The sequence below is a fragment of the Bacteroidota bacterium genome (assembly GCA_038746285.1).
Taxonomy (GTDB): domain Bacteria; phylum Bacteroidota; class Rhodothermia; order Rhodothermales; family JANQRZ01; genus JANQRZ01.
In genome coordinates this window covers 1-57671 of the sequence record JBCDKT010000018.1, presented here as the reverse complement: position 1 = coordinate 57671, position 57671 = coordinate 1, and the positions used below count along the sequence as shown (strand labels likewise).

Sequence of the window (57671 nt, the reverse complement as noted above, 5' to 3'; positions counted from 1 at the left end):
CGCCCGCGACGTGGACGAGCTCAACGAGGCGTTCTACGAGCGCTTCTTCGAGCTCAGCCACAACGAGACCTCGGGCGGGGTCGAACTCCGTGACGGGACCGTCGTGATCTCCGAGGGCGGCAAGGTCACCAAGAAGTCGTTCGAGACGGTCTCGCCGGCCGAGATGAAGATCCGGCAGGCGTTCACCAAGAACACGAAGAAGGACAAGCAGATCGCCCGCCTGCTCGCCAACTACCAACGCCGCCACGCCGACGTGACCGGCGCGGCCCGCCGCGAGCAGTACCGGATCCAGATGGGCGACGAGCTCCCGCCGGGGATCGTCCAGCTCGCGAAGGTTTACATCGCCAAGAAGCGCAAGCTCCAGGTCGGCGACAAGATGGCCGGGCGCCACGGCAACAAGGGTGTCGTCGCCAAGATCGTCCCGGTCGAGGACATGCCGTTCCTGGAGGACGGAACGCCGGTCGACATCTGCCTCAACCCTCTGGGGGTTCCCTCTCGGATGAACCTCGGGCAGATCTTCGAGACGCTCCTCGGCTGGGCTGGCGACAAGCTCGGCGTGAAGTACGCCACGCCGGCCTTCGACGGGGCGACGATGGAAGACATCGCCGCCGAACTCGAAGCGGCCGGGCTGCCGGCCGACGGGCGCGCCCAGCTCTACGACGGACGCACGGGCGATCCGTTCGACCAGCTCACCACGGTCGGGCAGATCTACATGCTCAAGCTCTCGCACCTCGTCGAGGACAAAATCCACGCCCGGTCGATCGGGCCGTACTCGCTCATCACCCAGCAGCCGCTGGGCGGGAAGGCGCAGTTCGGCGGCCAGCGCTTCGGCGAGATGGAGGTCTGGGCCCTCTACGCCTACGGGGCCTCGGCCGTCCTCCGTGAACTGCTCACCGTCAAGAGCGACGACGTGCAGGGCCGCTCGAAGACCTACGAAGCCATCGTCAAGGGCGACACGCTGCCCGAGCCGGGCATCCCGGAGAGCTTCAACGTCCTCGTCCGCGAGCTTCAGGGCCTCGGCCTAGAGGTGAAGCTGGATTAGTCGTTCATGCCAACCGTAGGGGCGACCGGCCGGTCGCCTCTACACCCGGTATCATCTTTTAGCACGCGATACACATTATGGCATACGGAACCACGCAGGTCCCCACCCGCAAAGGCGTCTCCTCGATCACCGTCAGCCTGTCCTCGCCCGAGTCGATCCTCGAGCGGAGCCACGGCGAGGTGCTCAAGCCGGAGACGATCAACTACCGCTCGTTCAAGCCGGAGAAGGACGGTCTCTTCTGCGAGAAGATCTTCGGCCCGGTCAAGGACTGGGAGTGCCACTGCGGCAAGTACAAGGGCATCCGCTACAAGGGCATCATCTGCGACCGCTGCGGCGTCGAGGTGACCCAGAAGAAGGTCCGCCGCGAGCGGATGGGCCACATCACGCTCTCCGTGCCAGTGGTCCACATCTGGTACTTCAAGAGCGTCCCGAACAAGATCGGGCACCTCCTGGGGATGAAGTCGAAGGACCTCGACAAGGTGGTCTACTACGAGTCCTACGTCGTCATCCAGCCGGGCGGCGGGGCGGCGCTCGGGATCGAAGAGGGGCAGCTTCTCTCCGAGGACGAGTACTACGACGTCCTCTACCAGATCCGCGAGGACAACAACCGCCTCCCGGACGACGACCCCGAGAAGTTCATCGCCATGATCGGCGGCGAGGCCGTCGAGGAGCTCCTCAAGCGGCAGAACCTGCCGCGCCTCTCGCGCGAGCTCCGCTTCCAGGCCAAGACCGAGACGAGCCAGGCCCGCAAGGCCGACGCGCTCAAGCGCCTCGCCGTCGTGGAGAACTTCCGCGAGTCGCACAAGAAGATGGAGAACCGGCCTGAGTGGATGGTGATGAAGGTCGTCCCCGTCATCCCGCCGGAGCTGCGCCCGCTCGTCCCGCTCGAAGGCGGTCGCTTCGCAACGTCCGACCTTAACGACCTCTACCGCCGCGTCATCATCCGCAACAACCGCCTCAAGCGGCTGATGGACATCAAGGCCCCCGAGGTCATCCTCCGCAACGAGAAGCGGATGCTCCAGGAGGCGGTCGACTCGCTCTTCGATAACAGCCGGAAGGCCAACGCCGTCCGCTCGGACTCGAACCGCGCGCTCAAGAGCCTGAGCGACATGCTCAAGGGCAAGCAGGGCCGGTTCCGCCAGAACCTCCTCGGCAAGCGCGTCGACTACTCCGGCCGCTCGGTGATCGTCGTCGGGCCCGAGCTCGCGCTCCACGAGTGCGGCCTCCCGAAGGAGATGGCCGTCGAGCTCTTCAAGCCGTTCATCATCCGCAAGCTGATCGAGCGCGGCATCGTCAAGACGGTCAAGTCGGCCAAGAAGGTCGTCGACCGCCGGACGGCCGACGTGTTCGACATCCTGGAGAAGGTGATCGAGGGGCACCCGGTGATGCTCAACCGCGCGCCGACGCTCCACCGCCTCGGCATCCAGGCCTTCCAGCCGGTGCTGATCGAGGGCAAGGCGATCCGCCTGCACCCGCTCGTCACGACGGCCTTCAACGCCGACTTCGACGGCGACCAGATGGCCGTCCACGTCCCGCTCAGCCAGGACGCGATCCTGGAGGCGCAGCTGCTGATGCTGTCGTCCCACAACATCATGTCCCCGGCGCACGGCGGCCCGGTCGCGGTCCCGAGCCAGGACATGGTGCTCGGGATGTACTACCTCACCAAGAGCCGCCCCGGCCAGCAGGGCGAGGGCATGCGCTTCCTCTCGGTCGACGAGGTCCGCCAGGCCTACGACCAGGGCCAGGTCGCGCTCCACGCCCGCGTCCAGCTCCGCGACCCCGACGGCTCGGGCGAGATGCTCGAGACGACCGTCGGCAAGGCGCTCTTCAACGACATCGTCCCCGAGGGCGTCGGCTACATCAACGAGGTGCTGACCAAGAAGAACCTCCGCGGCATCATCGCCCGCGTCTTCAAGGCCGCCGGCTTCTCCGGGACGGCCCGGTTCCTCGACGAGGTCAAGAACCTCGGCTTCCTGCAGGCCATGCTCGGCGGGCTGAGCTTCTCGCTCTCCGACATCGTCGTGCCCGACGCCAAGCGCGAGCTGATCGACAAGGCCGAGGCCGAGGTCGCCGACGTGCGCGGGCAGTACGAGATGGGCTTCATCACCGACAACGAGCGCTACAACCAGGTGATCGACGTCTGGACGCGGACCAACAACCGCGTCTCGGACGTGCTCTTCAACGCGCTCAAGGAGGACCGCGAGGGCTTCAACGCCATCTACATGATGGCCGACTCCGGCGCGCGCGGCTCGAAGGAGCAGATCCGCCAGCTCGGCGGGATGCGCGGCCTGATGGCGAAGCCGCAGAAGTCGCTCTCCGGCTCGGCCGGCGAGATCATCGAGAACCCGATCCTCTCCAACTTCAAGGAGGGCCTCTCGGTGCTCGAGTACTTCATCTCGACCCACGGCGCGCGCAAGGGCCTCGCCGACACGGCGCTCAAGACGGCCGACGCCGGCTACCTCACGCGCCGCCTCGTCGACGTGAGCCAGGACATGACCGTCACCGAGTACGACTGCGGGACGATCCGCGGCATCAAGATCGCCGCGCTCAAAGACAACGAGGACGTGGTCGAGCCGCTCGCCGACCGCATCCTCGGCCGCGTCGCCATCACCGAGGTGGTCGACCCGCTCTCGGGCGAAGTGATCGTCGAAGCCAACGAGATGATCACCGAGGCCGTCGCCGAGGCGATTGCCCAGACCTCGATCGAGACCGTCGAGATCCGGTCGGTGCTGACGTGTGAGGCGCGGCGCGGCGTGTGCGCGCTCTGCTACGGGCGCAACCTCGCCAACGGCCGCCTCGTCGAGCCGGGCGAAGCCATTGGCGTCATCGCGGCGCAGTCGATTGGCGAGCCGGGGACGCAGCTTACGCTTCGGACCTTCCACATCGGCGGCACGGCCAGCCGCATCTCGGCCGAGAGCACGATCCAGTCCAAGTTCGCGGGCAAGGTCGCCTTCGAGAACCTCCGCACCGTCAACTACGACGACGGCGAGGAGGCCCGGGTGACCGTCCTCTCGCGCCAGGGCGAGATCCGCATCCTCGACGCCGGCGACGACAACCGCCAGCTTATCTCGTACCCGATCCCGTACGGGGCCGAACTGCTCATCAAGGATGGCAAGACGATTGAGAAGGGCGACGTGCTCGCCTCGTGGGACCCGTACAACTCCGTCATCCTCTCCGAGGTCGAGGGCACGGTCGCGTTCCAGGACGTGATCGAAGGCACGACCTACCGCGAGGAGTCGGACGAGCAGACGGGCTACAAGGAGAAGGTCATCACCGAGACGCGCGAGCGCAACCTCACGCCGGCCGTCATCATCAAGCAGAAGAAGGGCAAGAAGGAGTACACGATGCCTGTCCGCGCCCGCCTCCAGATCGACGAGGGCGATGCGGTGCAGGCCGGGCAGGTCGTGGCGAAGATCCCGCGCCAGAGCGCCAAGACGCGCGACATCACGGGCGGTCTCCCGCGCGTGATCGAGCTCTTCGAGGCGCGCCAGCCGACCGACCCGGCCGTCGTCTCCGAGATCGACGGCGTGGTGAGCTTCGGCGGCCGGAAGCGCGGCTCCCAAGAGGTCATCGTGACGAGCCGCGACGGGGCGACCGAGAAGACGTACCTCGTCTCGCTCTCGAAGCACCTGCTCGTCCACGAGAACGACTTCGTCCGCGCGGGCGAGGCGCTCTCCGACGGCCAGATCTCGCCGCAAGACATCCTCGCCATCCAGGGCCCGACGGCGGTGCAGGAGTACCTCACCAACGAGGTCCAGGAGGTCTACCGCCTCCAGGGCGTGACGATCAACGACAAGCACATCGAGGCGATTGTCCGGCAGATGATGCAGAAGGTCCGCATCACCGACCCGGGCGACACGACGTTCCTCGAAGGCGACCTCGTGGACCGCTTCGCCCTCGAGCAGGCCAACGACGAGCTCTACGACCAGTTCGTGGTGACGCTGCCGGGCGATACCGACATGGAGATCGGCTCGGTGATCTCGCGCCGCCAGCTTCGGGAGACCAACTCCGAGATGAAGCGCCAGGACAAGGCCCCGGTCGAGGTCCGCTCGACCGAGCCGGCCGTCGCCGAGAGCGTGCTGCTCGGGATCACCCAGGCTGCGCTTGCGACGGACTCGTTCATCTCCGCCGCCTCGTTCCAGGAGACGACGAAGGTGCTCACCGACGCCGCGATCGGCGCGAAGTCGGACGACCTCTACGGGCTGAAGGAGAACGTGATCGTCGGGCAGCTCGTCCCGGCGGGCACCGGCCTCCGGCGCTACCGCGACCTCGTGGTCGGCTCGAAGCGCGAGCTCGAAGCGCTCCAGGCCGCCGTCAGCGGGGCCGCCGGCCCGATGTCGGGCGACGGCAGCAGCGCCGCCGTCGAGGTCTAGCCTCGCGGCTTGACACAGCAAAGCCCCGACCGTCTGCTTGGCGGTCGGGGCTTTCTTGCTTATCGCTGGCTGAGGTGCCTACGGGAAGAGGAAGCTCCCCGACCACTGGCCCCAGTTGCTGGAGGTGACGCCGTTGCGCTCCGAGCCGGTGTAGGACTCGGCCCCGGGGCGAATCTCGATGACGACGCTGCCTCCGGCCTGCGTGATCTCGCCCGCGTGGACCGCCGCCGTGCAGATCGACGAGTCGTCGGTGTAGAGGTCGGTCCCCCAGACGGTGCGAAGGGTGCCGTTTGCTGGGCAGTCGAAGCGGTAGCGGGCGCCGTTGTTGCCGCGCAGCGAGACGGCGTTCTCGGTCCACGACAGCTCGCCGCCGTCGGTCTCGCCGCCGCTGCTGTCTTCGCCGCCGGCGTCCACGTTGCCCGGGGCGTTGCCGCTGAGCGAGACGGTCGTCGTGATGATGTTGCTGACGAGGCCGTCGCTGTTGTAGACGCAGTAGGCCACGTCGAACGAGCCGTCGCCGAGCGACGCGGGGATCTGGAAGGCGAGGCTCGCGGTGCCGCTCGCGGCGGCGTCGCCGCTGAAGGGCACGTTGAAGTAGTCGTCGGCCCCGACGACGGCGAGGTAGTAGCCTGCGAGCGCGCTGCCGTCGGCGTAGGCGAAGTTCAGCGTGAGCCGGCCGCCGGGCTGGATCGACACGGCGCTGGCCCCGGCGCTCACGTCGGGGGCTTCGTCGGCGCTGGACGGGGCCGGCGGGCTGCCCTCGGCGCGCTCGCCGCCCACGAGGTTGAGGAGGGAACTGACGGCGCTCGCGTTGCCGGGGTCGACGGACTGCGGCCCGTCGTCAGGGTCGCCGGAGTCGCACGCGGCGAGCAGCGGCAGCACCAGGCAGAGGGTCAGGATGCGGAAGGTCGTGGATAGCATATCGGGTTCGGGTTGAGGAGCGCCGCCGGAGGTCGCGTCGGGACCGCTCCAGACGAGGTTTCGTAAGGACGGGCCCAGTATCGCCCGACAAGTAGGCCGCTCACAATCGCCGGGAAAGGGGAAATGCAGGCGTGCAGAGCCGGAGGCCTACCCGGAAACGGGTAGACGCGGGCTGAGGTGAAACGGACAGAGGGGCCAGGACCCATCCTCGTCCTGACCCCTCCGCGGCCCACCTCGGGTCGGGCTAGCGTAGCAGGGTGATGCGCTGCGTGAGCGCCGCCGCGCCGTCGGCGGCGCGGACGACGTAGACGCCCGCCGGGAGCGCTTCGCCCCGGAGGCGGAGCGTGTGCTCCCCGGCGGCGAGCGGCCCGTCGTGAAGCAGTGCCACGCGGCGCCCGAGCGTGTCGAAGACCTCGACCCGGACCTCGCGTGTAGCGGGTACGCCCAGGCCGAGCGAGACCGCGCCACGCGACGGGTTGGGATAGGCCGCGTGGAGGGCGAAGACCTCGGGAAGCGAACCCCCGGCTTCAGCGCTCACCACGTCGGAGGCAGACTCCGCCCGGCGCACGCCTGCCACCGATACGCCCTCGTTCTCGCCGTCTGTCCACGCACCGAAGAGTTGGCCGAGCGAGACCGGCCGCGCCAGGCTGCCGTCGCCCGCCTCTTTCTCGAAAGTGAACGCGTCGGGGAGCGGGCTGGCCTCGGGGCACAGCGCCGTCCCTTCGAGCACGACCTCGTAGGCTCCGGCCGGTGCGAGCCCCGGAACGGTCTCGGTAAACGGGATCGGTCCAATCGTCTGGCCTGCCGGTATGCGGAGCGTGAGCGGGCCCTGGAGCGGCCCGAACGGAGCGCCGCCGGGGAGCAGAGCGACGATCCGCGCCTCGAACGTCTGCGCCTCGGCCGAGGTGTTGGTCAGCATGGCCTCGTAGGCGAGCGGGCCGCCGCCGGACGGGATCACGACCGGAGGGGCCGCCGCCGGTTCGAGGGCCAGTGTCACCGGAAGGCGACCGAGCGGTGGGGCGTCCCACCGCACGTCGGCTCCGCCGGCCTGCGTGTAGTTGGTGCCCTCCGTCGCCGTCGCCGGGTCCGGGGCGACGATGAAGAGGCGGAGGGGAGACAGGTTGCCCGGTGCCGTGTCCTCGGCAGCGAGGTGGAGGTTGCTCGGGGGCGTAGAAAACGTCAGGTTGTTGAACTCGATGTCCCCGCCGGGGTGGCGGACCGTCAGGCGCGGCTCGGTCGCGGAGAACCGGGGGAAGTCCGTGTTGTCGAGCCGGAGGCAGCCGCTGCTCTCGACGATGAGGCGACCGTTGGAGTCGACCACCAGCCCGTCGACGTTGACGCCCGAGACCGTGACTGGGAACTGGATGAGCAGCCCCGCATCGCCGTCGGGCGAGCGCGGCGAGGCGAGGAACGGGGTCCCGAAGAGCTGGAAGGCCGCCAGCCGGCTCGACGCCATCGTGAGCCTGCCGATGACGGCGACGTTGCCGGCCGTGGCGCTGACCGAGCGCATGCTCAGCGTGCCGGTACCCTCGATAAGGAGGTCGCGGAAGTAGTTCTGACCCGGCCCGGTGCCGGCGTTGTCCATGATCGTCTGGAGCGACCTGCCAGCCCCGGTCAGGTAGCGGACGAGCGTACCCGAGGGGCGGAAGATGCCGGCGAAGCGCGAGCCGCTGCCGGAGATCTGCAACTCGCCGCCGATGAAGCGCCCGGTGTGGTCGCCCACCGTCGAGACGGTGTTGACCGCGACGAGGCCAGCCCCGATGCCCAGCCCCGACGACGGGCTTGTGCTTTCGGTCGTGAGCCGGCCTGGCACGGTGAGGGTGCCCCCTCCGACGAGGATCTGGCCGCCGTCGCTGATTTCGAGGTCGCCGCTGGGCAGAGCGTAGCTCTGCCCCGGCCCGAGTACGCGGGTCCCGAGGAAGTAGGTGGCCCCGGTGGTTGAGTACGAACCGGTGAGCGCCGGCAACTGCGTGGTAAAGTAGAGCTGGAAGCCGCTGGCCCCGCCAGCTCCCGAGAGCGAGCCGGTGAACCAGGCGTTGCCCGGCAGCGCGCTGATCGAGCGCATGGTGAGGCTAGCCCCAGCCTCGACGACGACGTTCTCGAAGAAGCTGCGCCCCGGCGTGATGCCCGGATCGTCGACGATGACCTGGGAGGTGCCGACGACGCGGACGAGCGTGCCCGACGGCCGGAAGACGCCCGATACGCGCGACGTGAGCCCGCCGGTCAGCCGGAGTTCACCGCCGACGTAGTTGGCCGAGGCGTCCCCGTTGAGCACAAGCGCCCGGGTCTCGACCTCGCCGCCGGCTATGACCAGGCCCTGGCCCTCGGCATTGGTATAGGTCGTGAGGCTGCCCGGCACGGTGAGTGTGCCGCCGCCGGCGACGCGGATGCGCCCACCGAGGCCATCGCTGGACGACGTGTTGCCGATCTCGAGGTTGCCGCCCGGGAAAGTGTAGCTCTCGCTGGTGCCGATCGTGCGGGTGCCGTAGAAATAGGTCGCTCCGGTGGTGGAATAGCTGCCCGTCAGGGTCGGAAGCTGTGTGGTGAAGTAGAGCTGGAAGCCGCTGGCCCCGCCGGCCCCCGAGAGCGAGCCGGTGAACCAGGCGTTGCCCGGCAGCGCGCTGATCGAGCGCATGGTGAGGCTAGCCCCAGCCTCGACGACGACGTTCTCGAAGAAGCTGCGCCCCGGCGTGATCCCTGGGTCGTCGACGATGACTCGGTGGGCGCTAGTGATGCGGACGAGGGTGCCGGCCGGTCGGAAGACGCCCGAAATGCGCGACCGGAACCCAGATAGCTGAAGCTCGCCCCCGGTGAAGCGCCCGGCGTGATCGCCGCTGAGTGTGAGCGGGGCTGCCGTCACGATGCCGCCTGTCAGCCTGAGGCCGGTGTTGCCGCCGCTGTTCCGCGTCTCGAGAGTCGAGACTACGTCGAGGATACCCCCGCTCACTGTTACACGACCGCCGCTGCTGTTGTCGTTGACGTCGAGGTTGAGGGCGGTGACGGTGCACGGTTCGGTGCCGTCCACGAGGGGGTAGACGACTGCGCCGCCGCGCACGAAGGCGTTGGTCGAGGCTGTCGGGACGCCGGCATCCCAGTTGGCAGCGTCGCACCAAGCGGCGGTGCCGGCGGCACCGGTCCAGGTGGTCTGGGCGTAGGCTACCGAAGTGCCCAGCAGGAAGAACGTGAGTAGGATCGCAGAGAAACGCATAGCGTGAAGGGGTCAGATCGTAGGGATCGGGAAGGACTCCTAAGTACCGCCTGCAACGCGCCCTGCCGCAATCCCCGGTTCAGGGTATTTGCCCGGCTGCCTGCGCCTCCGGCTCGGCTCTGGGCCCCCGTCGCCGCTCGCAGCCTGCGACCATACAGGAGGATGGCAGGAAGATTGAAGGGTGCCGGAGCGCCCGGCGTCGCCGCTCACTCTACCTCTTGCTTTGCTTCCTTTCCGCCTCGGCCAACCGGCTCGCACGGCGCAGTCTGCAACTGCGCTGGGCGTCCTGGTGGTGGTCCTCTCGGCCACAGCACTGGCCGATCCCTCCGGTTCCGGCTCGGTGGCCGAGGCGTGGGCTGGGCCGTGGGAGGTCACTCAGGCAGCGGACGTGCCGGCGGTGCGAGCGGAGAGCGGGTGGGTTCGGGCACTTATCTACACCCTCTACGGCGTCATCTTCCTCATTCTCCTCTACACGCTCCGCCACTACGCCTTCACCTTCAACCGGATGTTCGGGCGGCAGCGTCATCCCTACGCCGCGCTCGACACACTCGCCTGGCCGGCCGTGACGGTGCTCATTCCCGCTCACAACGAGGAGGCCGTGATCGCCGACAGCATCGGCAACCTGCTCAAGGTGGACTACCCCGCCGACCGGATCACAGTCATCCCGGTCAACGACCGCTCGCAGGACCGGACGCGCGCCGTGATCGACGCATGCGTGGCCGAGCACCCGGGGCGGATCAGGCCCTTCCACCGGACCGGTGGGAAACCCGGTAAAGCGGCCGCGCTCAACGATGCCTACGGCCTCGTCGACACCGACATCGTGCTGATCTTCGACGCGGACTACCTCCCCGGCCGCGACCTCATCAAGACGCTCGTCGCACCGTTCTTCGACCCTGAGATCGGGGCGGTGATGGGCCGCGTCGTGCCGGTCAACACCGACGCCAACCTGATGACGCGGCTGCTGGACCTGGAGCGGACCGGCGGCTACCAGGTCGACCAGCAGGCGCGGATGAACCTCGGCCTCGTGCCGCAGTACGGCGGCACCTGCGGCGGCGTCCGCCGCAGCGTGGTCGACGCCGTCGGCGGCTGGCGCGACGACACGCTCACCGAGGACACCGACATCACCTGCAAGGTGCTCGCGGCCGGGTGGAAAGTGGCTTACGTCAACCGCGCCGAGTGCTACGAGGAGTCGCCCGAGACGTGGTCGGTGCGGACGAAGCAGATCCGGCGCTGGGCGCGCGGTCACACCGACGCGGCGATCCGCTACGCCGGGACCGTCCTCGGCAGCGCCCACCTGGGCCTGCGGGGCCGCCTGGATGGGTTGCTCCTGCTGGGCGTCTACGCGATGGGGCCGGTGCTGCTCCTCGGGTGGCTGCTGGCGGTGACGCTGTTCTATCTTGGCCTCCACCCGCTCAACGGTGTCATCGCCTTGCTGGCCGTCGCCTCGTACAACACGCTCGGCAACTTCGCCGCCTTCTTCGAGATTGCCTCCGGGGCGCGGCTCGACGGGGGGCGGCAGCGCATCCGGCTGCTTCCGCTCAACCTCCTCGGCTTCCTCGTCAGCCTCGTCGCCACCTCCCGCGCCGTCATCGAAGAGACCGTTGACCAGATCAGGCCCGGCAAGCGCCGGCTCGTGTGGGACAAGACCAAACGCTTCCGTTCGGACACGCCCGACCTCCCGGGCAGCGGATGACCGATGCTGTGGCTCGTCGTCATCGCGGTGCTGGTCTGGATCGCACTCCCCTTCGTGCCCGCCGTGCTGGAAGTGTACCGCCGCCGAGACGCGGCTCCGCTTGCGCTCTCGAACCGCTACCGGGAAGACCTCCGCTTGCGCGAGGACGTCGCCGAGGACGAAGTGACCGTGCCGGCTGGAGAGGCGGTCACCGGTACGGCGTCGGCGGGACGCGTGCTGCGGATCGGCGTCGGCTGCTCGTTCGAGCGGCTGTGCGCGCCGGCCGTCCGGTTCGGCGAGGCGGTAGCAGGCGGGGAGGCAGTCGCGGCGGCGCGTCTCCCCTTCGAGCCGCCGCCGCACGCGGACGAGGCCGCCGGCCGGTTCCTGGTGCGCGGCGACCTCACGGTGCCGGCGCGCACGCTCGTCGAGGCCGACCTCGTGGTCACGGGCGCGCTGCGGCTGGAAGCCGCCGCCGTGCTGCGAGGCAGCGCCAAGAGCCACGGGCCGATGAACCTCGGGCCCGAGGTAGAGGTGCAGGGCAGCCTGTTCAGCAAGCGCGACCTGTACGTCGGAGCCGGGAGCCGGATCGCGGGCGTGGCGGCGGCCGACGGGGACCTGGTGCTCGCCCAGGGCAGCGTCGTCGGCACGCCGGAGACCGGAACGACAGCGACCGGGCGTCGGGTGTACGCCTCGGCCGGATCGTGCGTCCACGGCACCGTCTGGGCGCTCGAAGCCGGACGTGTGACGGCGGCCCAGAGACGGCACGTTTAGTCGGAGGCCTATGCCCCGCGCGGTGCCCCGCTCGTTCCGTCTGGTAACCTCGCCGGTAGAAAGGTTGTGCCGCAGGGCACGCTAGGATGCAAAGAGGGCCTGGGAGGGCACAGGGTGCGACGCCTACGCCGGAGGCTCTACTTATTCCATCGAGCAGAAATTGTCATTCGTCGAAACAAGATTGCATTTCGTCGAAAAGACTGAATAGGGGTGGTTTATGGAACGTCCCGGCGGGTCGGCGGGGCACGGCGCGTGCACACGGAGCGCGAAACGCGGACCTCTACCAACACTCCCTTCCATGCCTGCCAACACCGTACTGCTCTGCATGGGCACTCGCCCAGAGATCATCAAGATGGCCCCCGTGTACCACGCGCTCAAGGCCAGCTCGCTTCGCCCCGTCGTGCTCCACACCGGTCAGCACAGCGACATGGCCTGGCCGCTCTACGACTTCTTCGAGATGACGCCCGACCTGGCGCTCGACCTGGCGCGGGAGCGCCCGACGCTCGGCCACCTCTCTGCCCGCCTGCTCGACACGCTCGACGAGGTCATGGTCGAGTCTGAGGCCGTTGCCATGCTGGTGCACGGCGACACGTCCTCGACGCTCGCCGCGGCCCTGGCGGCGTTCTACGCGGGCATCCCGGTCGGCCACGTCGAGGCCGGGCTGCGCTCGCACAACGGCCGCGACCCGTTCCCGGAGGAGAAGAACCGCGAGATCGTCGCGCGCCTCGCCCGGTGGCACTTCGCCCCGACCTCCCGCGCCGTCGGGAATCTGATGCGTGAAGGCTGCGTCCCGAAGCACGTCCACCTCGTCGGCAACACGATCGTCGACGCCGCGCAGCGCGGGCTGGAGGCGATCCTCGACGTTCCTGAGCAGCACGAGGACTCCGACGCGCTCTTCGACGACGACATGGCCGAGTGGGCCAGCCGGGGCCGCCTCGTGCTCGTGACGGCGCACCGGCGCGAGAACTGGGGCCGTCCGATCAGCGAGGTCGCCGCGGCCGTCGGCGCGCTCGCGGCGCGGCACCCGGGCATCCGGTTCCTGTGGCCGCTCCACCCGAACCCGGCCGTGCGCTCGGCCGTCGCCTTCGGCCTCCAGATGGGCGGCATGCAGACGGCCGACCGCATCCGGCTCAGCAAGCCGCTGTCGTACCCTCAGATGCTCTGGGCGCTGCGCAAGTCGTGGCTCGTCATGACGGACTCTGGCGGCATCCAGGAGGAGGCTGCCGCGCTCGACCGGCCGGTCCTCGTTCTGCGCAAGACCACCGAGCGGCCCGAACTGATCGAGGCCGGTGGCGGGGCGCTCGTCGGCACGGAGCGCTACGCCCTGGAAGCCTGGGTCAACGAACTCATCACCGACGAGGCGTTCTACGGCCGGATGCAGTGCCTCGAGAACCCGTACGGCGATGGCAAGACGGCACCGCGCATCGCCGCGATTCTGGAGCGCGACCTCGCCCGCCAGCCGATGGCCCCCAGCGGGATGCCCGGCGTCAGCGTCGTCGGCCCCCTGGACCAACGGCCGACCGAAGTCAGCGCGCCGGACGTGCCTTCGCTGCAGCCGATGCACACGGTCCCCACGGCGGCCTAGGCCGCGCGATGCGTGCCCGCTGTCTCATACCGTTTTTTGTTGCCTCCGCAGCGGCAGCGGCGTCTGCCCAGCCGGCGGTGCAGGTGGTCTCTGTGGAGGCGGCAACGGAGTACGAGTCCGTGTCGGGCGGTTTCGCCGACACGCGCGGCGTGAGCAGCCACACTATCCTGAGCGGAGGCGGCGGAACATGGCGGCTTCAGTGGAGCGCTCAGGAGCGTTTCGGGGAGGGGGGCGTGGTTTTTGGAGTGGACCACGCCCGCCTTCTCGGGCGCACATGGGTCGCCAGCGCCTCCGCCGGCTCGAGCACGGCCGGGGCGTACCACGCCCGGCTGCGCGCCAGCGCCGAACTCGGACGCAAGTGGGGCTCCCGCCAGCAGATCGTCACGACCCTCGGGATCGGCTACCACGACGCCCGCGACGTGAACCACGACGTCATCCTCCGCGCCGAGGCGGCCTACTACACCGGGCCGCTCGTGGTGCAGCTCGGCAACCGGTACACCATCAGCTCGCCGGGCGACGCGCGCGGGACCTACGTCCACGCCGCGCTCACCTACAGCCGGCCCGACGCGCGGAGTATCTCGGGCCGGATCGGCCTGGGGCGCGAAGCCTACCTGCGCGTCGAACCGCTCGCCGTCGAGGTGGCCTTTCGAAGTTGGGAGCTGGGCATGACATGGACCGAGCCGGTCCGCGGGCGCTGGCACCTCACTGCGCGCGCCACGCTCTACCACAACCCGTTCTACGACCGCGCCGGGCTCAGCCTCGGTGTGCTCCGGCGGTTCTGAGGATGCCGTTGCCCACTCGACACAGCCAGCGCACGCCGGGAAACCGCCCTGCCTACCGGGGCGGAGCGACGACGTTTCTGCACGAGCACCGCGCCTTCGCCCGCGTGCCCAACCCCGCCCGCCGTTTCGCAGAGGCTGTGCTGCTCACCCTCGTCACGACCGGCGCGTGGGTCGCCGGTCTCCCGTGGCTCGGGCGCGCGTGGGGACACGGGCTGGCAACCATCGGCGGAGGCAACCGTGTCGTGATGACGATCTACGAAGGGTGGGGGGGCTTGGCCGTCGGCGTGCCGCACCTGGTGCTGGAGACCGGGCCTCCCGGCGTGTGGTTGTGGGCGGTGACGGCGCTCGTGACGGCGCTGCTGTTCGCGCTCTCCTTCCTCATCCCGGACCGGATGACGCCGGGCATCTACGCGCTGCGCGCACTTCTGCTGATCCAAACGAGCGCCCTCGTCGCCTTCGCCCTCCGCACCGAACCCTTTCCCTACACCCTGGCCGACTACCTCCAGACGATGACGGCGACAGGCCTCGTGATCGCCACCGTGACGCCGGTCGTGCTCGGCTTCATCTGGCATGTGCAGGACGTGGCCTGGCCGAAAAAGCTCGCCCTCGCAGTGATTATGCAGGCCTACATCGCTGTCCTCATACCGCTTCAGTACGTACTGCACGGCCTCGTCCTTGAACAGGTAACGATGCTGTTCATGCCGCTTCTCTATATCCTCTTCGGCATTCCGGTCCACGTCCTCACCCTCGTCGCGCTCTACGCGTGGGGGATGAGTTGGGACGGAGAACTCGTCGCCCTCGGCGTCCCCGCCGAAGCACCTTCGGCCTCGGCGCTGCCTGCCTGACCTCTCAACCTACTCAGTTGCACTCACCATGACGGCTCTTTACGCACGGCTACGTTTCGCGCACGCAGCGCTTGCGGCGCTCCTCGTCCTCTCGGCGCACCCGCTCGCCGCGCAGACGCCCATCGAGGCCATCACGACGGTCTCCCAGGCGTTCGCGCCAGAGAGCTACACGGTGGGCGGCAAGACCGTCAACCACGGCGCGCCGGTGGCCGAAGACTTCATCCTCGACACGTTCGAGATCGGCGGGACGACCTACGCGTTCGACGCCGAGGCCGACGCCGTCGTCGTGCGCCGGTACGATCCAGCCTCGGGCGGGCCGACTGGGACGCCGTTCGGCGAGAAGCAAACGGTGTGGTACTTCGGGACCTACGACGGCTCGGTGGCGGACGTCGCGGCCAGCCGCGTCTACGATGAGGCGGGCGCGCTCGGGAGCCGTGTCATCAACCGGGGCTCGAACAACACCTTCGACAACGCGCGCGGAGCCTCGATCAGCAGCAACGTCGAGCGCGTCGACTTCCTCTTCGCTACCGGCCTGTCGACGAGCAGCGCGGCGCTCGCCGGGGCCGGCTTCCCCGTCTTCGAGCGGAGCGGGGGCAATGCGTTCGGAATCGCCGCCATCACCGCGCTCGACCGCAGCGGCGCCCCGGACGGCTACGGGCCCCTCGTCCTCGTCACGAACAATAACACGGCTGTTAGCCCGGCCTTCTCGCCGGTGTCGTTCGAGCAGGAGGACGGGGAGACCGCGCTCGAACCGACGGGCCAGAGTGGCGCGCAGGACGTCAAGGGCGTCTTCGTCAGCCTCGCGGACCTCGGCGTCGCTGCCGGGCAGACGATCTACGGCTACTCCCTGTTCGGCGAGGATACCCCGCCCTCGGCCGACCTCGTAGACTACGCCTCGTTCCCCAAGACTGAGGACGGCGGGGCCGACCTCGTCGGCGGCGGGCAGTTCTTCGTCGCCACGAACATCGTCTTTGCCCCCGACTGCTTCACCGTCGCCGACGAGGGCGGGAGCGAGGACCAACTCGTCGGGATCGACCGGGCGACGGGCGCGTCGTCGGTGATCGGGTCGGGGACAGGGGGGCAGGACATCGAGGGAATCGCGATGCAGCCCGGCGGCATGCTCTACGCCGCCGACGGCGACCGCCTCGGCGTGATCGACCGGACGACGGGGACCTTCGTGCTCGTCAACCCCGGAGCTCCGACCTTCGGCAGCGGCGACGGCGCAGCGGGTACGATCACCTTCGACGAGGTCGATGGGCTGGCCTTCGATCCGTTCACGGGCCGCCTCCTCGGCGTGCACCGCCGGGATGGGTCGCAGGAGGACCTGCTCCTCGAGATCGACCCGGCCACCGGCAAGGTGGTCGCTGACGCGTTTGGTGCCGGCGCGGACTACGTCGCGGTCGGCACGCGCTCGGCCTCACCCCGACGCAACGACATCGACGACCTCGCCGTCAGCCCGCTCGACGGCCGGATTTTCGGCGTCGCCAACGGCGGCGGGGCGGACCGCCTCGTCGAGATCGACCCGGCGACCGGCGCGGTGACCGACCTCGGCGCACTCGGCGTGCGCGACATGGAAGGTCTCAGCTTTGACGCTACCGGCACGCTCTACGGCACGACCGGCAGCACTGGCAGCGACCGGAACGCCTTCTTCACCATCGATCCTGCGACCGGCTCGGCCAGCCGCGTCGCCGGCCTGAGCGGCGGGACGGACTTTGAGGCCGTCGCCTGCCTCACCGACGGCGTCAACACCGTCTCCGGCACCACCTTTTTCGACCCCAACGCGAACGGGGTGTATGACGACGGAGACACGGCGGTCTCCGGCCTGCCGGTCGTGCTATGGCGCGACGTGGACGGCAGCGGGACGGCCGACGCCACCACCGACGTCCGCCTCGCCACGACGACCACGGCTGCGGACGGGAGCTACGGCTTCACCGTCGCGGCCGAGGGCGCGTTCGTGGTCGCGTACAGCCTCGGGCAGCGTGGCTCCGAGGCGATGACGACCGTCACGAGCTACCCTGTCTTGTTCGCTGGCTTCGGCAACGCGAGCGTCAGCAACGACTTCGGGACGACCACCTCGACCGACCTCGCGCTCTCGATGACGGTTGACGAGCCGAGCCCAAGCCGGGGCGATGCCGTCACGTTCACGCTAGTTCTCACGAACGAAGGCCTCGTCGATGCCACGGGCATCCAGGTCTCGCACCCCGTCCTCGCCCGCGCCGATACGGTCGAGATCGTCTCCGCGGTACCGGAAACGGGGACCTACAGCGGCACGCTCTGGGAGGTCCCGATGTTGCCTCCGGGCGCGTCGATCAAGCTCGCCGTCACCGTCCGGCTGCTCGTCGACCAAGTCGCGTTCACCGGGCTCGCCGAAGTCGCGGCGGTCGACCAGGTCGACGCGGACTCGACGCCGTACAACGGAGCCACGGCCGAGGACGACTACGCCTCGGCGACGGCCACGACCGGCGGGTCGTCCTCCGGCGGCGAGGGCGGGTTGGAGTCCAACGGCACGATGGCGCAGACGCTGGCGAACGTGCTCTACGGCCGCCGCGTGAGCGACGCCGCGACGCTGGAGCGGGGCGAGTCGCTCGCCCCGCCGCGCCTCGCGCCCGCCGGCACGGCCCAGCGCTCCACCGACCTCCAGTCGATCTTCCCCGCTGAGGGGCCGGCCGGGAGCATCCCCTTCGAGGTCTCGCCGGGCGACCTACTCCCCGTCACGAACGCCCGCGCTGTGCTCGCGGCGGACTACCACCGTGCGGCCGACAACCGCCGCACCGCTGTGCTCTTCGCGACGACTACGGCCCCCGGTGAGATTTACGAGCACACGAAGGTCGTCTGCGACCGCCTGCGCGGGGCGGTCCTCGAAGGCATCGAGCACGTCGACATCCTCGGGCACCCCTTCGTGCTGGCGCAGCTCCGCTACCCGAACGGCTCGGTGGACTACGCCGTCAGCTTCGTAGCCTACCCCACCGGCGCGGGCTACACCGTGGACAGCCGGTTCCTCCTGACGGACTACGCGCCCGAGGGCACGGGCGAGGACGTCGTCAACGTCCAGGCGTGGAGCGTCTCGCGGGACTACACCGTGGACCTCGTCGAGCGCGTCCTCAGCGGGCTCGGCGGCGCGGTCGTCTACCGCAACACCGAGGCGAACGCCCCGACGCTGCCGAGCGTGTTCGTGCGCCGGGCGGAGTACGCCAACGGCCGCCTGGACATCGAACTCAACAACGGAGCGGCGGCGGAGCACGTCCGGCTCGTCGGCGGGACCCTCGCCCGGGTCGAGGGCGGCGAGCGGACCGGCTTCGAGGAGAGGATCGAGCTAGCAGAGAGCGACGGGAGCGTCGTGACGGCTACGTTCGAAACCGGCCCGGTCTTCGACGTGGCGTTCTTCGTCGAGGCCGACGCAGCCGGGGCCGACTTGCTCTACCTCGCCGACGGCGCGTGGGGCTGGGCGGCCGACCCCGCCGGAGCGACAGTCGAGACGTTCGAGGTGCGGCCCGACACGCGCGGCACGGCCGGTGCCGTCGTGCGCCGCGTCGAGCGGCCGGCCCGCCTGGCGGGTACCGTCGAGACCTGGGCGACGCTCTTCCGCTACCTCCGGCCCGGCGGCGGCCCCGTCGACCTGTCCGACTACGAGTGGGTTGAGTTCACGGCCTCGGGCCAGGGCGACGTGCGGATGCTACTCGAAAAGGCAAGCATTCGGACCTCCGACCACTTCAGCAGCAGCTTCTCGCTGACAGCGGGGCAGCGCCGCATCCGCATTCCGTTCGCCGACCTCCGCCGGACGGGCGGCAGCGACGGGTTCGCGGGCGAGGACGCGGTCGTGCTGTCGTTCTTCGTTTGGGGCAACGGGAGCACCGAGGCTCCGTTCGCGCTCGACGTCTCGGACGTCGTTTTCGGCAAGGGGAGTGCGGGCGACGGGCTGCTGCCGGCGGAGCCCAGCCTGGCGTCGGCCTACCCCAACCCCTTCGCGGAGACCGTGACCCTGGCCTTCGAACTGCCCGAGGCGCAGCAGGCGCGGCTCACGGTGTATGACATGCTCGGGCGGCGCGTGGCGGTGCTGGCCTCCGGCGAGCACGAGGCCGGGTACCACGCCGTGCGGTTCGACGGGCGGCACCTCAGCGCCGGCGTGTATGTCTACCGCTTGGTACTTCCCGGCCACGTCTTCTCCCAGCGAATGACGCTGGTGCGTTAAGCCGACCCCCGATAGCGCTGATACCTGCCATGCATACCTGGCCCGGACCCATAAGCCTAAGTCTGTCGTAGGACCGGACATCGCACGCTTGGCCGCCTCTCCTGCATCAGCGCAGCCTCAGACTCCCTGCATGCCGTACCGCCCGCCGCCCGCCGCCGCGTCGCCTCAGGTCCGCCTTGACGACCCTGCCTTCCTGCTGGAGTTGGCGCTCGCCGCCAACAAAACGCTCGACCCGTCCGCTGAATGCAGAGTGTTTATCGACACGCTCCGCGAGCGGGCCGGGGTCGACGGTGGCCTGTGGTTCCGGGCGGTGGGCGTGTTTCAGCCGGTGTGCGGGTCGGGAGCTTTCGGCTCGGCACCGCAGCTAAGCCCCGACCACCCGCTCGCCCGAGCGACCGAGCGCGGCGAGGTATTCCTCGCGCCCCTGCCCGACGCACGCTTCGAGGGCCTGGCGGACGCGGCAAGCGGCGTCGCGGCGGCGTGCAGGGTGGGTCAGGACGGCCTGATGGCGCTTCACGCGTCGGAGGGCATTTCCCTCGGCGCGGAGGAGGTCGAGGCGCTGCGGCCCGTGATGGAGCAGCTTGCGGCGACGCACCACATGATGCAGGCGGTCTCGCGCGACAGCCGTGAGCAGAAAGAACTGGAGGCCCAACTGCGCGAAGCGAAGAGCCGGGCAGACTCGTCCGTGCAGGCCAAAGAGCGGTTCCTGGCCACGATGAGCCACGAAATCCGCACGCCGCTCAACGCGGTGCTCGGTCTCTCGCACCTCCTCGGCGAGACCGCGCTGGCCGAGGAGCAGACCGAATATGTCCAGGGCATCGCCGCCGCCGCCGACGCCCTGCTGAGCCTGGTGAACGACGTCCTCGACTTTGCCCGCCTCGGAGCCGAAAAGCTCACCTTCGAGGCGATCCCATTCCAGCCGGCCGACCTGCTCCACGACCTCGTGCTCGTGCTCCGGCCCCGCGCCGAGGCTAAAGGCATCGAACTCCACCTTGCTCTCGACCCGGCCGTGCCCGACGAACTCATCGGGGACCCGCACCGCCTGCGCCAGATCCTCATCAACCTCGTCTCGAACGCCGTGAAGTTCACGCACGAGGGCGGCGTCACCGTGCATGTGATGCCAGTGGCGGGCGGCACCGACGGCAGCATCGTGCTCCAGTTCGAGGTGGTTGACACGGGCATCGGGATATCGCCGGACCAGCACGAACGCATCTTCGAGTCGTTCACCCAGGCCCGCAGCGACGATGCTCGCAACGAGGGCGGAAGTGGCCTGGGCCTCGCGATTGTGAAGGAGCTGGTCGAAGGGCAACAGGGGACGGTCTCGGTGGCGAGCGAGGAGGGAAGCGGTTCGCGGTTCGCCGTCTCGCTGCCCTTTGCCCCGAGCGCGGCCCGCGCGCCGGAGCCAAAGCCGGAAGGCTACGCCGACCTGCGCGGCCTGCACGTTCTCCTGGCCGAAGACATCGCCGCGAACCAGTTTGTCGCCACGCGGATGCTGGAGCGCTGGGGCGTCGCCGTCACGGTCGTCGAGAACGGGCGGGAGGCTATCGAGCAGGTGGTGTCGTACCCTGAGAAGTTCGACTTGGTGCTGATGGACCTCCAGATGCCGGAGATGGACGGCATTACCGCTACGCGCACCATCCGCGACACGCTGGGTCTACCGCGCGAGCGCCTGCCTATCCTGGCGCTGACGGCCTCGGTGCTGGCCCAGCAGCGAGACGAGGTGCTCGCCGCCGGCTTCGACGAGTTCATCCTCAAGCCGTTTGACCCGGTTTATCTGAGCCACCGCATCGCGTTTCTGACCGGACGCATCGAGGAGGCCGACCGCCAGCCCGTCAACCGGGCGGCGCTGGAGCGGTACGCGCTTGGCGACCCCTCGTTTGTCAGAGAACTGATGGCCTTGTTCTACCGAGAAGTCCCCAGCAAGGTTGGGATGCTCGCCGAGGCCGCCGAGGCGGGAGCATGGGAAGAGGTGTGGACCCTCGCCCACCAAGCGAAATCGCAGGCAGCTTACGTCGGAGCCGAGCGCCTGGCCGCGTCGCTGGCCGAAGTGGAGCGTCGCGCGCGCGGCGCTCGTCCCGAGGATGCCGTGCCGGAGGCGAGGCGAGCCGCTGCGCTGTGCCAAGCCGTCGAGAATGACCTCAAAAAGCTATCTCAGCAGGAAGCGACAGAGCACGCGTAGTAGCTCCTGCCGGCGCGTTGCATAATCTGCTGGGTACGGCGTAGCATATTCATAGGCATCTTACGTTTGGCCGTTGGTCTTTCCGTATTAGTAACTTATGGGTCCACTACTGAGCCCCTCCATCTCCATGCGATGCCTGATCGTGGACGACGACGCGCTCGCGCGCACCGTCCTCGAACGCTACGTGTCACGCTACGACACCCTGGACCTCGTCGGGTCCTGTGACAGCGCACTCGACGCTGCCGACCTGATCACCCGAGCACGCGAAGCCGCACGCCCCGTGGACCTCGCGTTCTTCGACGTCGAGATGCCCGAGCTAAACGGCCTGGAGCTTGCCCGGTCGCTCGGGGAGGACGTGCAGGTCGTGATCGTCAGCGGCAAGGAGGAGTACGCGCGGGACGCCTTCGACCTCGCCGTGGCGGACTATATCGTGAAGCCCGTAGACTACGCGCGCTTCGTCCGCTCGGTGGAGCGCGCCCGGCTGCTGGCCGCAGCCAGGCAGGAAGGAAGGACAGCGTCCGAGACACCACAAGACGCACTGCCCGACGGTCACGTCTTCGTGCGGAGCGAGGGGCGCTTCGTACGCGTGAACCTCCAGGAGGTGGCCTGGATAGAGGCGCAGAAAGACTACGTCGTGCTCCACGGACCCGAGCAGCCGGTCACGGTCCACACCACGATGAAGGCCCTGGCCGAACGCTTGCCCGACACCTTCGCTCGGATCCACCGCTCGACGATTGTCCGCCTGGACCAGATCGAGGACGCCTCGGAGTCGGCGGTCGTGGTGGGCGGGACCGAACTGTCGGTCAGCAGCACCTACCGGCAGGACCTGATGAGCCGCCTGCGCACGCTGTAGCGGACCCCGCATGCGGGGGCAGACGCGGCGTCCTACCGGCCTTCCTCGCGCAGTTGCTCGAGTTGGTCCTGGAACCTGGCGTCTTCCCGCCCGGCCTGGATCAGGACGGTGGCTAGCACCGACAGGGTGATGAGGACGACGACGAAGCCAACCACGAAGAGGCGGGAGCGTCGCTGCCGGGAAGAGGGGGTGCGCATCGGTCAGGTGCCTCCGTGCTGGCCCCAGTGCTCCACGAGGGCGTTGACGTAGCTCAGGGTGGTGTTCAGGTTCTGGACGGTGTTCCACTCGAAGCGGCTGTGGAAGTCGTAGCCGCCCGTGAAGACGTTGGGCGTCGGGATGCCTATCTCGGAGAGGCGCGCCCCGTCGGTGCCGCCGCGCACGAGGTGCCAGCGGGGGGTGAGGCCCACCGCGCGAGCGGCCGCGTCGGCAAACGAGACGGTGCGCGGGTCTGTTTCTTCGATGTAGCGGAGCATGTTGCGGTAGGAGTCCCGAACCTCGACGCTGATATGGGCGCGGGGGTGCCGCTCCCCGAGTTCTTCGGCGAGGCTCCGCAGGAACGTCTTGCGCCGGGCGAGGCCGTCGTCCTCAAAGTCGCGCAGCAGGATGCGGACGCTGGCCCGGCCCGTCTCGCCCTGCGTGACGGCGTATGGGTAGAAATAGCCTTGCCGCTCCTCCGTCATGCTTGGCGTCTCGTTCGCAGGCAGGGCGGCGATGAACTCGGCGAGGACGCGGACCGCGTTCGCCATCACGCCCTTCGCATAGCCCGGGTGGACCGTCACCCCCTCGACCGTGACCGTGGCCTCGGCGGCGTTGAAGGTCTCGGAAGACAGCTCGCCGACCGGTCCTCCGTCGATCGTGTAGGCGACGTCCGCTCCGAAGCGCGCCCGGTCCAGGTGGTCCACACCGCGCCCGATTTCTTCATCCACGGTGAAGAGGAGGCGGACCTCAGGCCGAGGAGCTGTGCTGCCGGCGAGGTCTTCGGCGAGCTGCATCAGGACGGCGACGCCCGCCTTGTCGTCGGAGCCGAGGAGGGTCGTGCCGTCGCTCGTGATAAGGTCGTGGCCGAGGTGCGCGCGGAGCGCCGACTGCCGCGCCGGGTCGAGCGTGACCGACGGGTCGCCGGGAAGCGCGATGACCTCGCCCTGGTAGTTCCGGTGAAGGAGGGGGCGAACGCCGCCGCCTGGCTCGTCGGGCGAGGTGTCGACGTGGGCGACGAGGCCGAGGACCGGCACGGTGTGGCCCGGCGGCAGCGTAGAGGGCAGCGTGGCGTACACGTAGCCCGCCTCGTCGACGGTGGCCTCCACGCCCAAGCCGCGTAGTTCGCTGAGGAGCAGGCGGCTCAGCACAAGCTGCTTCTCCGTCGAGGGCACCGACGCGGAGTCCGGGTCCGACTGCGTATCGATCTGCACGTACCGGACGAACCGCCGCGCGACAGCGGGGAGGTCAGCGACTGTGTCGGCAGGAATCGGGGGCATCGGGCGGATGGGCGAATGGGCGGATGGGCGGATGGGCGGATGGGCGGATGGGCGGATGGGCGGATGGGCGGATGGGCGGATGGGCGAAGTAAAGCCGTTAAAACTACCGAGACCGTCGCGCTCCGCGCCAACCGTCCTCTGTCCCACCGTCCTCTGTCCACCGTCTCACCGTCCACCGTCTCACGGCTCCTCCTCCTCCAGGCGTCGCTCGCGGATCACCTGGTCGAGGGCACGAGTGTAGACCGGAGCGTAGAGGCCCGGGTGCTGGGCGTAGTAGTCGAGCGCCTGCCGGAAGGCTAGGGTGTCCAGGCCGAAGGGTGCGAGGGCGGCCGCGCGGAGGCTGTCCCGCGACTCACCCGTGTGGGCGGCGCGCGCGTCGGCGAGGTGGACCTCGACGAGCACGTCGACCATCAGGCTGTCCGAAAGGCTGGGGGCGGTCGGCTGCTCGGCTCCGCAGGCAGTGAGGAAGAGAGCGGAGGACAGAAGACAGAGGACAGAGGACGGACGGCATCGCTGCGGCGGGGCCAGCGACGCTTCCGCTCGTTCGCACGTCTGCTCTTCCATACCTAGCGCAGCTCGTCCGGCACGTCCACTTCCATCCGCAGGAGGCGGGCGGCGTAAGTCTTGCCCTGCGCGTCGAGCTTGAGCGAGACGGTGCCGCCGCCGCCGAGGGCCTCGTGCAGCAGGAAGTTCAGCGCGCCGAGGTTGGGGAGTTCGAAGCGCTCGACCTCGCCCTTGCACATCGGGCCGAAGTGAACCTTGACGCGCTCGGCGGTGACGGTCTCGCGTAGGAAATCGTAGTGCTTCGGGTTGCGGGCGATGAGGCCGACGTTGACCGCGTCGCCTTTGTCGCCGCTGCGGGCGTGGGCGATCTGGAGAAGGTTCGTTTTCAAGGACTCGGGGACGGTTTGTGCGGTGAGACGGTGGACAGCGAAGCGGTGTAGTCAGAGAGGTCAAACAAGGTACCGAGGCCGCTGTGCCCTATGCCAGCGCCCCTCACCGTCCGCTGTCCATTCCTCCCACTCTTCCCACTCCTGCCTCGCCTCGTCACCCCTCGTCCCCACTGTCGGCGAGGACCTCGACGCCCCCGCCGTCGGTGCGGAAGGTGTAAGCGATGGCTTCCATCTGGCGGAGGAACTCGCGCTTCTCGGCGGCCGAGTAGCGCGGGCCGAAGATCATCCCGTCGATGAGGTAGAACCGGCCCGTGTCCTCGTCGAAAAAGGCGTAGCTCACGAACGGCCCGCCCATGATGTCGCCGGTCAGCCGCCACGTCCCGCGCGTCTCGATCGCGAAGCGCCCGCCGAGGTCCACGGTGTCGGCCTCGACCGGCCGCCCGACCGGGTCTCGGTCTTCGATGGCGATGTAGCTGTCGGCGAAGGTGCCTCGGATGAACCGCTGGGTGAGGTCGTTGCGGAGGGCGCGGACCGCCTCGGGCGCGAGCCGCGTCAGGCGCGGGTCTTCCTCGTAGTAGACGAAGAAGTCGCGCCACGAGTCCTGCCCGGCGAAGCGGCGGTAGCGGACGAACGTCCCCCGCGTGCCCTGATCGTTGACGAACGTCGTGTCGACGGCGCGGACGTAGTCGTGCTGGATGCCGACGGCGAAGCCGTGCCGGTCGAGGAGGTCGGCCTCGATCTCGGTCTGCCGCGCTTTGTCGAACATGTCCTCGGTCGTGCGCGTGCGGGCGAGGCGGTTGAAGGCCGTGCGGAGGTCGTCGCCCCCGGCGCGGAGCTGCTGGACGAGGGCCGAGTCGGTGGGAGCCGTGGCGTAGGCGATGAGTTGGTCGCGCATCCAGAGGTCGGGCCGGGTGATGAGGCCCCGCCCGCCACGTTCGAGCGCCTGCACGCCCGCCGAGTCGAGCCGGGCGCGAATGAAGCGGGCGGTCTCGGAGGTGCCGGTGTAGGGGGCGGCGAAGATGACGCTGTGCTGGCGGCGCAGCCCGTCGAGCGAGAACTCGCTCAGGGACTCGTGGCGTAGCGTGAAGGCGGGGGTCGGCTGCGGGAACGTCCGCAGGCTGCGCCCGACCGTCGCGCGCAGCGCCTCGCCGACCGGCCCGTTCCACGTCGCCGAGTCGGTCACCACCATGATCTCGCCCTTCTTGCCGACGGCGGGGGGCTTGTACTCGGTGACGGTGCCGCATCCCGCCGTCACGAGAAGGGCGAACGCGGCTGCGAATCGGAGAAGAGATGTCATGCCGAAAGCGGAGTCGTTCCGTGTTTCAGTTCGCGGGCGAAGCGGCGGACGCGGGCGAGGCGCTCGGCGTCGGTGAGCGAGGCGTCGTCCCACAGCGCCTCGGCGAGCCGGATGAGGGCGGTGCCAACGATGAAGCCGTCGGTGTGCTCGCTGAGCGCGAGAGCGTCGGCGTGGGTCCGTATCCCGAACCCGACGAGCAGCGGATTGTTGTGGACGAGGCCCCGCACGCGGCGCAGATACGCAGAGATTCCACCGAGTCCGTCCAGGTCGCTCCCGGTCAGTCCAGCCACCGAGACCGCGTAGACGAACGCCGTCGCCTGCGCGTCGACCTGCCGGACGCGCTCGTCCGAGGTGTTCGGAGCGACGAGGAGCGTAAGGCCGAGTCCCGCCGCGCCCGCCTCGCGCTCGACCAGGCCGGCCTCTTCGGGCGGGAGGTCGGGGAGGATAAGGCCGTCTACGCCCGCCGCCGCCGCGTCGCGGCAGAAGGTGCCGACGCCGTAGCGGAGGACGGGGTTGACGTAGCCCATCATGAGCAGCGGCGTCTCACTCTCAGCCCGGAACCGCTCGGCGGTGCGAAACGCATCGGCCATCGTGACCCCATGCCGGAGCGCCCGCTCCGAGGCGTGCTGGATCGGCAGGCCCTCGGCGAGGGGGTCGGAGAACGGCATGCCGAGTTCGATGAAGTCGGCCCCGGCGGCGTCCGCAGCGCGGAGGATCGGGAGCGTCGCGTCGGGGTGCGGGAAGCCGTTCGTGAGGAAGAGGCCCATCGCCTTGTCGCCACGCTTCCGGCAGGCGGCGAGGGTCGTTCGGAGCCGGCCGGTCATGAGCGCGCCGGGCCGAGCACGTCGGCGACGGTGAAGGCGAGACCGGGGAGGGCTTCGACCGCGAGCGCTTCGCCGTGCGCGTGCCGCGTGACGGTGACGTAGCGGTCCACGTCCGGCCTCCGGCACACCTCGACCCACCCCTCCTCGGGCGCGACGATCCACACCTCGGGGATCCCGTACTCGGCGTACTTCGCCAGCTTCGGCCCCTGGTCGAACGCGAGCGTGCTCATCGACACCTCGACCGCGAGCAGCACGTCCAGCGGGTGCGGGTGGGCGCGGGCGTAGAAGTCCTCGCGCGGGCGCAGCAGCGCCACGTCCGGCTCCGGGTGCGTGTCGCCGAGTTGGATCGGGTCTTGGGTTCGGACGATGGCGCGCTCCCCTGCGAGGAGCGTCAGCAGGCGAGCGATACGGCTGACGGTGCTAGAATGGAAGCTGCTTGGTGGAGACATATGCAGAATGTGGCCTTCGAAGAGTTCGGTGCGCTCGTCCGGGCGCAGGACGCCGGCCTCGACCATCCGGTAGTAGTCCTCGACCGTGAAGTGCCACGCGCGGTCGGTGCCTGCCATCACCGGCACGCCGTCGTCGAGCCGGTAGCCGCCGTCGGGCAGGATGCCGGCCTGCCGCAATCGGTCGACCTCCTCCGCTGAGAAGCGCCGGAGGGTGTAGGGCAGGGTGTCGGTGAGGGCAGGCATCGGGGACCTCAGTCTCTCAGTCAAAAGTCCAGGTCTTACGCAGGAAGGCGCGCGGAGATCGTTGCCATGTCTTTGTCGCCGCGCCCGGAGACGTTGATGACGACGATCTGATTTTCGTCCATCTCGGCGCAGATCGCGGGCAGGGCGGCGACGGCGTGGGCGGTTTCGAGCGCGGGGATGATGCCCTCGGTCCGCGACAGCAGCCGGACCCCCTCCAGCGCCTCGGCATCGGTCACGGCGCGGTAGATCACGCGGCCCGTGTCCTTGAGGTGGCTGTGCTCCGGCCCGACGCCCGGGTAGTCCAACCCCGCCGAGACCGAGTGGGCGACCTCCACCTGCCCCGCGTCGTCCTGCAGGAGGTAGCTCATCGCCCCGTGCAGCACGCCCGGCGTGCCGAGCGAGAGCGTGGCCGCGTGGCGGCCGTCCAGGCCTTCGCCCGCCGCCTCGATGCCGTAGAGGTCGGTCTCGTCATCCAGAAACGGGTAGAAGATGCCCATCGCGTTCGAGCCGCCGCCGACGCACGCCACGACCGCGTCGGGCGTCTCGCGGCCCTCGACTTCGCGGAGTTGGCGCCGCGTCTCTTCCCCGATTACGCGGTGGAAGTCGCGCACCAGCATCGGGTACGGGTGCGGGCCGACGACCGAGCCGATGATATAGAACGTGTCGCCCGGGTGCGAGACCCAGTCGCGGATCGCCTCGTTGGTGGCGTCCTTCAGCGTGCGGCTCCCGCTCGTCGCCGGGCGCACCTCGGCCCCGAGCAGCCGCATCCGCTCCACGTTGAGGCGCTGCCGCTCGATGTCTTCGGCCCCCATGAACACGATGCAGTCGAGCCCGAACTTGGCGCAGACCGTCGCCGTGGCGACGCCGTGCTGGCCCGCCCCGGTCTCAGCGATGATCCGCCGCTTGCCCATCCGCCGGGCGAGGAGCACCTGCCCGATCGTGTTGTTGATCTTGTGCGCCCCGGTGTGGCAGAGGTCCTCGCGCTTGAGGTAAATCCTCGGCCCGCCACGCTGCCCACTGAGGCGTTCGGTCAGCCGGTCGGCGAAGGAGAGCGGCGTGGGCCGCCCGACGTAGTCGCGCAGCAGGCTGTCGACCTCGCGCTGGAACGCGGGGTCGTCTTTCGCCTCGGCGTAGGCCGTCTTCAGCTCCTCCAGAACCGGGACGAGGATTTCGGGAACGAACGCCCCGCCGTAGTCGCCGAAGCGGCCTCGCGCGTCGGGGGCGGTATAGGCCTGCGTCGCGGTCTCCATCAGTCCACCTCCACCGCGTCGCGGTATGCCTCGAAGAAGTCGTAGAGTTTGTCGAAGTCCTTGATGCCCGGCTCGGACTCGACCGACGAGGAGAGGTCGACGGCGTAGGGCTGCATCGTGTCGATGGCCTCCTGCACGTTCTCGGCGTTGATGCCGCCGGCGAGGAAGAGGGGAAACTCGGCGGCGAGGTCGCGGGCGAGGCGCCAGTTGAAGCTCTCGCCGGTGCCGCCCCAGAGGCTCGTCTTGTGGGTGTCGAGTAGGAAGAAGTCGGCCACACCCTGGTAGGGCAGCATCAGCGCTCGCAGCTGCTCACTCGACGCGTCGTGCTGCACCCGGAACGACTTGATGGTCGGCACCTCGACGGCAGCGACGACCTCCGGCGGCTCGTGCCCGTGGAGCTGCGCCAGCCCGAACCCGACCTCGGCGCAGCGGGCGTTGACCGCCTCCGCGTCCTCGTTCACGAACACGCCGACGGCCTCGATCCCGTCCAGCCAGTCGATGATCTCCTTCGCTACCTTCGGCGCGACGTAGCGCGGGCTGTCCTCGTACTGGATGAAGCCGAGGTAGTCAGCCCCAGCCCCGGCGCAGTAGCGGGCGTCGGCAAGCTGGGTGAGGCCGCAGATTTTGATTTTCGTTCGGGTCATACGGATTGAGTGGCAAGGAGGCGGGCGGTGTCGCGGCGGAGACCAGCGAGCGCCGCACCCGGGTCAGGAGCACGCATGAACGTCTCGCCGATAAGGACGGCGTCGATCCCGCGACGGCGAAGCAGCGCGAGGTCGGCGGCGGTCTTGAGGCCGCTCTCAGCGACGCGGGCGATGCGCTCCGGCACGCCGGCGAGGACGCGCGGGGCACGCTCGATGTCGACCTCGAACGTCCGCAGGTCGCGGTTGTTGACACCGAGAACCTGGACGCGGGCGAGGTCGAGGGCTTCTAGCTCGGCCTCGGCGTGCAGTTCCACGAGGCAGGCCAGGCCGAGGTCGGTGGCGGCGTCGTGGAGGTCGTGCAGCGCGGCCGGGTCGAGCGCGGCGGCGATCAGGAGCACGGCGTCGGCGCCGTAGGCGCGGGCCTCGACAAGCTGGTATTCGTCGACGACAAAGTCCTTCCGCAGAATCGGCAGGTCGGTGGCGGCGCGGACGGCGGCGAGGATGTCGAGCGATCCCTGGAAGTACAGCGGCTCGGTGAGGACCGAGAGCGCGGCGGCCCCGCCTCGCTCGTACTGCCCCGCGATCTCGACCGGGTCGAAGTCGGGCCTGATCACGCCCTGCGAGGGCGATGCCTTTTTGATCTCGGCGATGACGGCGAGGTCGTCCCGGCGCAGCGCCCCGGCGAAGGGCCGCGTCGGGGCCGAGAACGCAGGGCGCGCTTCGAGGTCGGCGACGGATGCCTCGGTCTTCCGACGGGCAACGAGGGCGCGGGTGTCGTCGAGGATACGGTCGAGGGTGTTCATTGAGTGATCGGGCGATTGAGTGACTGGCTGATTGGATGTTCAATCACCCCATCAGCCAGTCACTCAATCAGCAAATGAGTAAGAGGCTTCGACGAGCGCGTCGAGCTTGGCGAGGGCGGAGCCGGAATCGATGCTCGCGCGGGCGGCGTCGAGGCACGCGGCGAGGCCGTCGAACCGGCCGCTGGCGAGGAGCGCGTAGGCGGCGTTCAGCAGCACGATGTCGCGCGGCGGCCCGGCCTCGCCCCGCAAAATCGCGCGGACGATCTCGGCATTTTCCTCGGCCGTCCCGCCGTCCAACTCCGAGGCGCGGACGCGAGCCAGCCCGTAGTGCTCCGGCGTGACGACCTGCTGGAGCAGCGTCTGCGCGCCGAACGGGTCGAGCCGGCTGCCGGTCTGGTAGACGGTCGTCGGGCTGGAGGTGCTGAGTTCGTCGAGGCCGTCGTGGGCGTAGATGCAGACGACGTGCTCGCTCCCGAGGCGGACGAGGATTTCTGCCATCTGCTTGGCCGTCTCTTCGCTGAAGGCGCCGACGAGCTGGCGCTTGACGCCCGCCGGGTTGCAGAGCGGGCCGAGGATGTTGAAGAACGTCCGCACGCCGAGCGCCCGGCGGACCGGCATGACGTGCTTCAGCGCCGGATGAAAGAGCGGGGCGAAGAGGAACGCAATCCCGGCCTCGCGCAGGCATGCCTCGACGCCCTCGGCTCCGAGGGACGTGTCCACGCCGAGCGCGGCGAGCACGTCGGCCGACCCCGCGTTCGATGAGACCGCCCGGTTGCCGTGCTTGGCGACGATCACGCCCGCGCCGGCGGCGACGAACGACGCGGCGGTCGAGATGTTGAACGAGCCGGCGTGGTCGCCGCCCGTCCCGCACAGGTCGATGGCTCCGTCCGGCGCTTCGACCGGCACGGCATACTCACGCATGACTTTCGTGAAGCCGGTCAACTCGTCAAGCGTCTCGCCTCGGCTGCGGAGGCCGAGCAGAAGCGCGGCGATCTCCTCGGGCGTGGCCTCACCCCGGAGAAGAAGGCCCATCACGGCCTCGGCTTGGTCTTGGTCGAGCGTCTCGCTGTCGGCGATGATCTGGAGGTAGGAGCGCAAAATGGTGGGGGTCAGATGGTAGTTGAGATTGAGAGGCGTCGGAGCCAGCCCGCGATGAGCGCCGGCCCCTCGACGGTCAGCACGCTCTCCGGGTGAAACTGGATGCCTTCGATGGGGAATCTGCGGTGGCGGAGGCCCATGATGACCCCGTCCGAGGTCTCGGCCGAGACCTCCAGCACGTCCGGCAGCGTCTCGCGCTGGACCGCGAGCGAGTGGTACCGGGTGGCGACGAAGTCCTGCGGCACGTCTTCGAACAGCGTGCGCCCGTCGTGGCGAACCGTGCTCGTCTTCCCGTGCATCAGCGTCGGCGCGTGGACGACGCGCCCGCCGAAGACCTCGCCGATGGCCTGGTGCCCGAGGCAGACGCCGAGGATCGGAATGCGCTCCCCAAACGTGCGGAGGACGGCCTCGGAGATGCCCGCGTCGGCCGGACGCCCGGGGCCGGGCGAGAGCAGAATCCCGTCCGGCGCGAGCGCTTCTATCTCACCGAGCGAGATCGCATCGTTGCGTACGACGTCGACCGCGTCCGTGTGCCTCTGGACGAGGTGAACGAGGTTGTACGTAAACGAGTCGTAGTTGTCGATGACGAGGATCACGAGACAGAGGACAGAGGACAGAGGACAGAGGACAGAGGACAGAAAAAGCTGAGCAAATTACCGAGATTGTCGCGCTTCGTGCCGACCTCGTAGGGGGTAGCGCTGCTACGCCCTGGCCGAGGAACGCCTCGCGCGGCGCGGTCATCGGGCAGTCGAAACCAGCCCGGTTCGGGCGCGCACGACCGCCATCACCTCATCGACGCGGACGTTGGCGCGGGCGGCGCCGTCGCGGAGCACGTCGCGGACGTAGTCGGGCCGCTCGGCGAGGTCCTTGCGGCGCTCGCGGGCCTCGGCGAAGTAGTCCGTGACGAGGCCGAGCAGTTCTTTCTTGGCGTGACCGTAGCCGTAGCCCCCGGCGCGGTACGCGGCTGCGATCTCCTCGCGCTTGGCGTCGTCCGCGAAGAGCTTGATGAGGGCGAAGACGTTGTCGGCCTCCGGGTCCTTCGGCTCTTCCAGTGGCGTCGAATCGGTGACGATGCCCATGACGGTTTTCTTGAGCGGCTTGCCCGCTTCGAAGATGCCGATCGTGTTGTCGTACGACTTCGACATCTTGCGCCCGTCCACGCCGGGTACGACGGCGACATCGTCCAGGATCAGTGGCTCGGGGAGCGGGAAGAGCGGCTCGTCCTCGGGGCAGAACGCCTGGTTGAACCGGGCCGCCACGTCGCGGGTCATCTCGATGTGCTGCTTTTGATCCTTCCCGACCGGCACGAGCAGGCCTGCGCCTCTCTTGCGGTAGATCAGAATGTCGGCAGCTTGGAGGATCGGGTAGGTGAGCAGCCCAGCGTTGGCCGGAATGCCTTGCGCGACCTTGTCCTTGTACGACACGCCTTTTTCGAGGTGGCTGACCGGCGTGAGGCAGAGAAGAATCCACGCGAGTTCGGTCACGGCGGGCACGTCGCTCTGGAGAAAGAGCAGGGCCTCTTCGGGATCGAAGCCGAGCGCGAGGTAGTCGAGCGCCACGTCGAGGCTGTAGCGCTCCAGGGCCTCGGCGTCGCGGACCGTCGTGAGCGCGTGGTAGTTGACGATGAAGTAGAACGCCTCCTGCTGCGTATGCAGGCGGAGGTGCTGCCGGAGCGCGCCGAAGTAGTTGCCGATGTGGAGCGTCCCCGACGGCTGGATGCCGGAGACGACGGTCGCGGTGGGGTCGGTCGAGGTCATTGCTGGTTGGAAAAGAATGGCGAGAAGCTGCAAGGTAGCGAGGCCATAAAAAAGCCCGCTGCTCGGGTGAACAGCGGGCGGCAATTCGGTGGCTCGGAGGCTACGCGTCAGCGCACGAGCGGCCCACTGTCTGGGGGGAGGTCCACCAGAGCCGGCTAACGTGGGCAGTAGGGGCGGGTGTGTGCATCACGGCAGCAAGGATACGCCGATCTGGGCGGGGAAGCAACCGCCTCTTTTCGGGCGCGGCCTCGAATAACAAGCGAATCCGCTACCCAGTACGGCCTTCTTCTGCGACGAGGCGGACGCCGACGGCTTCGCGCGTGCGCGGCCTACGCCTTGTCCTCCACGTCCTCGACCTCAATCACCGGTTGCTCGTGCATGTCCGCACTCAGCGTGTCGGGGTCGAGGTCGGCCGGGACGCTGGTCTCCCGGTCCACCGGCACGTCCACCGCCGGCCGGCTCTGCGACGGGCGATCCGACGACGGGCGACGCATCCGGGTCACGAACGGATGGAGCACACCGACGCGGACCTCGCTGCTCTTGAGGTGGTTTTCCAGCACGGCCGTTGTCCGAAGCTGGTGGTGCGGCAGGTCGAGGGCTTCGCGGAGCGCGTCGCGGTACGCCCGCTCGAGGTCGTCGAGGCGGTGGACGATCTCTGCGTCGGTATCGCCGAGGTGGACGTCGGCGTTGAGGCGGACCCCGTTGGGCGGGACGCCGGCGAAGGAGAGGACGGTCTCCTTGAGCTTGAAGAGCTCCGTGCGCAGGCGGTTCATGCCCTCGTTCAGCGTCGCAGCGAGGTCGCGGTCGGCCAGGTGGCGGAGCGCCGCACTGTAGGCCAGGATGAGCTGGCCGTGCTGGTCGACGAGCGGGTTCAGCGCAGCGGCGGACTCGGCGCGGGTCATCGAGTAGCCCGCGCCGCCCCGGTTCAGGATGGGCTTGAGGACGTTGTACATGGTCAGCGTTCGGCTAGTAGGCTATCGGCTGCTGGCTTTCGGCTGTTGGCCTGGTGCGAAGAACGGCTAGCGGACTGCTGAAAGCCGAAAGCAGGGAGCAGCCTACGAATCAGACGTGATCTGGTCGATGATGGCCTCGAACTCGGCGAGCGGCTTGGCCCCGTTGAGGAACTCGCCGTTGACGAAGAAGCCCGGCGTGCCACTGACGCCCAGTTCCTGGGCGAGCTGCATCGATGCGTCGAGTGCGGCGACGGCCCCCTCGTTCGCGCTCTCGTCCGTGCCGTCGGCGCAGGCGAGCCACGCGTCGGCGTCGAGGTCGGCCCCGGCGATGTAGCGCTGGCTCTCGGCGAGGACGTTGCCCGTGTTGAGCGAGCGCTGGTTGGCGAAGTAGCCGTCGTGGAGCATCCAGAAGGCCTCGTCGTCCTGCTGCGCGGCGCAGAGCGCGGCGATCGACGCGGGGCGCGCCCACGGGTGGTTCGGGAGCGGGTACTGCATGTAGACGAACTTGACCTCGTCGCCCCGCTTCTCGATCAGCTCCTCCATCGTGGTCGCGGCGCGCGAGCAGTAGGGGCACTGGAAGTCCGAGAACTCGATGACCGTCACCGGCGCGTCGGGATTGCCGCGCACCGGAAGCCCGGCAATCGCTGCGTCGAGTTGGGCCGCCCGCGCTTCGTTCTCCTGCCGGGCCTCGGCCTCGCGCTCGGCGAGCGCCTCAGCAAGCGCGGCCTCGTCCCGGCTCACGTCCACCGGGTCGGCGGCGATGAGGTAGAGCTTCGTGTTGTCGTCGCTGATGAGGAAGCGCTGCGTCTGCTGCCCGTTGACGACGAACGAGCCCTCCATCAGCCCGTCCACGCCGCTCGGCGCGAAGTCGCCCATCTCGACCTGGTACTGGTCGAGCTGGGGAAACTCGAAGCGGAGGTTGGTCAGGACCTGGGACTTCCGGTCCTCGTCCGCTGTTGCGGACTGCCCGCAGGCTGGGCCGGTGAAGAGGACGAACGAGAGGAGAGGGAGCACAAGCAGGCGCTTCATGGGGTCGGGGTCGGTGGACGTGGAAAACGGGGCGGAGGCAGAACGTACGCCTGCCGCTCTGCATTGTTTAATCGGCAGGCCACCCGGACGCCACAAGGCCAAAGGTTACGGGCGCGGGCCAACGGCCTACTCGCCGAGGCCGAGCGCCGAGGCTAGGACCGCGTCGTGGCCGTAGACGTCGTCGTAGAACGCCAGCCCGCCCTCGCCCGCGTGGGCCGTGAAGTAGACGAGGTGGACGAGGAGGGGCTCGCGGAGCGCCACGTTCTGCGTGCTGCGCCGGGCGAAGGCCCCGTCTACGTCCGCGTCGCTCCAGCCCTGCTGGACGAGGAGGTGCGCGGCGAGGTCGCGGGGCTCGGCGGCGCGGATGCAGCCGTGCGAGTAGGCCCGCTTGGCACGCGCGAAGAGGCGCTTCTGGTTGGTGTCGTGGATGTAGATGTCGCGCTGGTTCGGGAAGGCAAACTTGACGGTCCCGAGCGGGTTGGCCGGGCCGGGCGACTGGATGAAGTAGTACTCGTGCGACCCGGCCTCGTCCCAGTTCACCGTCGCCGGGTCGACCCGGGCACCGCGGTGGTAGACGTTGTAGCCCCGGCTCGACAGGTACTCGCTGCCCCGGCTGCGGGCGCGCGGGAGCGTCTCGGCCCGGGCGATGGAGCCGGGCACGCCCCACGTCGGGTGGAAGATGACGGCCTCCATCGTGTCGGTGAGGACCGGCGTGTACCAGCTCGTCTTGCCGACGACCACGTCCATCGCCAGCGTCGTCTCTTCGTCGTCGACCACCTGGAGCCGGAACGCGGGGAGATTGACGAAGACGTGCCGCGTGCCGAGGCTGTCCGGGAGCCAGCGCCAGCGCTCCAGGTTCAGGATGAGCGCTTCGGCCCAGTCGTCGGAGGAGCGGTTGAGCGCGTGCCGGGTCGGCTGGTCGAGGGTGCCGCTCGCCTCCAGCCCGTGCCGCGCCTGGAAGCGGCGGACGACCTCGGAGAGCGCGTCGGTGTAGACGAGGCGCAGGCTGTCCGGGGCCTCGGGCACGGCCTCTCCGAAGAGCGCGAGGCGCTGCCGGACGAGCGGCACGCGCATGCTCTCGTGCCCGACCTCGAGCGTGCGTGCCGGGAGGATGATCGGGAGGTCGGTGCCGGCGGCAGCGCGGGTGCGGGCGAGGGCGTCGCGGAGCCGGTCGTAGGCCGCGTGCTGCGGGCGCAGGCCGTCCAGCGCTCCGCCCAGGTCGCCGGAAGCGAGCGCCGTTTCCAGCGTCGCGGCGAGGTCGCGCACGCGCCGGGCGGGGTACCATTTCTCGTAGATTGTTGTCGGGTCCACGCGCCCACGCAGCAGGTGCTCGCCGAGCCTCAGGAAGGCGTCGGTCAGCAGCAGGTCGCGGTCGGCCTGGACGTCCGGCGAAGCGTTGCCGGCCTCCTGCATCGCCTCGATCCGGCGGCGGTGGTAGGCGCCGGGGTCGAGGCCGTCTCCGGCGCTGGCCTCGATGAGCGGCAAGAGGTCGCCTGCGTGCTCGTCCCAGGCGACGGCGTAGTCGCGCCCGGCGTAGAACCGGAACAGGTCGGGGTGGACCGCGAGCGGCTCGCCGCCGACGAGGACCGTCGGGCGGTCGGCCGCTTCGAGGCGGGCGCGGAGCACGTCGGAGGCCGCCGACGGGTCGGGCGCGGCGGACAGCGCCGGGGCGAGCGCGAGCAGCAGGAGGGAGCAGGAGAGGGCACGCATAGGATCAGGCAAGAACGACAGGCGAACGAAGCAAAGGTAGGCAGCGCAGCAGCGTGAGGCTAGTTCTTCGGCAAGCTAAAACTCGCAACCTCTCCGACTTGGTCATCCCGAACCCCGATCTGGGATCTAGAGTGTGGTCACGAGATCCTGAACCGAGTCCAGGATGACAGCAAGGAAAGTCGTCGGGCAAAGCCCTAGTTCTGAGCGTCGGCGTCCAGCAAAAGGTCGCTGTACGACCCGGCGACGAGGTCAGCCTCCTCGACCCCAAAGGCATCGAGGAAGCGCTCGCACTGCGCGCGCAGGACGGCTTCCGTGGCGTGGTCGGTATCGGCAATCGCTTCGACTTCCACAAACGTGCCCAGCCTCTTCACCCGGTCTAGGTGGATTTTGACATTGCCGGCGAAGTAGATCTCCCGCGTCTTGTCCACGACGACGAGCACTCCGAGCGCCGCGGTGAGGGCCGCCTTGAGCGACGAGGCGTCGGGGCCGGTTGGGTAGAGCGTCACCTCGGAGCGCTTCGGGCCGGTATGGTCCGGGCGGTGGTAGTGGATGAGGTTGTGCTCGACGGTGCCCTCGCGCAGCTTCAGCCGCCCGTGTGGGACACGGAAGTAGGTGTCGATCTGCCGGTCTGTCCGGCCGACTGCGCCCAGGTCGCGGAGCACGGCGCGCGCCCGTTCGAGCGCGTCGCAGCGGGCCTTGAACTCGATGGTCAGGTGCTGCACTGGAGCGGGAGAAAGTAGAGGGGCCGGGAGTATAGGCGCTCCGCTGCTTGCCTCGCCACTCATGCCGCCCTCCCAGACGCGTCTCGACTTCGACCCTGCCCGCGACGGCTTTGCCTTCGCCAACAGTTTCCGCTGGACCGAGGCTGACCTCGACTTCCTCGACCGGATGGTCCGGCCGCTCAGCACGGCCGGGGCCGCGCTCCTCCCCGCCGCGGGCGCGGCGCTCACCGGGGGCACGCGCGGGTTCGCCGCGGGCGGCGCGCTCGGGCTGGGGCTCGGCCGGGCTGGACTCGGAACCGGGCTCGTGCGGGCGGCGGCACGGCAGTGGGCGTCGTTCGGGCTCTGCGGCGGGATGGCGCTCGCGGCGGCTGAGCGCTGGCCGCACCGGGGTGGGTTGCCGACGGCCGAGTTGAAGCAGGAGCACGTCCGGCCGCTCCTCTGGCGGCGGCAGGCGCGCACGCTCCGCGCCTCGGGCCCGGCGTTCGCGCGCCACTGGCTCGCCGCCCGCCTCGGCCGCCCCACGCCCTCCGCCGACCTCCGCCGCGAGTGGGACGGCATCCGCCGGCAGATCGACGCGGGCCGGCCCGTCGTGCTCGGCCTCGCAGGCGACGCGCCCGACCCGTTCAGCCAGCACCAAGTCCTCGCCTTCGGCTACGCCGGCGGCAGTGACCAGGACACGCTCTTCGTCTACGACCCCAACGCCCCCGGCAAGGAACGCACCATCGCGATTGCGCTGAGCGGAGCGGAGACCAGCCTCACCACCGACCTGCCCGTCGGCCCGACCGCCCGGGGCGGCTATCACGTCAGCACGCGCCCTGGCCGCCTCAGCATGGTGTTCCGCGTGCCGGTCGCCTAGCGGAGCGGGAGGGTGTAGGAGACGCGCACCGCGCGGGCCGAGCCGGGCCCGTCGAGCTGCACCCATTCCCATTTCGTGCGGTAGATGAACGAGCCGATAATGGCTCCCACTGTCCCGCCGATGATGACGCCGAAGAGGCCTTTTTGCAACGTCGCGCGAGTCTCGCCCTGCGCCGGAAAGTCCTCCTGGTCTTCGACGGCACCGATCAGGGCACCCGTGAGGCCGCCAAGCCCGAGCCCGATGCCCGCCCCCGTGACGGCGTACCCCTGCTTCTTGCGCCCGACCTCGACGCGCCGCACGAGCGAGCGTGCATAGGCCTGGTCCGTGAGGTACAGGGAGTCTGGGCCCAGTCCATTGAAGGTGCCCACCACGGTCGTGTTGTGGCGCAGCGCCCGGTCGCGCACGACGAGGCGGACGGTCTCGCCGCGCGTCGGCGGAAGCGCCTGAGCCACGGCCGCGTCAGCGGCGAGGACGGCGAGTAGGAGAAGCGCGCACCGCATCATCCGTTCGCCGCGAGGTCGTGGTCCTGGAAGTAGTAGAGGCAGAACTTCAGCTTTGTCGCCTTCATCGGCCCAAAACCCGGGAGTGCCCGGACGCGCTTCTCGACGGTCTTCAGGTCGGCTCCGTCGCTCCACAGGTTCGCGGCGTCGCCGTCGTAGTCGTCGGCGAGGATCTGGGCGACGGCCTGGGTCCCGTCGGCCATTTTGTTGACGAAGCGGTGGACGGCGGGCGACTCGGCGAAGACCGCCTTGAAGCCGTCGGGGTCGTGCGCGGCGACGCGGGCCATGTCGAGGTGTCCGAGGCGCTGCTTGAGCTTGAGCGGCCCGCAGAAGGCGGTCTCGGCGAGGACGCGCTGGTCGAAGAGCAGGCCGAGAAGGACGGCGTTGGCGTCGTCCCGCAGGAGCTGGTCCGCATCAGGGTCTTTAGTGGCCGTGCCCTCCTGCTGGAGCCGGTTCAGCATGCGGACGAGGCCGCCGTCGAGTGAGGAATAGTCTGCGGCTTCGCTCATCGGGTCAGAGGAGTGGGAGGAGTGAAAAGAAAAGCTGAGAAAGTTAACGGGACCACCGCGCTCCGCGCCAACGTCCCTTCTTCCCATTCCGCCCGTTCTCCCCATTCTCCCCGTTCCGCACCGAAGGTGCATCCCTCCATTCCTCCCACGCCATCTAATACGCGCCGAAGGCGATCATCTTTCACCAAGCCAACCCGCGAGGTCTTTGGCGAAGTAGGTCAGGATGAGGTCGGCCCCGGCGCGGCGGATGGCGGTCGTGGCTTCGAGGGCGGCCGTGCGGAGGTCGAGCCAGCCGCGCTCGGCGGCGGCGTGGAGCATGGCGTACTCGCCCGAGACGTGGTAGGCCGCGACCGGTACGTCGGCCTGCTGGCGGACGCGCCAGATCACGTCGAGGTAGGCGAGCGCGGGCTTGACCATCACCAGGTCGGCCCCCTCGCCCACGTCGAGCGCGACTTCGCGGAGGGCCTCGGCCGCGTTGGCCGGGTCCATCTGGTAGGTCTTCTTGTCGGTCGGCACGCCGTCGCGCTGGCGCGGGGCCGAGTCGAGGGCGGCGCGGAACGGGCCGTAGAACGACGAGGCGTACTTGGCCGCGTACGAGAGGATGACCGTCTCCGTGTAGCCCTCGTCGTCGAGCGCGGTGCGGATCGCCCCGACGCGCCCGTCCATCATGTCGCTCGGCGCGATCACGTCGGCCCCGGCCTGGGCCTGGACGACCGCCATGTCGGCCAGAACCCGCAGCGTCTCGTCGTTCGCAATCGCCCCGTCGCGGACGACCCCGTCGTGCCCGTCCGACGAGTACGGGTCGAGCGCCACGTCGGAGACCACGAGGAGGTCGGGGGCAGCCTGCTTGACGGCGGCGATGGCGCGCGGGAAGAGGCCCTGCTGGTTGAGCCCCTCACTCCCGGCCGGGTCCTTCTTGTCGTCGGAGATCGCGGGGAAGAGCGCGACAGCGGGGATGCCGAGGTCGTGGACCGACGCCGCCTCCTCGGCGAGGCGGTCGACGGAGAACCGGTACTGGCCGGGCATCGCGTCGATGGCCTCGCGCACGCCCTCGCCCTCGACCACGAAGAGCGGCATGACGAGGTCGTCGACCGAGAGGCGTGTCTCGCGCACCATCCGGCGGAGCGCCGCCGTCTGGCGCAGGCGGCGCGGCCGGTGGACGATGTCAGGTTTCAGGTTCGGGATGCGAGACTGCTCAGCCATCACGGAAAAGATCGTAGGGGCGTAGCGGCGCTACGCCCTGGTTGAGGATTGCTTCAGCGTTTCGAGAGTCGAGGCCCGGCGTGGCGGCAGCGGCCAGGACTGGTCGGCGTCGGCAGCGGCCGAGCGAGTGTTTGCGAGCAAGACAGGGGAGCTTTAGCCATCACGCCCCCGCCTTCTTTCGCCACGTCGTGCCCTGGGCCGAGTCCATCACCTCGACCCCGAGCGCGTCGAGTTCGTCGCGGATCGCGTCGGCGCGGGGCCAGTCTTTGGCGGCGCGGACCTCGGCTCGCTCGGCGAGGAGCGCTTCGACCTGCGCCGCGAGCGGGTCCTCATCTGCGAAATCATCAGTTGGATCTTCGGGGTAGACGATCCCCAGCAAAGCGTTGATGTCATCGAGAAACGACTTGGCGTGCTGCACCTGCGACCCGAAATGCTTATACCCTCGGGCGAAGGCTAAAATGCGACTAACGCCGGTCAAGCCAGCAGCCAGCGCTCTAGGTGTATTCAGGTTGTCCGCCATTGCTCCTAGAGCGTCGTTGTATGCTACATCAAGTTCTAGCTTGAGAGGTAGCGTTCCGCTTGGAGGTGGCTCTGTTGGATTCTCAGCTTCAGCATCAAGAGCCTTTTGGACTATCTCTGCTGCTTCTACGTAGCGCGCCCTGTTCTTCTGAGCATCCTGGAGGTTCTTCTCAGTGAAGTTGAACGGCTTGCGGTAGTGCCCTGAGATGAGCGCGTAGCGCACCGCGAGCGGGTCGAGGCCCCGCTCCCCGACGAGGTCGCGCACGGTGAAGAAGTTGCCGCTCGACTTCGACATCCGCTCGCCCTCGACCTGGAGGAACCGGGTGTGGAGCCAGACGCGGGCGAAGGGCTCGCCGCTGAGGCTCTCGGCCTGGGCGATCTCGCACTCGTGGTGCGGGAAGATGAGGTCCTCGCCGCCCGTGTGCACGTCGATGGCGTCGCCGAGGTAGTGCCGCGCCATGACCGAGCACTCGATGTGCCAGCCAGGAAAGCCTCGGCCTCCGGCCGCACCCTCGGCGAACGGGCTGTACCACTGCATGAGGTGGCCCGGGTCCTTCTTCCAGAGGGCGAAGTCGCGCGGGTCGCGCTTGGCGTCGTCGGTTACGACCTCGCGGGACTCGGCGGCGGCACCGGTGGCGAGGCTCTCGGCGTCGCGGTTGCCGGAGAGCTTGCCGTAGTCGGGGAAGCTCGGGACGTGGAAGTAGACCCCGTCGTCGGTCTCGTAGGCGTGCCCGGCGGCGACGAGCTGCTCGACGGCCTCGATCTGCTCGGTGACGTGCTCGGTGGCGCGGGGGCGGACGTCGGGCTCCAGGAGGTTCAGCGCCCGCCAGTCGTCGAGGAGGGCGTCGGTGTAGTGGCGGGCGAGGTCGAAGATGTTGGCGAAGCGCGCGCCCTCGCGCTCCAGCGCCTTCGCCATCTTGTCGGTGCCGTCGGCGTCGGCGAGGTCGTCGCCGGTGAGGTGGCCCACGTCGGTGACGTTCGAGACGTAGCGTGTTTTCCAGCCGAGGGCGCGGGCGGTGCGCAGCAGCAGGTCCGTCGTCAGGAACGAGCGGAAGTTGCCGATGTGGGCGTACGAGTAAACTGTCGGGCCGCACCCGTAGACCCGGAGCAGCGGCGTCCCGTCGGCGTCCGCCTGCGCGGGCGTCACCTCTTCGGTTTCCCGCGTGAGGGTGTTGGTGAGGCGGAGGGTGGGCACGGGAGAGTGGGGAGAGTGGGGAGAGTGGGGAGAGTGGGGAGAGTGGGGAGAGTGGGGAGAGTGGGGAGAGTGGGGAGAGTGGGGAGAGTGGGGAGAGTCAAGAAAAGACACGAAAATTACGAAGGCCGTCGCGCTTCGCGCCAGCGCGTCCTGCCTCCCACTTCAGCCATTCCTCCCGTTCCTTCCATTCCTCCCACGCCGTAGTCTTTATCCTCTGTCCGCTGTCCCGACGTGCTGGCGGGCGGCCTGCTGCATCCGCTTCAGCATCGAGGCGAGGCCGCCCTGCCGGGCCGGCGTCAGGCTCTCGCTCAGCCCCGCCTCGCGGATGAACGACGGGTCGACGGCGACGACCGCCTCGGGCGTCTCGCCGTGGAGCCCGTTGACGAGCATCGCCACCATGCCCTCGGCGATCTGGCCTTCGGCGGCGGCGCGGTAGTGCATCACCCCGTCGTGGTGCCGGGCGTCGAGCCAGACGCGGGAGACGCAGCCGGGGACGAGGTAGGTGTCCACCTTGCCCTCGGCCGGGTAGTCGCCGAGGGCGTCGGCGTAGTCGAGCAGGAGGGTGTAGCGTAGCATCTTGTCGTCGAGCGAGCCGAGTTCGTCGACGAAGGTCTGGAGCTTGGGAGGCAGGGGCATACGGGCGAGGGAGGTGTAAGACGTAGTCTAGCGAAGAACACGCATCCGTGCGGTGCAGGTCCGGGGTGATGCGGTGAAGATGGGCCGAAACCTCCGCCGCGCGCTCGGCCTACAACGGGCCCCTTCTCCTTTCCCACATGGCTCGCTCCTCCGATACCGGCAACGGCTCGCCGCTGCTCTCGACGGACCCCCACGACACGGCCGAGGTCGCCGGGTTGGTCTATGTCACCGACCGCGAGCCGGGGCTGAGGCGCCGCCGCCGGGGCACGGGCTTCTCGTACCACGACCCCGACGGCGAGGCGATCTCAGACGCCGACCGCGACCGCGTCGAATCCCTCGTGATCCCGCCGGCGTGGAGCGACGTGTGGATCTGCGCCTGCCCGAGCGGCCACCTCCAGGCGACGGGGCGCGACGAGCAGGGCCGCAAGCAGTACCGCTACCACGCCCGCTGGGCCGAGGTCCGCAGCCGCGTCAAGTTCAACCGCATGATCCCGTTCGGCGGGGCGCTTCCGGCCGTCCGCCACCGCGCCGAGCACGACCTGGGCAAGCGCGACCTCGGCCGCGACAAGGTCCTCGCGCTTGCCGTTCGCCTCCTCGACCAGACCCTCATCCGCATCGGCAACCCCGAGTACGCTGAGGCCAATGCCTCCTACGGCCTGACCACGCTCCGCGACCGCCACGTCGACTTCGACGGGTCCGAGGTGCGGTTCTCGTTCGTCGGCAAGAGCGGCAAGGAGCAGGAGGTCGCGCTCCGCGACAAACGCCTCGCCCGGCTCGTCAAGGCATGCCGCGACATTCCGGGCTACACCCTCTTCCAGTACTATACCGACAGCGGCAAGGCCGCAATCGGCTCGGGCGATGTGAACGCGTGGCTGAAGGAGACGACGGGCGAGGACTTCACCGCGAAGGACTTTCGGACCTGGGGCGGGACGGTGCTCGCCGCCAAAGCGCTCCGCGCCCGGGGCGAGGCCGAGGACGAGGCGACGGCCGACCGGTACTGCGCCGACGTGGTCAAGGAGGTCGCTGAGGGGCTGGGCAACACGGTCGCCGTGAGCCGGAAGTACTACGTCCACCCCGACATCGCGGCGGCCTACTGCGACGGCATGCTCCTGCCTGCGATGAAGCGCCGGAACGCGGGCAACACCCCCGCCGGGCTGGAGCCGGAGGAGGCCGCCGTGCTCGCCGTGCTGCGCGACCGGCTCGGCGACTAGCGCAGGAGCAGCACCCGCGTGGCTTGCCGCTGCCCGCCGGCCTCCAGCACGACGAGGTACACCCCCGACGCCAGGCGCGACCCGTCGAGTGTGGCGCGGTGCGCGCCCGCCGCCAGCACGCCCTCGTGCAGCACCGCCACCTCGCGCCCGAGCACGTCGAGCACCGCCAGCCGGACCCGCCCTGCCTCGCCGAGTTCGAACGGCACCGTCGCCGACGACCGGAACGGGTTCGGGTAGGCCGCGCCGAGCGCGAAGGCCGCTGGCTGCGCTGGGACGTCGTCCTCGGCGTCGACGGGGAGGAGGCGCTCGTTGGCGTCGAAGCGGATCACGGTGCCGGCGGGCGGTGTGCTGCCGTCGCCCGCGAGGTCGGCAAGCTGTATTCCGTCGAGGCCGCCGAGCGGAGCGACGAAGCGATCGTTGCCGTCGCGGTAGCAGAAGTCGACGTAGTAGTTCTGGCTCCGGCAGGGCGAGGTGGCTCCCGTGAAGGGATCGGTGTAGATGTCTTCCTGCGTGTCGCCGTCGGCCTCGGGGTCGTAGGTCGCGCCCGGCCCGCCGAAGCCATTCGCGGCGGCCTCGAAGAGCGCATAACCGGTCTCCCGGTCCGGCATCATCCCAAGTACACGGTGCGTCACAGGAGGCTCTAGCTCCTCGCCGTCCACCACGACATCCTGGACGCCGGGGAACGTGTCGGCCCAGTCGGCGGAAAGCTCCGTGTCCCTAAGCGGCCGGACGATGGGGATCATGCGCACCGGGGTCTCGCCATTTTCCTTCGCCCCTGTGTTCCACAGCTCGAACGGCACGCTCACGATCAGGTCGTTGCCGGCAGGCGCTGCGCCAGCGTAGATCCCGAGGCAGGCCCCTGCCGAGGCGCAGGCGTCCATGAAACGCATCTCGAAGTTGTCGCCGTCGATGGTGTCACCGTTCTGGAGGAGGTCGAAGAGGTCGTTGTCGGAATTGGTGACGACGTAGTCGGCGCTCGCGTTGGGACTGAGCCAGACGGTGTTGCCGGGGTAGCCGGCGGCGCAGCCGGGATCGTCCGCGTCGGGACAGACCTCGGTGTTTGGGCTCGCCGTCTCGATGATGCCAACGCCACGGCCGAAGTCGTCGAAGAGGTAGCGGTAGAACTCGAACGAGCGCGTCTCGGAAAACGGGCTGATGCCGTCGGCGGCGTCTCCGGCGCGCACGCGCCAGACGTAGCCCGTCAAGGCGTTCAAGGAGAGCAGATTCAGCGGTACCGCGGCACCCGGCTCGGTCGTGAAGATCACCTCGCGCTCGGCGAAGTCAGGACTGCGGCTGAGCTCGACGCGGTAGTAGACGGCTCCGGCGACGGCGCCCCATGCGAGGCGAGGGCTCACGTCCACCACCGTCGCGCCGTCCTCCGGGCCGATGAGCCGAGGGGCCGCGAGCACGACGGGCGAGTCGGGGAGGACGGTATCGAAGAGCGAACCGTCGTTGTAGGCGGCCTGGACGAGGTCGGACGCAGTGCGCAGTTCGGTGACGGAGTCGAGCCGGTCCGTGCCCTGACCGAAGACGAGGGCGAGGTGGAAGTCTCTGGTTTCGCCCGGAGCGAGCGTGAAGGCGGGCGAGGCCGAGATAGAGCGGCGGTCGCCCCCAGTCGGACGGTCAATCCCGGAGTTTTCTTCGCTCCAAAACTGCTGCGTCACCGGATCGCCGGGATAGGCAAAGGTGGTAACAGGCCCGTCGGTCATATAGCCGGTGCCGTTTTCGGTGATCGGCGTGCCGTCGCGCCACAAACCACGCAGGCAGTTATAACTGCCAAATCCTGACAGCGGCGGGTCGAACGGACTGACGTTCCCGCACGAGCTAAAGACCTCGAGGCCGTCCAGGAAGTCTACGCCGAAGGCGGGCGGCTGCTCACCGTAGCCAAACGGGGGTTCGTCGAACGCATCAGCGTTGTAGACGAAACCGAGGCTGCGCGTTGTGTCCACCCCTGCGAAGTCGTCGCTTGCGTCGCCGAGGTCGGGGTCCTGCCAGAACCCGAAGCGAGCCTCTTCAAACGGCAGCGCGTTGCGGTTAACGAGCCGGTAACGGTAGAACGTCGCCCGGTCCAGCACGGCCTCCCGGCTCGCTACGGCGAACGCCGTCGCCTGCACCTCCAGCCCAATCGGCTCGGTCTGCGAGGACAGGTGGACGTTGCCCACGTCGTTCATCACCCAGAACGCTGTCTGGCTCCCGAAGACGACCGGCCGCTCGCCGGCCGCGAGGTCCACGATCTGCTCCCGGCTCGTCGGCACCACCGGGTTGCCGCCCGCGTCCACGGTCTCGGCTCCCAGGCCGACGGGCCATGCCGCGAGGTCATCCGTTGCCTCGCCGGTGGCCTCGTAGCGGGCGAGGTCTCCGGCGCTGACAAGCCAGATGCGGTCGAAGGCCGAGCAGTCATCGGGGTCGGGGAGCGTCGCTTCGTCGTCGAGCGGTCCGGGCCAGAACTCGAAGTCTTCGTAGCGCGCACCTGCCACGCGGAGGTCGCCGCCGACGAGGCCGCCCACCCAGATCCCGGCGGCGAAGACCGGAGACGCTGCTGCCTGGATCGGGACGATGTAGCCAGTGCCGTTGGTGGTCGAGCTGCCGAAGAAGAGACTACCCGTGTTGAAGAGCCTGGCGTAGACGCGGCTGACGTCGAGCGCTCGCTCTGCAGTGCCGAGGGCGCAGGTGCCCGGCACCTGAGCAAGGGCCGGGACGGCAAGGAGAAATGCCAGCGCGAGAACAAGGTGCCGGAGCATCGCGGTGTGGATTGAGCAGGAGAAAAAGCTATCGCATCCTGAGCACTTCTGCCGCCTGCCGCCGCCCGCCCGCCTCCAGTACCACGAGGTACACCCCCGACGCCAGGCGCGACCCGCTGAGCACGGCGCGGTGCGCGCCCGCCGCCAGCGCGCCCTCGTGCAGCACCGCCACCTCACGCCCGAGCACGTCCACGACCGAGAGCCGAGCGGGCCCCGCCTCGCCGAGTTCGAACGGCACCGTCGCTGAGGCGCTGAAGGGGTTCGGGTAGAGCGTGCCGAGTCGGCTCGCTGTGGGGCTCGTGGTATCGTCTTCGCTTGCTACCGGGAAGCGCGTGTCGAAGAGCGAGCCGTCGTCGTAGGCGTCTTGGACGCGGTCGCTCGCAGCGCGCAGTTCGGTGACCGAGTCGAGGTTGCTGGAGCCCTGCGCGAAGAGGAAGGCCACGTCGAAGGTGCGGGCCTCGCCGGGCTGGAGCGAGAACGCAGGAGCGGTCGGGATGAGGCGGTGGTTACCCGCAAGGTTGGCCTCGCCTGCGCAGTTGTTCGTGTTGCTCCAGCACGTCGCGGTCACGGGGTCGCCGGCAAAGGCCCAGACTGTCTCTGGACCACCGGTTTTGTACCCGTCGCCGAGGGCAGTCTGCGGCGTGCCGTCGTTCCACAGGCCGAGTTGCGCGTTGTAGATCTGCTCTTTGGTCCTGGGATCGTTCGTGGGAGAGAACCCACTGTTAATGGCGTAGCGCGTGGCGCTGAGGCCGTCGCCGAGGAAGTCAAACCCAGCAGCGGGCGGGACGCCGTAACGAGAATCGGTCTCGGACGCGTTATAGTAGTAGCCCAGCCCCCGCGTCGTGTCCACCCCCTCGTATTCATCGCTTGTATCGCCGAGATCGGTGTCGGCGAAGATGGAGAAGCGGGCGTCTTCGAGCGCGAGCGTGTTGCGGTTGACGAGTCGGACGCGGTAGAAGGTCGCCTGATTGAAGGCGTCGTCCGTGCTCGACACGGCGAACGCGGTGACCTGCATCTCCAGGCCGATGGGATCGGAGCCGGTGCGGACGTGCTCGTTGCCGACGTCGTTCATCACCCAGAACGCGGTCTGGCTCCCGTAGATGCGCGGCCGGTCGCCGCCGGCGAGGTCGTAGTTGCCCTCGATCCCGTCGCCGTCTACCACCTCGGCCCCGAGTTCGACCGGCCACTCGGCGAGGTCGGCTGTGGCGACGCCCGTGTCGTCGTAGGCGGCTACGTCGAGCGTGCTCACAACCCAGATGCGGTCGAAGGCCGAGCAGTCGTCGGGATCGGGGAGCGTGGCATCGTCGCCGAGCGGGCCGGGCCAGAACTCGAAGTCCACGAACGTCGCCGCCGCAACGCGCAAGTCGTCCTCGACCAGGCCGCCTACCCAGAGGTTGGCAGCGAAGATCGCTGTGGTGCCCGTCGACTCCTTCGGGACGACGTAAGCGTTTTGGACGAAGCCGTCCTCCGTCTCCCCGTAAAACAAGTTGCCGTTGGTCATCAGCGTCGCGCGCACGTCGCTGATGTCGAGGTCGGCAGAAGCGGTGCCGGGCGCGCAGTTCCCAGGTGTCTGGGCGAGGACGGGCGCGGAGAGGATGAGGAGGAGCGCGAGCGTAGCAAAGCGAGCCATGACGGAGCATGATATGTGGATGTGCTGTGGCCTAACCATAGGCACCGGACACACACAACCGCAACTAGCGACGGGTTTTTGCCCTAGCCCCCCGACGTCTGCTGCCGCACGATCTCCCAGACGAGGTGCCGAAGCTCGGGGACGATCAGCCGGTCGGCGGCGAGGGCGACGGCGTTCCGGGAGCCAGGGCAGCAGAACAGCAGCGTCGGTGCGTCGCCGTAGACCCCGGCCGCCGCCCGCGAGAGCATCGCCCCCGCGCCGATCTCCTCAAACGACAGCATCCGAAACAGCTCGCCGAAGCCGGGGATCGTCTTCTCGAACAACGCCTCGGCGACCTCGACCGTCGTGTCGCGCCGTGCAATTCCCGTCCCGCCCGTCGTGACGACGACCTCGACTTCGCCCCCCCACGCCGCTAGCTGCGCCCGGATCGCCCCGGCGTCGTCGGGGACAATGGCGTAGTGCGTAACCTCGTGCCCGGCATCGCCGAGCCGCTTGCGGAGGAGCGCGCCGCTCGCGTCGGTGTCGGGCGTGCGCGTGTCGGAGACCGTGAGGACGGCGCAGGTGACGGGCGTGTCTTTCGACTTCTGCTTGTGCTCGGCGTAGCTCACGGGTTGGGGAGAGGGGGTGTGGGAGAGAGGGAGGGTGGGAGAGAAGGCGATGCTGGGGATTCTGCGTCCTCTTCCCCTCTTCCCCGCATCCGCTCTTCCTCTCCCGTCTCGCCGAACCAGCGCGGCGGGTCGTGACCGTGCCCGCCCCAGGGGTTGCACCGGAGGATGCGCCACGCCGCGAGGATCGACCCGCGCACCGCCCCGTAGCGCCGCAGCGCGAGGATGGCGTACTGCGAGCACGTCGGCGTGAACCGGCAGCTCGACGGGAAGTGCGGCGAGATCGCAAGCTGGTAGAACCGCACGAGGCCGATGAGCGCCCGGCGCGGCAGTGCGCGGACACGGCGCAGGATGAACCGGAGAGCGCGTTTCATGGTAGGCGCGAACGGCGTTCGCCCGGCGGCGGTTGCACCGGCGGTGGTCACGCCGCGATCTGCTCCGCCTCGTCCACGTCCGCCGTCGCCGCCTTCGGAGCGACGACGTGGAGCAGCGCCGGGAGCAGGAAGAGGTCCGAAAGCACCGCGAGCGCGACCGTCGCCGAGACGAGGAGACCCATGTAGGTCGTGCTCTGAAAGACGCTCGTCGTGAGCACGATGAAGCCGCCGAAGAGGATGATCGAGGTCAGGATCACCGCCTTGCCGGTCCCGAGGATCGTCGAGCGGAGCGCCTCGCGGAACGGAGCGCCGGCCCCGAGTTCCTGCCGGAGCCGAGCCAGCATGTGGATCGTGTCGTCGATCGCGATCCCGAAGGCAATCGAGAAGATGACGGCCGTCGCGGGCTTGATCTCGATCCCGGTGACGCCCATCAGCCCGGCGATCACGACGAGCGGCGCAATGTTCGGGAGCAGCGAGATCAGCACCAGCTTGGCGTCGCGGAACAGCACTCCCATCAGGATCGAGATGAACACGAACGCGAGGCCGAGCGAGAGCAGGAGGCTCTCGACGAGGTAGTCGGCCAGCCCGGCGGCGAGGGCGATCGTCCCGGTCTTCGTCGCCTCCACGTTCGGCGGCAGCGTCTCGGCGAGGAAGGCGTCGAAGTCGCGCTGGAAGGTCTTGATCTGGGCAGAGCCGACGTCGTCCATCTGCGCGCTGATGCGGACCTCGCCGTAGTCGAAGTCCACGAGCCGGCGGAGGGCGTCCTCGTCGGTCAGTTCGAGGAGGAAGAAGTACTGCGCGGCGAGGTCGGCACTCCGGGGCAGGCGGTAGGCCGAGGCGGAGTCGGCGCGGAGGGCGCGGTTGAGCTGCTTGAGGAGGTCGGCCGGGGAGACGACCCGCTTGACCGGCGGCTGCGCGTCGAGCCAGCGCTCGACGGCCTCGACGGTCTGCAGCAGCGCGGGGTCCTTGAACGCGTCCGGCTCGTCGGCCGTCAGCACGACCTCGAAGCGGAACGGCGAGACGATGTTCTCCTCGAAGAACCGGATGTCCTGGTAGACCTGCGTGCGCGGGCCGAGGTCGTCGTTGATGTACGAGTTGACCCGGAGCTGCGACGCGCCGAGGAGGCTCAGGGCGCACACGACGGCGCTCGCCACGAGGATCGCCTTCGCCCGGCGCTCGGTGAAGCCGTCCACCCACGCCAGAAACCGGTTGAAACCGCCCAGGCTGAGGCGGGCGATCTGCTCCTTCGTCGGCGGCTTCGTCCAGAGCAGGACCGTCGTGATGAGCACCAGCGAGAGCGCGAACGTCAGCACGACCCCAATCGCGGTGAACGCGCCGAAGCGCTTCATCGGGACCACCTGGCTCGTGGCGAGCGTGCCGAAGCCGATGGCGGTCGTGACGCTCGTGAGCAGCGTTGCTGCGCCGAGGCGGTAGGCCATCTGCCGGATCGCCTCGCGCTTGTCCAGCCCGGCTCCGAGGCCGTCGTAGTATTTCGCCAGGAGGTGCAGTGAGTCGGCCACCGCGACCACCAGGATGAGTGCCGCGAGCGTGCTCGTCAGTACGTCGATCGACGAGCCGAAGAGCATCATCGCCGTGATCGTCCACAGCACCCCGAGCCAGACCACGATGAGCGGGAGCACGACGCCGCGCACGTTGCGGAACATCCAGATCAGGACGAGGATGATGACGAGCGACGCGAGGCCAATCGACCGGACGACCTCCGTCTGGAGGAGCGTCACGTAGGCGTTGCGGAGGTACGGGTAGCCCGACCACCGGAAGTCGTAGCGCTCGGCGAGCGGCGCGAGGGCGGCCTCGGCCTCGCCGATGATCGTGCCCCGCGTGGCGAACGAGTTCAGCGCCGGGTCGATGCGGATGAAAAGCGCCGTCGCCGTCCCGGCTTCGTTGACCACGTAGCCCGCCGCGAGCGAGTCCCCGAGCACGGCCTCGCGGACGGCCCGCAACGAGTCCGGGTGGTCCACGATTTCGCCGACAAGCGGGGCGACCTCGACGCCGCCCGGCGTCCCGCGCAGGTTTTCGAGCGAGGTCGCCGACGCCACGTCCTCCACGCCCTCGATGGCTTCGAGTGCCGTCGTCATCGCCCGGAGGTCGGTCAGCGTCCCGAAGCTGAACACGTCCTCCGTCTCGAAGCCGACCACGATGAAGGCGTCGTCGGGCTCGTAGACCTCGGTGAAGGCGCGGTACTCCTGGATCTTCGGGTCGTCGGCCGGGAGGAAGTTCTCCAGGTTGTAGTCGAACCGGATGCCGCCGACCGCGAGGTAGGCCATCGCGGCGACCGAGAGCACGGCGAGCGTGCCGAAGGCGAGACGCGGGAAGCGGAGGAGGAAGTCGGCGACGCGGAGCATGAGGTCGGGAAAGATCGCCGGGATGTACGCCGGTTGCCCCGGCCGGGTCTTGAAGCGCCGGGGAATAGCGTGCCGGGGCGGTCACGCTCAGGCGTCGAGAAGCGGCAGCCCCGCCTCGCCGAGCGCTCGGGCCAGCAGATCGGACACGCCGAGCGAAGCTGCCCACCGGCGCAGATAGGTTGCGTCGAGCGCTTCGCCTTGCACCTTGAGTACGCCGAGCACATCGCCCCACTGCCGCTCCGAGACCTCGTCGCCCATCCGGTACCAGAGCAGCTTGTGGAGCACTACGTCCTCGGCGGCAGCCAGCACAGCGGGCAGCGCCTTCGCCGGAGCGTGGAGCGCCTGGGCTCGCCGAAAGGCCTCCTGGTCGTAGGCGGTCGCCCCGAGCACGAACACGTCGAGTTTGAGCATCGTGGCGAAGTGGATCACGTTGAACGACGAGCGCTGCGCCAGTGCTTCTCCGATCATCGAGGCCGAAACGTAGTAATCCGCTTCGAGCGCCTGCACGAACGGCTCGACGTGCACGGTCTTCAGGTCGGCCACGAGGTCCACGTCGAGCGTCGTGCGCGGCAGGCCGTAGGCCGAACTTGCGACGGAGCCGCCGACGAAGTACGCGACCCCAAGCCGCTCAAAGGCCGCAATGACGGGACGTAGTGCGTTCAGCAAGTCCGGGGCGGGACGGCTCACAGACGGCGGCGGTCGAGGTCGGCCCGCACGGCCTCGGCCAGGACGTCGCCGTAGCGAAGAGAAACGGTATACAGGAGTCGGTCGTCACCGCTCAGGTCAGGACGCCGTCGTTGCAGCGCCTCGGTCGATAGGTTGAGCGCCTCCTGGGTCAGGCCGAAGGTGAGGCGGAGGCGGTGCGCGGTCCCCGCCTCGCGCAGAAGCTGGAACTGCACGCGCGCGGCGTCGGGGTGCGTGTCGTTGGGTGGAAGCATCACTAGGAGATTAGTCCAGCACAAGCTACGACATGAGGCGTCTCGATTCGTGCTGACAGGCTGTCGTCAGTCCGGGGGGGCAATCTTACCCGACCTTCACCACGCGGGCCGCCCCAGGCTGGAACGGGGCGGACCGTCTCCGGTTGGAACCAGGCTACGTTCGGGGACCCCACGCAATGTCATCCTGAACTCGTTTCAGGATCTCCAGAGGACGGCGCAGCCCTCACGAGATCCCGGATCGCAGTCCGGGATGACAGGCAGCTTGGGTTCCCGAACACGCGCCTTTGCCCATCCCGCCTCCCGATGGACGACCAGATCACGATTCGCGGTGCCCGCGAGCACAACCTCCAGAACATCGACCTCGACCTGCCGCGCGGCGAGCTCGTCGTCATCACGGGCCTGAGCGGGAGCGGCAAGTCGAGCCTCGCCTTCGACACGATCTACGCCGAGGGGCAGCGGCGCTACATGGAGAGCCTGAGCGCCTACGCCCGGCAGTTCCTCGGGGTCATGGAGCGGCCCGACATCGACTTCATCGACGGCCTCTCGCCCGTCATCGCGATCGAGCAGAAGACCGTCAGCCGCAACCCGCGCTCGACGGTCGGGACGGTGACGGAGATCTACGACTTCCTCCGCCTGCTCTACGCCCGCGCCTCCGACGCGTACTCTTACAAGTCCCACCGCCGGATGCGGCGGCAGTCGGACGACGAGATCATCGACGCGATCCTCGGCTTCGACGAGGGGACGAAGGTGATCGTCCTCGCGCCGGTCGTCCGCGGCCGGAAAGGGCACTACCGCGATCTCTTCGAGCAGCTCGCCGGGCAGGGCTTCGAGCGCGTCCGCGTCGACGGCGAGTTGCGCGAGATCACGAAGGGGATGAAGGTAGACCGCTACAAGATCCACGACATCGAGGTCGTCGTGGACCGGCTCGTCGTCAAGGACGGCGTGCGGCCCCGGATCGCGCGGGCGGTCGAGCTCGCGCTCGGGATGGGCGGCGGGACGCTCGTCGCGGCCGTACCCGGTGGAGAGGACCGGCTGATGAGCCGCCACCTCACCGACCCCGAGGGCGGGCTGTCGTACGACGACCCCTCGCCGAACACGTTCAGCTTCAACTCGCCCTACGGCGCGTGTCCCGACTGCAACGGCCTCGGCGTGCGCAAAGAGATCGACCCCGACCTCGTCGTCCCGAACCCGAAGAAGTCGATCCAGCAGGGCGGCCTCGCACCACTCGGCGCGCCGCGCGACATCTGGGTGTTCTCGCAGCTGCGGGCCGTCGCCGACGCCTACGACTTCGACTTCGAGACACCGATCAAGAGGCTCTCGGATGAGCAGCGGGCCGTCATCCTCGACGGGGCGGGGGAAGAGCAGTTCGACATCGTCTACTCGTACAAGGGCCGCGAGGTCAAGTACCAGCACCGCTTCGGCGGGGTCTACCAGCACATCGCCCACACCCACGCGACGACCAACTCCTCGACTCAGCGGAAGTGGGCCGAGGCGTTCATGCGGGTCCGGCCGTGCCGGACGTGCGGCGGGGGCCGGCTCAAGCCCGAGTCGCTCAGCTACCGCGTCGGCAACACGGGCACCTACGACGGCGACGCCTCGATCGCCGACCTCGTGCAGCTGGACCTGCGGAGCCTGCGCGCGTGGTTCGCCGACCTCAAACTCGAAGGCCGCCAGGCGGTGATCGGCGAGCCGATCGTGAAGGAGATCGCCGAGCGGCTGGACTTTTTGCTCAACGTCGGGCTGGACTACCTCGCGCTCGACCGGACGGCGCGGACGCTCTCCGGCGGCGAGAGCCAGCGCATCCGCCTCGCCACCCAGATCGGCACCCAGCTGACGGGTGTGCTCTACGTCCTCGACGAGCCGTCGATTGGCCTCCACCCGCGCGACAACGGCAAGCTCATCGCCTCGCTCCGCAACCTCCGCGACCTCGGCAACTCCGTCCTCGTCGTCGAGCACGACCGCGAGATGATCGAGGCGGCCGACTTCGTGGTCGACCTCGGGCCGGGGGCGGGCGAGTACGGCGGCGAGGTCCTCGGGGCGGGCACGCCGGGCGACCTCGCCAAAGGCTCCGCCGAGCGCAGCCTGACCGTCGCCTACCTGACGGGCGACCGGCAGATTCCCGTCCCGGCCGAGCGGCGTGCGGGCAACGGGCACGAGATCGTCCTAGAAGGCGCGCGCGGGCACAACCTCAAGGATGTCACTTTCCGCCTCCCGCTCGGGACGCTGACGTGCGTGACGGGTGTCTCGGGGTCCGGCAAGTCGAGCCTCGTCAACCAGACGCTCTACCCGGTCCTCGCGCAGCACTTCCACAACGCCCAGCGCGTCCCGCTGCCCTACGACGAGATCAGCGGCCTCGATCACGTCGACAAGGTGATCGCCATCGACCAGTCGCCGATCGGGCGGACGCCGCGCTCGAACCCGGCGACCTACACGGGCCTGTTCACCTACATCCGCGACCTCTTCGCTCAACTTCCCGAGGCGCAGATCCGGGGCTACAAGCCGGGACGCTTCTCGTTCAACACCAAGGGCGGGCGGTGCGAGACGTGCAAGGGTGCCGGGATCGTCAAGCTGGAGATGAACTTCCTGCCGGACGTCTACGTCGCCTGCGAGACGTGCAAGGGCCGGCGCTACAACGCCGAGACGCTGGAGATCCGGTACAAGGGTAAGAACATCGCCGAGGTGCTGGCGATGCCCGTCTCGGAGGCGCTGGAGTTCTTCGAGGCCGTCCCGCGCATCGCCCGCAAGCTCCGCACGCTCGACGCGGTCGGGCTGGGCTACGTCCGCCTCGGGCAGCAGGCGACGACGCTCTCCGGCGGCGAGGCGCAGCGCGTCAAGCTCTCGAAGGAGCTGTCGCGCCCCGGCACCGGCTCGACGGTCTATATCCTCGACGAGCCGACGACGGGCCTCCACTTCGAGGACATCCGCCACCTGCTCCGCGTCCTCCAGGCGCTCGTCGAGAAGGGCAACACCGTCCTCGTGATCGAGCACAACTCGGACGTGATGAAAGTCGCCGACCATGTGGTCGACCTCGGCCCCGACGGCGGGGCGGCGGGCGGGCAGATCCTCTTCGCCGGAACGCCCGAGCAGCTCGCCGTGGCCGACACGCCGACAGCGGCGTTCGTCGCCGAAGAACTCGCCCGGAGCCGGGACACCGTCAGCGGCGACGGGGCGACGGTGGACCTCGACGAGTTGACCGGCGATGACGAGCCGGAGACTGAGGAGATGATTGAGGACGAAGAGCCGTCAGAAGAGGTCGCCGCCTGACCCTATCTTCTCCCTACGCCAGCCGCGAGGAGGACCATGCAGACCGAGACGATCAGGCTCACCTACGAAGACTACGCGCTCATCCCACCGGACGGGCGCCGCCACGAGATCATCGACGGAGAGGAGGTCATGAGTCCCGCCCCGCTCACCAAACATCAGCGCGTTGCCTTCCGGCTCGCACTCGAACTGGAGCTTCACGTCCGCGAACACGGTCTGGGCGAGGTTTTCGTGGCGCCGTTCGACGTGCTGCTCTCGGACTACGATATCGTGCAGCCGGACGTGCTCTTCATCGCGGACGACCGCCTCCGCATCGTGGACGAGGCTAACTGCAAGGGCGCGCCGGACCTCGTCTGCGAGGTGCTCTCGCCGAGCACGCGGCGGACCGACCTCGTCCGCAAGCGGGCGCTCTACGCGCGCTTCGGCGTCGCCGAATACTGGACGCTCGACCCCGCCGTCGACCAGGTGCAGGTGTTCCGCCCGTCTGGTCCGGAGGCTTACGAGCGCGCTGCCGAGCTAGGCATGGACGGCACGCTGTCGACGCCGCTGATGCCGAGTCTGGCGCTGCCCGTCGCCGGCCTCTTCGGCTAGCGTTGGAACATCGTCTTGGCGATGAACCAGACGTTCTCCTTGCGCTCGCGCAGGCGGCGCGTGAAGTAGGGGCCCCACTCGGTGCCGTAGGGTACGTAGACGCGCACGTTGAAGCCCTCGCGGACGAGGTCGCGCTGCGTCTCGGGGCGGAGGCCGTAGAGCATCTGGAACTCGAAGCGCTCGGGCGCGATGCCCTCGGCGCGGACGAACGTCTTGGTGGCCTCGATCAGCTCGTCGTCGTGCGTGGCGATGCCGGGGTAGCCGGCTCCGGTGATGAGGTCGCGGGCGAGCTGCTTGTAATTGGCGCGGATCTCGGGCATGGCCTGGTAGGCGATGCCCGGTGGCTCCTTGTAGGCCCCCTTGCAGAGCCGGATGCGGGCGTCGAGTTCGCACATCCGGGCCACGTCGGCCTCGGTGCGGTGGAGGTAGGCCTGGAGCACGGTGCCCACGTTCTCGGGGTAGTCCGGGTAGACCTCTTCGAAGATGCCGAGCGTGGAAGGCGTGAGGTCGGAACCCTCCATGTCGAGCCGGACGAAGGCGCCGAGTTGCTTGGCCTCGTCGAGGACGCGGCGGAGGTTCGCCACGCAGAAGTCGCGGTCGATCCGCTGCCCGATCATCGAGAGCTTGATCGAGATGTTGGGCGGGAGCGTGCTGTCCTCGGAGTCGAGCACGCGGAGGATGCGGATGTATTCGAGGGCGTAGTCCTCGGCCTTCCGGCGGTCCGCCACGTCCTCGCCGAGCAGGTCGAGTGTGACCAGGAGGCCGTCGGCGCGGAGGTCGCGGACGGCGGGGAGCGCAGCGTCCAGGGTCTCGCCGGCGACGAACCGGCGGGCGAGAGCGTAAGGCAGTTTCATCGTGGGAGTCTAGGGTCGAGGGTCGGGGGGCACCCGTGGGGGCGTGGCGCGCCGCCCCCCCCCGGGCCCGCCGGCCCCAATATAGAGCGCAACCACGCCCCCCGCCAGGGCTCCGGGG

The 57671-nt window shown here is 68.9% G+C and carries 44 protein-coding genes and 2 pseudogenes (1 of these 46 running past the window's edge); 14 read left to right on the top strand and 32 right to left on the bottom strand.

Translation table 11 applies throughout. The features are described 5' to 3' along the window. Positions 1–1042 (top strand): annotated as a pseudogene (gene rpoB, locus AAGI91_07895) (DNA-directed RNA polymerase subunit beta) (it extends 2780 nt beyond the left edge of the window). Between the two features lie 77 nt (positions 1043–1119). Next, entirely contained in the window at positions 1120–5415 is a 4296-nt protein-coding gene (gene rpoC, locus AAGI91_07890) for a DNA-directed RNA polymerase subunit beta' (GenBank protein MEM1042537.1), read from the top strand. Between the two features lie 78 nt (positions 5416–5493). Here rpoC and AAGI91_07885 read toward each other — a convergent pair whose 3' ends face one another. Continuing rightward, complete coding sequence (locus AAGI91_07885) at positions 5494–6336, bottom strand: LCCL domain-containing protein (GenBank protein ID MEM1042536.1); 843 nt, start codon at positions 6334–6336, stop codon at positions 5494–5496. Positions 6337–6580: 244 nt separating this feature from the next. Next, a complete protein-coding gene (locus AAGI91_07880; GenBank protein ID MEM1042535.1) occupies positions 6581–9544 on the bottom strand; it encodes a T9SS type A sorting domain-containing protein in 2964 nt (987 codons plus the stop codon). A 223-nt stretch (positions 9545–9767) separates the two neighbouring features. On the opposite strand from AAGI91_07880, the gene AAGI91_07875 reads away from it, so the two are divergent. The 8 genes from AAGI91_07875 to AAGI91_07840 all read left to right on the top strand — a co-directional run bounded on the left by AAGI91_07875 (position 9768) and on the right by AAGI91_07840 (position 22420). Continuing rightward, the gene (locus AAGI91_07875) at positions 9768–11237 is read left to right on the top strand and encodes a glycosyltransferase family 2 protein (protein ID MEM1042534.1); all 1470 of its coding nucleotides are present in this window, start codon (positions 9768–9770) and stop codon (positions 11235–11237) included. A 3-nt stretch (positions 11238–11240) separates the two neighbouring features. Then, positions 11241–11987 (top strand): hypothetical protein, encoded by a 747-nt coding sequence (locus AAGI91_07870; protein MEM1042533.1) that lies wholly within the window; start codon positions 11241–11243, stop codon positions 11985–11987. A 298-nt stretch (positions 11988–12285) separates the two neighbouring features. Continuing rightward, positions 12286–13572, top strand: coding sequence for a UDP-N-acetylglucosamine 2-epimerase (non-hydrolyzing) (gene wecB, locus AAGI91_07865; GenBank protein ID MEM1042532.1), 1287 nt, complete (start codon positions 12286–12288; stop codon positions 13570–13572). 77 nt (positions 13573–13649) lie between these two features. Further along, positions 13650–14354: a YaiO family outer membrane beta-barrel protein gene (locus AAGI91_07860; protein MEM1042531.1), complete on the top strand. Its 705-nt coding sequence runs from the start codon at positions 13650–13652 to the stop codon at positions 14352–14354. A gap of 2 nt (positions 14355–14356) precedes the next feature. Continuing rightward, positions 14357–15199 carry a hypothetical protein gene (locus tag AAGI91_07855; protein ID MEM1042530.1) on the top strand — a complete coding sequence of 281 codons (843 nt, stop codon included), beginning with the start codon at positions 14357–14359 and terminating at the stop codon, positions 15197–15199. A gap of 28 nt (positions 15200–15227) precedes the next feature. Beyond that, positions 15228–19388, top strand: coding sequence for an SdrD B-like domain-containing protein (locus AAGI91_07850; GenBank protein MEM1042529.1), 4161 nt, complete (start codon positions 15228–15230; stop codon positions 19386–19388). Between the two features lie 130 nt (positions 19389–19518). Next, positions 19519–21567 (top strand): ATP-binding protein, encoded by a 2049-nt coding sequence (locus tag AAGI91_07845; protein MEM1042528.1) that lies wholly within the window; start codon positions 19519–19521, stop codon positions 21565–21567. A 127-nt stretch (positions 21568–21694) separates the two neighbouring features. Further along, a complete protein-coding gene (locus AAGI91_07840) occupies positions 21695–22420 on the top strand; it encodes a LytTR family DNA-binding domain-containing protein (GenBank protein ID MEM1042527.1) in 726 nt (241 codons plus the stop codon). A 32-nt stretch (positions 22421–22452) separates the two neighbouring features. On the opposite strand, the gene AAGI91_07835 is transcribed toward AAGI91_07840, so the two are convergent. The 17 genes from AAGI91_07835 to AAGI91_07755 all read right to left on the bottom strand — a co-directional run bounded on the left by AAGI91_07835 (position 22453) and on the right by AAGI91_07755 (position 37567). After that, positions 22453–22617: a hypothetical protein gene (locus tag AAGI91_07835; protein MEM1042526.1), complete on the bottom strand. Its 165-nt coding sequence runs from the start codon at positions 22615–22617 to the stop codon at positions 22453–22455. Positions 22618–22620: 3 nt separating this feature from the next. Further along, positions 22621–23895 (bottom strand): peptidase T, encoded by a 1275-nt coding sequence (gene pepT, locus AAGI91_07830; GenBank protein MEM1042525.1) that lies wholly within the window; start codon positions 23893–23895, stop codon positions 22621–22623. A gap of 180 nt (positions 23896–24075) precedes the next feature. After that, a complete protein-coding gene (locus AAGI91_07825) occupies positions 24076–24459 on the bottom strand; it encodes a DUF4296 domain-containing protein (GenBank protein ID MEM1042524.1) in 384 nt (127 codons plus the stop codon). A gap of 2 nt (positions 24460–24461) precedes the next feature. Beyond that, the gene (locus AAGI91_07820) at positions 24462–24788 is read right to left on the bottom strand and encodes a hypothetical protein (GenBank protein ID MEM1042523.1); all 327 of its coding nucleotides are present in this window, start codon (positions 24786–24788) and stop codon (positions 24462–24464) included. Positions 24789–24942: 154 nt separating this feature from the next. Further along, on the bottom strand, positions 24943–26085 hold the full coding sequence (locus AAGI91_07815; GenBank protein MEM1042522.1) for a DUF4837 family protein: 1143 nt from the start codon (positions 26083–26085) through the stop codon (positions 24943–24945). Continuing rightward, positions 26082–26909 (bottom strand): tryptophan synthase subunit alpha, encoded by an 828-nt coding sequence (gene trpA, locus AAGI91_07810; GenBank protein ID MEM1042521.1) that lies wholly within the window; start codon positions 26907–26909, stop codon positions 26082–26084. Before trpA ends, AAGI91_07815 begins: the two co-directional genes overlap by 4 nt. After that, positions 26906–27601: a Uma2 family endonuclease gene (locus AAGI91_07805; protein MEM1042520.1), complete on the bottom strand. Its 696-nt coding sequence runs from the start codon at positions 27599–27601 to the stop codon at positions 26906–26908. Before AAGI91_07805 ends, trpA begins: the two co-directional genes overlap by 4 nt. 35 nt (positions 27602–27636) lie before the next feature. After that, positions 27637–28851, bottom strand: coding sequence for a tryptophan synthase subunit beta (gene trpB, locus AAGI91_07800; GenBank protein MEM1042519.1), 1215 nt, complete (start codon positions 28849–28851; stop codon positions 27637–27639). After that, complete coding sequence (locus tag AAGI91_07795; GenBank protein ID MEM1042518.1) at positions 28851–29495, bottom strand: phosphoribosylanthranilate isomerase; 645 nt, start codon at positions 29493–29495, stop codon at positions 28851–28853. Before AAGI91_07795 ends, trpB begins: the two co-directional genes overlap by 1 nt. Then, entirely contained in the window at positions 29492–30298 is an 807-nt protein-coding gene (trpC, locus tag AAGI91_07790; protein ID MEM1042517.1) for an indole-3-glycerol phosphate synthase TrpC, read from the bottom strand. Before trpC ends, AAGI91_07795 begins: the two co-directional genes overlap by 4 nt. 63 nt (positions 30299–30361) lie before the next feature. Further along, a complete protein-coding gene (gene trpD, locus AAGI91_07785; protein MEM1042516.1) occupies positions 30362–31396 on the bottom strand; it encodes an anthranilate phosphoribosyltransferase in 1035 nt (344 codons plus the stop codon). An 11-nt stretch (positions 31397–31407) separates the two neighbouring features. Beyond that, complete coding sequence (locus AAGI91_07780; protein MEM1042515.1) at positions 31408–31992, bottom strand: aminodeoxychorismate/anthranilate synthase component II; 585 nt, start codon at positions 31990–31992, stop codon at positions 31408–31410. 141 nt (positions 31993–32133) lie between these two features. Next, positions 32134–33153 (bottom strand): tryptophan--tRNA ligase, encoded by a 1020-nt coding sequence (gene trpS / locus AAGI91_07775; protein MEM1042514.1) that lies wholly within the window; start codon positions 33151–33153, stop codon positions 32134–32136. Between the two features lie 329 nt (positions 33154–33482). Next, positions 33483–34106, bottom strand: coding sequence for a hypothetical protein (locus tag AAGI91_07770; GenBank protein ID MEM1042513.1), 624 nt, complete (start codon positions 34104–34106; stop codon positions 33483–33485). Between the two features lie 102 nt (positions 34107–34208). After that, positions 34209–35135: a DsbA family protein gene (locus AAGI91_07765; protein ID MEM1042512.1), complete on the bottom strand. Its 927-nt coding sequence runs from the start codon at positions 35133–35135 to the stop codon at positions 34209–34211. A gap of 126 nt (positions 35136–35261) precedes the next feature. Beyond that, the gene (locus tag AAGI91_07760) at positions 35262–36845 is read right to left on the bottom strand and encodes a L,D-transpeptidase family protein (GenBank protein MEM1042511.1); all 1584 of its coding nucleotides are present in this window, start codon (positions 36843–36845) and stop codon (positions 35262–35264) included. Between the two features lie 194 nt (positions 36846–37039). After that, the gene (locus tag AAGI91_07755; protein ID MEM1042510.1) at positions 37040–37567 is read right to left on the bottom strand and encodes a class IV adenylate cyclase; all 528 of its coding nucleotides are present in this window, start codon (positions 37565–37567) and stop codon (positions 37040–37042) included. Between the two features lie 61 nt (positions 37568–37628). Here AAGI91_07755 and AAGI91_07750 point away from each other — a divergent pair, with 61 nt between their 5' ends. Next, positions 37629–38423 (top strand): hypothetical protein, encoded by a 795-nt coding sequence (locus tag AAGI91_07750; protein ID MEM1042509.1) that lies wholly within the window; start codon positions 37629–37631, stop codon positions 38421–38423. Here the strand turns inward: AAGI91_07750 and AAGI91_07745 are convergent. The 5 genes from AAGI91_07745 to AAGI91_07725 form a co-directional block, all read right to left on the bottom strand. Next, a complete protein-coding gene (locus AAGI91_07745; GenBank protein MEM1042508.1) occupies positions 38420–38926 on the bottom strand; it encodes a hypothetical protein in 507 nt (168 codons plus the stop codon). The genes AAGI91_07750 and AAGI91_07745 overlap by 4 nt on opposite strands. Further along, positions 38923–39432 carry an HhH-GPD-type base excision DNA repair protein gene (locus AAGI91_07740; GenBank protein MEM1042507.1) on the bottom strand — a complete coding sequence of 170 codons (510 nt, stop codon included), beginning with the start codon at positions 39430–39432 and terminating at the stop codon, positions 38923–38925. The genes AAGI91_07745 and AAGI91_07740 overlap by 4 nt, the downstream gene beginning before the upstream one ends. A gap of 174 nt (positions 39433–39606) precedes the next feature. Beyond that, entirely contained in the window at positions 39607–40635 is a 1029-nt protein-coding gene (gene hemB / locus AAGI91_07735; protein ID MEM1042506.1) for a porphobilinogen synthase, read from the bottom strand. A 160-nt stretch (positions 40636–40795) separates the two neighbouring features. Continuing rightward, the gene (gene cysS, locus AAGI91_07730; protein MEM1042505.1) at positions 40796–42349 is read right to left on the bottom strand and encodes a cysteine--tRNA ligase; all 1554 of its coding nucleotides are present in this window, start codon (positions 42347–42349) and stop codon (positions 40796–40798) included. 207 nt (positions 42350–42556) lie between these two features. Then, a complete protein-coding gene (locus AAGI91_07725; GenBank protein ID MEM1042504.1) occupies positions 42557–42985 on the bottom strand; it encodes a SufE family protein in 429 nt (142 codons plus the stop codon). A gap of 137 nt (positions 42986–43122) precedes the next feature. Between AAGI91_07725 and AAGI91_07720 the strand changes: the two genes are divergently transcribed. Continuing rightward, a complete protein-coding gene (locus AAGI91_07720; GenBank protein MEM1042503.1) occupies positions 43123–44196 on the top strand; it encodes a DNA topoisomerase IB in 1074 nt (357 codons plus the stop codon). Here AAGI91_07720 and AAGI91_07715 read toward each other — a convergent pair. From AAGI91_07715 to AAGI91_07685, 7 genes and pseudogenes are all read right to left on the bottom strand, one after another. Further along, on the bottom strand, positions 44193–46937 hold the full coding sequence (locus tag AAGI91_07715) for a T9SS type A sorting domain-containing protein (GenBank protein ID MEM1042502.1): 2745 nt from the start codon (positions 46935–46937) through the stop codon (positions 44193–44195). The genes AAGI91_07720 and AAGI91_07715 overlap by 4 nt on opposite strands. A 28-nt stretch (positions 46938–46965) precedes the next feature. Further along, positions 46966–48567 carry a T9SS type A sorting domain-containing protein gene (locus tag AAGI91_07710; protein ID MEM1042501.1) on the bottom strand — a complete coding sequence of 534 codons (1602 nt, stop codon included), beginning with the start codon at positions 48565–48567 and terminating at the stop codon, positions 46966–46968. An 83-nt stretch (positions 48568–48650) separates the two neighbouring features. Beyond that, positions 48651–49175 carry a MogA/MoaB family molybdenum cofactor biosynthesis protein gene (locus AAGI91_07705; GenBank protein MEM1042500.1) on the bottom strand — a complete coding sequence of 175 codons (525 nt, stop codon included), beginning with the start codon at positions 49173–49175 and terminating at the stop codon, positions 48651–48653. 125 nt (positions 49176–49300) lie between these two features. After that, positions 49301–49546: pseudogene (gene yidD, locus AAGI91_07700) on the bottom strand (membrane protein insertion efficiency factor YidD). 47 nt (positions 49547–49593) lie between these two features. Further along, positions 49594–51909 carry an MMPL family transporter gene (locus AAGI91_07695; protein ID MEM1042499.1) on the bottom strand — a complete coding sequence of 772 codons (2316 nt, stop codon included), beginning with the start codon at positions 51907–51909 and terminating at the stop codon, positions 49594–49596. Between the two features lie 87 nt (positions 51910–51996). Further along, on the bottom strand, positions 51997–52596 hold the full coding sequence (locus AAGI91_07690) for a hypothetical protein (GenBank protein ID MEM1042498.1): 600 nt from the start codon (positions 52594–52596) through the stop codon (positions 51997–51999). Further along, entirely contained in the window at positions 52593–52847 is a 255-nt protein-coding gene (locus tag AAGI91_07685; GenBank protein ID MEM1042497.1) for a hypothetical protein, read from the bottom strand. Before AAGI91_07685 ends, AAGI91_07690 begins: the two co-directional genes overlap by 4 nt. A 303-nt stretch (positions 52848–53150) precedes the next feature. Here AAGI91_07685 and uvrA point away from each other — a divergent pair, with 303 nt between their 5' ends. Both uvrA and AAGI91_07675 read left to right on the top strand, forming a co-directional pair. Continuing rightward, a complete protein-coding gene (gene uvrA / locus AAGI91_07680; GenBank protein ID MEM1042496.1) occupies positions 53151–56111 on the top strand; it encodes an excinuclease ABC subunit UvrA in 2961 nt (986 codons plus the stop codon). A gap of 36 nt (positions 56112–56147) precedes the next feature. Then, positions 56148–56699 (top strand): Uma2 family endonuclease, encoded by a 552-nt coding sequence (locus AAGI91_07675; protein MEM1042495.1) that lies wholly within the window; start codon positions 56148–56150, stop codon positions 56697–56699. On the opposite strand, the gene AAGI91_07670 is transcribed toward AAGI91_07675, so the two are convergent. Further along, positions 56696–57553, bottom strand: a complete 858-nt coding sequence (locus AAGI91_07670; GenBank protein MEM1042494.1) for a proline dehydrogenase family protein — start codon at positions 57551–57553, stop codon at positions 56696–56698. The two genes, AAGI91_07675 and AAGI91_07670, sit on opposite strands and share 4 nt — an antisense overlap. Between the last annotated feature and the right edge of the window lie 118 nt (positions 57554–57671).

Bases quoted from the DNA above. Each gene is read 5' to 3' on its own strand.
- trpA (MEM1042521.1), bottom strand. From the start codon at position 26,909: ATGACCGGCCGGCTCCGAACGACCCTCGCCGCCTGCCGGAAGCGTGGC.
- AAGI91_07715 (MEM1042502.1), bottom strand. From the start codon at position 46,937: ATGCTCCGGCACCTTGTTCTCGCGCTGGCATTTCTCCTTGCCGTCCCG.
- AAGI91_07695 (MEM1042499.1), bottom strand. From the start codon at position 51,909: ATGCTCCGCGTCGCCGACTTCCTCCTCCGCTTCCCGCGTCTCGCCTTC.
- hemB (MEM1042506.1), bottom strand. From the start codon at position 40,635: ATGGCTGAGCAGTCTCGCATCCCGAACCTGAAACCTGACATCGTCCAC.
- wecB (MEM1042532.1), top strand. From the start codon at position 12,286: ATGCCTGCCAACACCGTACTGCTCTGCATGGGCACTCGCCCAGAGATC.
- AAGI91_07855 (MEM1042530.1), top strand. From the start codon at position 14,357: ATGCCGTTGCCCACTCGACACAGCCAGCGCACGCCGGGAAACCGCCCT.
- AAGI91_07760 (MEM1042511.1), bottom strand. From the start codon at position 36,845: ATGCGTGCCCTCTCCTGCTCCCTCCTGCTGCTCGCGCTCGCCCCGGCG.
- AAGI91_07845 (MEM1042528.1), top strand. From the start codon at position 19,519: ATGCCGTACCGCCCGCCGCCCGCCGCCGCGTCGCCTCAGGTCCGCCTT.
- AAGI91_07880 (MEM1042535.1), bottom strand. From the start codon at position 9,544: ATGCGTTTCTCTGCGATCCTACTCACGTTCTTCCTGCTGGGCACTTCG.
- AAGI91_07850 (MEM1042529.1), top strand. From the start codon at position 15,228: ATGACGGCTCTTTACGCACGGCTACGTTTCGCGCACGCAGCGCTTGCG.
- AAGI91_07745 (MEM1042508.1), bottom strand. From the start codon at position 38,926: ATGATGCGGTGCGCGCTTCTCCTACTCGCCGTCCTCGCCGCTGACGCG.
- AAGI91_07670 (MEM1042494.1), bottom strand. From the start codon at position 57,553: ATGAAACTGCCTTACGCTCTCGCCCGCCGGTTCGTCGCCGGCGAGACC.
- AAGI91_07675 (MEM1042495.1), top strand. From the start codon at position 56,148: ATGCAGACCGAGACGATCAGGCTCACCTACGAAGACTACGCGCTCATC.
- AAGI91_07885 (MEM1042536.1), bottom strand. From the start codon at position 6,336: ATGCTATCCACGACCTTCCGCATCCTGACCCTCTGCCTGGTGCTGCCG.
- AAGI91_07795 (MEM1042518.1), bottom strand. From the start codon at position 29,495: ATGACCCGAACGAAAATCAAAATCTGCGGCCTCACCCAGCTTGCCGAC.
- trpC (MEM1042517.1), bottom strand. From the start codon at position 30,298: ATGAACACCCTCGACCGTATCCTCGACGACACCCGCGCCCTCGTTGCC.
- AAGI91_07685 (MEM1042497.1), bottom strand. From the start codon at position 52,847: ATGCTTCCACCCAACGACACGCACCCCGACGCCGCGCGCGTGCAGTTC.
- AAGI91_07720 (MEM1042503.1), top strand. From the start codon at position 43,123: ATGGCTCGCTCCTCCGATACCGGCAACGGCTCGCCGCTGCTCTCGACG.
- AAGI91_07825 (MEM1042524.1), bottom strand. From the start codon at position 24,459: ATGGAAGAGCAGACGTGCGAACGAGCGGAAGCGTCGCTGGCCCCGCCG.
- trpB (MEM1042519.1), bottom strand. From the start codon at position 28,851: ATGGAGACCGCGACGCAGGCCTATACCGCCCCCGACGCGCGAGGCCGC.
- AAGI91_07815 (MEM1042522.1), bottom strand. From the start codon at position 26,085: ATGACATCTCTTCTCCGATTCGCAGCCGCGTTCGCCCTTCTCGTGACG.
- AAGI91_07835 (MEM1042526.1), bottom strand. From the start codon at position 22,617: ATGCGCACCCCCTCTTCCCGGCAGCGACGCTCCCGCCTCTTCGTGGTT.
- uvrA (MEM1042496.1), top strand. From the start codon at position 53,151: ATGGACGACCAGATCACGATTCGCGGTGCCCGCGAGCACAACCTCCAG.
- rpoC (MEM1042537.1), top strand. From the start codon at position 1,120: ATGGCATACGGAACCACGCAGGTCCCCACCCGCAAAGGCGTCTCCTCG.
- AAGI91_07750 (MEM1042509.1), top strand. From the start codon at position 37,629: ATGCCGCCCTCCCAGACGCGTCTCGACTTCGACCCTGCCCGCGACGGC.
- AAGI91_07740 (MEM1042507.1), bottom strand. From the start codon at position 39,432: ATGAGCGAAGCCGCAGACTATTCCTCACTCGACGGCGGCCTCGTCCGC.
- AAGI91_07725 (MEM1042504.1), bottom strand. From the start codon at position 42,985: ATGCCCCTGCCTCCCAAGCTCCAGACCTTCGTCGACGAACTCGGCTCG.
- AAGI91_07840 (MEM1042527.1), top strand. From the start codon at position 21,695: ATGCGATGCCTGATCGTGGACGACGACGCGCTCGCGCGCACCGTCCTC.
- AAGI91_07805 (MEM1042520.1), bottom strand. From the start codon at position 27,601: ATGCCTGCCCTCACCGACACCCTGCCCTACACCCTCCGGCGCTTCTCA.
- AAGI91_07710 (MEM1042501.1), bottom strand. From the start codon at position 48,567: ATGGCTCGCTTTGCTACGCTCGCGCTCCTCCTCATCCTCTCCGCGCCC.
- trpS (MEM1042514.1), bottom strand. From the start codon at position 33,153: ATGACCTCGACCGACCCCACCGCGACCGTCGTCTCCGGCATCCAGCCG.
- pepT (MEM1042525.1), bottom strand. From the start codon at position 23,895: ATGCCCCCGATTCCTGCCGACACAGTCGCTGACCTCCCCGCTGTCGCG.
- AAGI91_07770 (MEM1042513.1), bottom strand. From the start codon at position 34,106: ATGTACAACGTCCTCAAGCCCATCCTGAACCGGGGCGGCGCGGGCTAC.
- AAGI91_07765 (MEM1042512.1), bottom strand. From the start codon at position 35,135: ATGAAGCGCCTGCTTGTGCTCCCTCTCCTCTCGTTCGTCCTCTTCACC.
- AAGI91_07870 (MEM1042533.1), top strand. From the start codon at position 11,241: ATGCTGTGGCTCGTCGTCATCGCGGTGCTGGTCTGGATCGCACTCCCC.